We start from the raw sequence: 44,334 nt of genomic DNA on the forward strand, positions 1-44,334 counted from the left end.
TGAACTGCACCCAAAAAGTTGGACACCCAACGAAGTAAGGTGCAGTTTTTTATGAGCAAGTATTCTCTCAGCTTTAAGCTTGAGGTTGTGCAGCACTATCTTTCCGGGCAGGAAGGACAGGAAGCGACGGCAAAACGTTTTGGTATCGATCACAGTGCCGTTCGTAAGTGGTCTGCTGCCTGGAAGCTTCATGGCGAAGCCGGGCTTACAACCCGGCATTTTACCTATTCTCCTGCGTTTAAAGAGTCCGTTATCCTGCATATGCGTGAACACCACCTGTCTGTTCGCGAAGTCTGTGCAAAATTCATTATCCCGGCCTTTTCCACTGTTTGTCAGTGGGAACGACTGTATGATGAAGGGGGATTAGAAGCCCTTACAGACAGCCGACGCAGGAAAAAAACGATGCCAGAACACCCTGAGAATCACCCTGTCCCTCCTTTGCAGGCTCCTCTTGACCCGGATGAACGTGAGGAGCTTGAACAACTGCGTGCTGAAGTGGCATATCTAAAAAAGCTGCAGGCCTTACTCAGGGAAAGGAGCACGTCAGGACGCGGGATAAAGCGCAGGTCGTGAATGAGTTAAGGCTGAAGTTCTCTCTTGCACGCTTGTTAAACGCCGCAGGGCTGGCGAGAAGCACGTTCTACTGGCAACTGGCCAGCGGTAAAAAACCAGACAAATATGCTGATGACAAGCAGCAGATTTTAACGCTGTTCCATAAACATAAAGGACGGTATGGATACAGGCGAATCACGCTGGCTGGCCGCCGGGAAGGAAGCTTACTGAACCATAAAACGGTTCACAGGTTAATGAAGGCTCTGGGTTTAACCTGTTGTATCAGAAGGAAGAAATATAACTCTTACAAAGGCCGGTATGGGAAAGTTGTGGGTAATGTACTGAACCGGCAGTTCAGTGCGGATAAGCCCAACCAAAAGTGGGTTACAGATGTCACGGAATTTAAAATCAGCGGAGAAAAGCTGTATCTGTCCCCGATTCTGGATCTGTATAACGGAGAAATAGTTGCGTACCAGATGGGGCCCCGTCCTCTTCTGTCGATGGTGGATAACATGCTGTCGAAGGCTATATCTGTACTGGGCAAAAACGAATACCCGCTGCTCCACTCAGATCAGGGCTGGCAATATCAGATGGCACATTATCAGAACCGGCTTAAGGAGGCGGGTCTGAGACAGAGCATGTCAAGGAAGGGGAACTGTCATGACAATGCAGTGATGGAGAGCTTCTTCGGCACACTGAAATCTGAGTGTTTTTACCTCACGGAACACGAGAATATCAGCGAGTTGCGCATGGCTATCGATGACTATATCCACTATTACAACCATGAAAGAATAAAACAGAAACTGAAAGGCCTGAGTCCGGTAGAATACCGAATCCAGGCCCAGATAACCGCTTAAAATAAACTGTCCAATATTATGGGGTCAGTTCAGATTACTCCGGTTTTTTTATACGTCAAACCTGATGGCAACGCAGAAGCGTCTTATCTGGTCGACACGAAAGCATTACTTAACGAACTCTTCGCCCAAAGTAATATCTTTCTTCAGCGTGTCCAGCATACCTTCCAGCGCATTCTGTTCAAATGCACTCAGTTTACCGATGGACTTGCGCTCTTCCACACCATTTTTGCCCAGCAGCAGCGGCTGAGAGAAGAAGCGCGCATACTGGCCATCGCCTTCAACGTACGCACATTCCACTACGCCTTTTTCGCCATTCAGGGCACGAACCAGTGACAGACCAAAACGTGCCGCAGCCTGACCCATAGACAGGGTTGCAGAACCGCCACCAGCTTTAGCTTCCACAACTTCGGTACCCGCGTTCTGGATACGTTTGGTCAGGTCAGCAACTTCCTGCTCGGTGAAGCTCACACCAGGAATTTGTGACAGCAGTGGCAGAATGGTCACGCCAGAGTGTCCACCAATTACCGGAACTTCAACATCGGCAGGCTGTTTGCCTTTCAGTTCCGCAACAAAAGTGTTGGAGCGGATGATGTCCAGCGTAGTTACGCCAAACAGTTTGTTCTTATCGTAGACGCCTGCTTTTTTCAGCACTTCTGCAGCGATAGCAACGGTCGTATTCACCGGGTTAGTGATGATACCAATACATGCTTTTGGACAGGTTTTAGCAACTTGCTGCACCAGGTTTTTCACGATGCCTGCGTTAACGTTAAACAGGTCGGAACGATCCATACCCGGCTTACGCGCGACACCCGCAGAGATCAGAACCACATCAGCACCTTCCAGTGCAGGGGTGGCATCTTCACCGCTGAAGCCTTTGATTTTCACAGCAGTAGGGATATGGCTCAAGTCAACGGCCACACCAGGAGTTACTGGAGCGATGTCGTACAGGGAGAGTTCTGAACCTGAAGGCAGTTGGGTTTTTAACAGTAATGCTAGCGCCTGACCGATACCACCAGCAGCGCCGAGGACTGCAACTTTCATCCTAAACTCCTTATTATATTGATAAGCAAAATGTCTATTGCTCCGCGGCGGCGACCTTAATTCACAAATCCAACGAATTCAATAACCACGCGTCAAGAATGCGTAGTCACGCAAATTTGGCTTTTATGCATTTAACTTACGTAAAATAAATCCTAAGTTACGTAATTCAAAACAACCGCCCAGTAGAGCAACTTTCCAACAGGTGTTGACAATATACCCTACCGCCCTCTCAAAACAACATCAATTTGATAACATTTAATTTACTTTTAATCTTATTTGCGAGCCGTGACACAGGCATGTTTCTTGATAACGAAATTTGATAAAATTCCGCTCTTTCATAACATTATTTCAGCCTTGAACGAGGCAGACCGTTTGCATAAAAATTCATCTGTATGCACAATAATGTTGTTTCTACCGCCATATTACGGGTGACTTATGCGAAGCTCGGCTAAACAAGAAGAATTAGTAAAGGCGTTTAAAGCGCTGCTCAAAGAAGAAAAATTCAGCTCTCAGGGCGAAATCGTCCTCGCGTTGCAGGATCAGGGCTTTGATAATATCAATCAGTCCAAGGTTTCACGCATGCTGACCAAGTTTGGCGCAGTGCGTACCCGCAATGCAAAAATGGAGATGGTGTACTGCCTCCCGGCAGAACTGGGGGTTCCAACAACCTCAAGCCCGCTGAAAAATCTGGTACTGGATATCGACTATAACGATGCTGTCGTGGTCATTCATACCAGCCCAGGCGCAGCACAATTAATTGCCCGCCTGCTGGACTCATTGGGTAAAGCGGAAGGTATCCTCGGGACGATTGCCGGAGACGATACCATCTTCACCACCCCAGCGATGGGCTTTACGGTAAAAGATCTGTACGAAGCTATTCTGGAGCTCTTCGAACAAGAGCTGTAACCCCTTCCCCGTCGCATCATGCGGCGGGGGAAAAACCTTCCTTTCATACCCACGCCACTGTTTTTCACTACCAATCATTTAACAGATAGTGCGTTTAACCGTTATAAAGCATTCACATAGTGAATGATAATTATGAAAAACGCACAAATTGCAAAATCACATATCAATATGATTTTATTGAACTTATTTTAATCCCGGTATACTGAAGCGTATTTTTAATTCCGTTTGGTTATAAAAAATATATTTTTTAACCCATAATACCCAGCGAAACCATTAGCGTGGTATTAATTTACTGAGTTATTAGTGTATACTTGATTCTGTGATGAGGGTCACGAAACAAAGACCCCAATAAAAGTATTCGACGAGGTAAATATCATGAAAATCAAAACTACTGTTGCAACCTTAAGCCTTCTGTCTGTTATCTCTTTCGGCGCAAGCGCTGCGGTAAATCAGGTGAACTCACAAGAAGCACAGAATCTGCAATCCATGGGTACTATCTCTGTGTCTCAGATTGGTAGCTCACCAATGGATATGCGTCAGGAAATTGTCGCCAAAGCAGAAAAAGCGGGCGCCAGCAGCTATCGCGTTACTGAACTCCGTGAAGGGGCTCACTGGCACGCAACTGCTGAACTGTACAAATAAACCCTCGTCGTCTAGTCCGACGACTTGCCCCCGCTGCCGGGGGCTTTTTTTATCTCTTAAGATGAGTGACGAACGTTAAAGCGCAATTGCCCTTCCAGCTCTTCTTCCGCTTCATCAAACAGCAAAATCAGCGCGCCATAGCGTCTGCGTTGCTTATCCGGCAAATGCACAAACTCAATCTCCAGCGGCAACGGCAATACTTCCCCGACAACCACTTCCCACAGAGAATCTAAGTCACTGACCTTTTCCCGGGCCAGGCCGAAGGTACGCGTAAACTCCCGGTAGAAATCACTTTGATCTTCAATCTCGTCAAAATCAAACGTATAGATATTCATCTATAGCCACCATCCCGCCGTCGGTTACTCTACAGACCACCAATATGCAAGGTCTTCACTTGCAGAAACTCTTCTAATCCAAGCACCGATCCTTCACGCCCTAACCCCGACTCTTTTACCCCACCAAATGGCCCCAGCTCGGTTGAAACGGCACATTCGTTGATACCAATCATGCCGCTTTCAATGGCCTGCGAAACGCGGAATACACGCTGCAGGTTTTGCGTATAGAAATAAGCAGCCAGCCCAAAAGGAGTATCGTTAGCGCGCTGAATAACTTCGTCTTCACGACTAAAGCGGAAACAGGCCGCGACGGGTCCGAAAGTTTCTTCACGGGCAAGTTTCATCTCTTCGTTGCAATTGCTCAGTACCGTTGGCTGCCAGAAGTTACCGCCCAACGAATGCGCTTTTCCTCCCGCCAGAACCGTCGCACCTTTTGCAATAGCATCTTCAACATGTTCCCGCACTTTATCTACTGCCGAAGGCTCGATCAGCGGGCCAACCACCACACCGTCATCCAGACCATTACCCACCTTCAGCGCCTGGACAGCATCCGCCAGTTTGCGGGTAAATTCGTCATAGATGGATTCCTGAATATAGAAGCGGTTAACACTAACGCACACCTGACCCGCATTACGGAATTTGTTAGCGATGGCCCCCTGCACCGCGGCATCAATATCGGCATCATCAAACACAATGTATGGGGCGTTGCCGCCCAACTCCATCGAGACTTTTTTCATCGTGTCGGCCGCGTTACGCACCAGCGTTTTTCCGACAGCGGTGGAGCCGGTAAAGGAAATTTTACGCACTTTATGGCTAGCCATAATTGCATCACTGATTTCCGGGGTATTGCCCGCGACAGCGTTAAGCACCCCATCGGGCACACCAGCCTTTTTCGCCAGCGTTAGCAGCGCAAACGCGCTGAGCGGCGTATTGTTGGCCGGCTTAATCACCCCGGTACATCCCGCAGCCAGCGCGGGCCCAAGTTTGCGTGTCAGCATCGCCATCGGGAAGTTCCACGGAGTGATCGCAGCGACTACACCAACAGGTTCACGGGTAGCGAGAATTCGCGAGCCTGGTTTAATCGGAGGGATAATCTCACCATTAGCGCGTTTGGCCTGCTCCGCAAACCACTGAATAAAGCTGGCGGCGTACTCAACTTCACCTTCGGCTTCTTTCAGCGGCTTCCCTTGTTCAATGGTCATCAGACGCCCCAGCCAGCTTTTGTTTTCGAGGATCAGTTCATACCAGCGATAGAGGATTGTCGAACGCTCTTTCGCCGTTTTTTCGCGCCACGCCGGAAAAGCGTTTGCGGCAGCAGCAATCGCCTCTTCAGTCTGCTGCTTACCCGCCTTCGCCACCTTTGCAATGACCTCCCCCGTCGCCGGATTTACCACATCAAAGGTGGTATCCAGGGTCTTCCACTGCCCATTAACCAGATATCCCGTCTGAAAAAGTTCACTCTCCTGCAGTCCAGGCATAGTTTTTTCCTCCTGATGTCATGGCTTACGCACATCGAATAAGTATAGCCATAAAAAAACCGACGCTTCTGGCGTCGGTTTTTAACTCTTAACTGCTGGTCAGGGCGTGCTGATATTTGTGCAGCATACCCGTAAGCCGTTTTACAGGCTCCGTCACCTGAGGCGGGGCTTCCCAGATGTTTAATTTTTCCTGATAGATATCAAGCTCCTCAAGCAGCTGACTAAAGTAGCGTCGGCGTTTGTCGTCATTTCCAGCTGAAATAACGTGATCGGCAGTACGACGGAGCTGACGATGAAACGCAGATAAATCCTCATTTACCGGTACAGGTGCATCACGCAGACGCTGGTGAGCGATGATCATCGTCAGCGCCAGACGAAACTTCGCCAGATCGCCGGGAAATTTATTCATCAGTAAAAACAGTTGCTGATAGAGCGCCGGAAGGTGATTCTCTTTTCGACGAACCACATTAGTGGTCATAGCGGAGACTGCGGCTGAAACAAACTGATTGAGCAGCACGCGACCTGTTCTGTCACGGGAGTTATCACGCACCAACAGAATCACAATAAACGCCAGCACACATCCCACAAGCTGCCCCAGCGCACTGTCGAGGAACTGGCTAAAATGGAACGTCATCGGGTTATCCAGCACGATAATGTTAATCGTGCTCGCCAGCGCCCCCATGGAGCCCAAACGCCGCTTCTGTACCTCGATACCGAGGAAAAATCCCAGCACAGCAAGGCTCAGGCACAGTAACAACATACTTTGCTGGGTATTGGGGATAATCACCAGAAAATAGAGCGCCCCCAAAGGTAATGCTGCCAGCGTGCCGTAGATAAAGTCTATCGCTACCATACGTGGATTGGGTAAACGCATTGCCAGTGAGGTAACGACCGCAATCATCACCATCGCGCCACTACCTGACGTCCAGCCGGTCCACAGCCAGAACAAGGTTCCCAGCACACAGGAAAGCGTGGTACGCCAGAAGTTGACCATCGCATGGTGACGTTCGGCGGATTCCACTTTCACTACCGGCTCACCCTGCAGGATCTCTTCTTCAATCGCACTAATTTTGGTATTGCTGACAACACCGCGTTTGAGCAGCAGGTAGCGTGTCGCAGCACCTGCCCAGCTATATATCGTCACCGGCGTGTCACGCTCGCCGGTCCAGACAATCACGCGCCGCATCCGCTTGAGTTGCTTATGTACGTCCTGCACCGTTTGAACTGGCGTATCAAACAGCTCACGGAAGGTGTCCGTAATCAGGTCCGGTCGCGTGTTCTGGATAAGATAGGTTTCACAGGATTGAGTAATGAGCGTCAGCGACAACGTGTTCAATGCTTTAAGTCTGCGGTTGGCGCGTACCCAGCGTGAGGACTCCATGTTCAGGTTGCTGCGCATACCTTCCAGCGCCGCAGTACGACGGACTAAATCCCCCCAGGCTTTATCCACTTCTTCACTGTCGCCGTGCTTAATGCACAGTTGCATAAGTTGATACTGCGCCACCAGAAGGCTGTCCAGCTCGACATCGATCTCCTGCTTCACTGAACGGGGTGAAAAGAGCAGATCGGCTACAATAGCGCAGACGATCCCCATCACGATCTCGCTGCAGCGTTCGAGCGCAAATTGCGGCGTCAGCAATGGTTCCGCCTGAATGGTAATGACGATTATCAGCGCCGTGTAGCCCGAAAGCCCCCAGGCATAGGAGTTCTCGATCTTCACCAGCGAGGAGAGCCAGGTACAAAAACCGGCCCAGATGCAGCACACCAGGATCATCAGCAGCGGCGCACGGATCATGCTGATAATAATGATCAGTGCGGCAATACAGCCAATAAATGTTCCGACAATACGAAGCATACCGCGATAACGGATAGCGCCAGAATAGGGTTCTCCACCCGCAGCAAAGGCCGGGCCAGCCGCCACAATTGCCGCAGTCAACACCGCCCAGCGCGGTGTCTCAAGTTGAAAGTGAAAGCCAACAAACAGCGCCAGCACAATGGCGCATGCCAGTTTTACCGCAAAGCGGATATGCTGATTGGCAATGGAGAAAATACCCATCACGATTAACCAAACTCGCGCAGGCGATGCGCTATTTTACGGAAAAACGACTCCTGGCTGGCATCGCGATCCTGCTTACCAGTAATGACGACGGTGGCCGTAGTACCGGCCGGCCACAGGGTGCCTTGCTGCTCATCCAGACGAATACGCACCGGCACACGCTGTGCCAGACGTACCCATTCAAGATTGGAATCAATGGTCGCCATACCTTTTGCATCCTGCGTACTGCTGGCATTCGTTACACCAGCCGCTACGCTATCAACGGTGCCTTTCAATACCTTATTACTGCCAAGTGGTGTTATTTCAGCACGATACCCCGGACGAACACCTTCCAGCTTGGTCTCTTCCATATAAGCCAGCACATAAAAAGAGTGCTGTTTTACCAACGCTACCGCCGTGGAGCCGCGGGTAATAAACTCGCCAGAATAGACGTTAAGGTTAGTCACCCAACCGTCGGCTGGGGCGCGAATGACCGTTCGTTCAAGATCCAATTTCGCCAGGTCGCGTGTCGCCTGCGCCTTTGCAAGCTGGTGCAATACGGTTTGCAATACGTTATTGGACTGGTCAATCTCTTCACGAGACATTGCCTGAACGCCAAGCCGGTTACGACGACCCGCTTCCTGGCGCTTTTCCTGTGCCAGTACCTGATAATAGGCGACATCCGCTTCAGCCTGTTCGAGGGCTTTCTTATAGCGCGGTTGGTCGATAGTGAACAGGACCTGATCCTTTTTCACCAGTTGGTTATCATGAACGTTAACATCAGTGATTAAGCCCGCGACATCCGGTGCAATTGCCACAACATCAGCACTGAAACGTGCATCACGCGTCCACGGCGATTCGGTGTAGTAGACCCATGCGCGGAAAATGGCGATAAAGGCCAGAATGACCAGTATGAGAGTCATGGCCGTGCGGGAGAGTTTTCTTGTTAGTGTTTTCACTTCAACCTCAAACGAACAGGCGCGTTATTAAATAGAAAAGACAGCAATACAGCGCGGTATTAAACAGAGCCGGATGCCAGACAAAATCATAGATGCCAGTCGGAACTAGCATCCGGCGCACCAGCCAGAAAATCGCCAGTGACAAAAGCAATTCGAAAAATATCGGTGGGAAGGAAAGACCAAACACCACGATAACGGGAAACAGACTCATGTTGACCTTGGTAGCTTAAGAGAGTGCAGATGATTGATTTTTTTAGCGTATGTCACCGCAGAGAAGGGCAAGGATTAGCCAGGCGAGAGCGACACAGCAGTTATTTGAATAATAATATATTAACGTAACTGTTATGCTGTTATCTATATTATGTGATCTAAATCACTTTTAAGCCAGAGTGAACAATGGAACGATTAAAACGAATGTCGGTGTTTGCCAAAGTTGTCGAGTTAGGCTCCTTCACCGCCGCCGCGAGACAGCTTCAAATGAGTGTTTCATCGATAAGCCAGACGGTATCAAAACTGGAAGATGAGCTACAGGTTAAGCTGCTAAACCGCAGCACACGTAGCATTGGGCTTACCGAGGCGGGTAAGATTTATTATCAGGGCTGCCGCAGAATGCTGCACGAAGCGCAGGATGTTCACGAGCAGCTTTATGCCTTTAACAACACGCCAATTGGTACCCTGCGAATTGGCTGTTCTTCAACCATGGCACAAAATGTCCTTGCCGGACTGACGGCAAAAATGCTGAAAGAGTACCCTGGCCTGACGGTAAATCTGGTCACCGGCATCCCGGCACCAGACTTAATCGCCGATGGCCTGGACGTCGTTATCCGTGTGGGTGCGTTGCAGGACTCGAGTCTTTTTTCGCGTCGCCTGGGGACCATGCCGATGGTGGTCTGTGCCGCGAAAAATTACCTCGCCCAATTCGGTACCCCGGAAAAACCCGCCGACCTCAGTAATCATTCCTGGCTGGAATACAGCGTACGACCCGATAATGAATTTGAGCTTATTGCCCCGGAGGGGATTTCTACTCGCCTCATCCCACAGGGACGCTTCGTAACCAATGACCCTATGACGCTGGTGCGCTGGCTGGCCGCAGGCGCGGGAATTGCCTATGTCCCGCTGATGTGGGTGATCAATGAGATCAATCGTGGCGAAGTGGAGATCCTGTTGCCCCGTTATCAGTCAGACCCGCGTCCGGTTTACGCCCTGTATACCGAAAAAGACAAGCTACCACTCAAGGTGCAGGTGGTGATTAACTATCTCACGGATTATTTTGTCGATGTGGCACAGTTGTTTCAGAGGATGTATGGCAGGGGCAAAGAAAAATAGAGGACTGTCCAGCCGGAGCAGCATTTATGTCCCCCATCCAGCAAAATGCCCGATAGCACAATGCTTATCGGGCATACAGCAGGTATGAATCCGGAGATTTAAGCAGTGCCGCCCACGGTCAGGTTATCCACCTTCAGCGTCGGCTGACCAACGCCCACCGGCAGACTCTGCCCTTCTTTACCGCAAACACCAACGCCGTTATCCAGTTTCAGATCGTTACCCACCATGGAAATCTGCTGCATCGCTTCAATACCAGAACCGATAAGCGTCGCGCCTTTCACCGGTTTGGTGACTTTACCGTTTTCAATCAGGTACGCTTCAGAGGTTGAGAAAACAAACTTCCCGGAAGTGATATCCACCTGACCGCCGCCGAAGTTAGGTGCATAAATCCCATATTCGACAGACTCGATAATTTCCTGCGGCGTGGATTTCCCTGGCAGCATATAGGTGTTGGTCATACGCGGCATTGGCAAGTGCGCATAAGATTCACGACGTCCGTTACCTGTCGGCGCCACACCCATCAGACGCGCATTCAGTTTGTCCTGCATGTAACCTTTCAGAATACCGTTTTCAATCAGTACATTGTACTGGCCCGGAGTCCCTTCGTCATCAATGGCTACCGAACCACGGCGATCCACCATCGTACCGTCATCAACGACTGTGCACAGTTCAGACGCGACCAGCTCCCCCATATGACCGCTGAATACCGAAGTACCTCGGCGGTTAAAGTCACCTTCCAGACCATGACCGACCGCTTCGTGCAGTAGCACACCAGGCCAACCTGCGCCCAGCACTACAGGCAGCGTTCCTGCCGGAGCGGCTACCGCAGAGAGATTCACCAGCGCCATGCGCACGGCCTCTTTCGCCCACGCATCGGCCCGGACTTCGCCATCAAGGGAGGCGAGGAAATAGTCATAACCAAAACGACCGCCGCCACCGCTGGCACCACGTTCACGTTTGCCGTCATCTTCTACCTGCACGCTGACAGACAAGCGCACCAGAGGACGAACATCCGCCGCCAGCGTTCCGTCTGTCGCAGCCACCAGGATCAACTCGTAGACGCCGGTCAGACTTGCAGTCACTTCCTGCACGCGCTTATCAGCCGCACGTGCAACACGATCGACACGCCTGAGAATGTCCAGCTTCTCTTCACGGCTCATGCTTTGTAACGGATCAACCGAGGTATAGAGAGCTTGATGTTCGACTGCGCCCAGCGTCTTTACTTTGCCATCGCCGCTGTCGCGCACAATCGTACGGGCAGCATGAGCGCTTTGCTCTAACGCCAGCAGGCTTATCTGGTCTGCATAGGCAAACCCTGTTTTTTCGCCGCTGATGGCGCGCACACCAACGCCCTGGTCGATATTGTAAGAACCATCTTTAATGATGCGGTCTTCTAAAACCCAGGATTCGTGATAGCTCGACTGAAAATAGAGATCGCCGTAATCAAGACGGCGTTCGGCCAGTTGGCCCAGAATGGCAAACAGATCCTGATGTTTCAGGCCATTCGCCGCTAGCAATTGTTCACTTACCAGGTTCAGACTCATCGTTTTGCTACTCATTAGTTGCTGCGGTAGGGAGATCTATTTACTGAGATTGGGGCAATTACTCGCCCCCGTCAAATCATTGCTTTCTTTCTTTTCGCGGCTGGCGCAGGACTTCGTTAATCTGCGGCTTATCAACCGGACCGGTGATGCGATAGCGCAGAATCGAGACTTTGCTCCATAACGGTCCCAGTACTTTACTGGCAGCAAATACAGCGGCACCGACAATCGGGTTGACGGCAAACGCGGCGGCAACACCCACGGTGGCAGAAATTTCCGGTGCGACAACAGCTTCCATATCCAGCTCACGCCGCACAAGGTTAACTGAACCTTTCATCGCGATATCCGCTTCCAGTCCGTCCACCAACGTATCATCGGTATGCATTACGCCATCTTTAATCCATGCCGTGCTGCGAATGGAGTCAAAATAAAAGCCTTCACTGAAGGTATCGCTAAAATCAAAACGCAGTTTACGCAGCAACGCATCAAAGCTCAGCAGGCGCAGCAGTTGTCCCGCATGTCCGGTGCTTAACTCAGTAAGCTCGCCTTTACCCAAACGGGTACGCAAAATTCCATTAAGCGAGGCTTCATCAGGATCCCAGGGGGGATTGCGCCAGTGCAGATCGTACTCAACGTTGAATGAAGAGTTTCGTATCGGCGTCGATACGCCAAAGAAACCCGCGGCAGAGTCAATTTTATTACCGTTTAGTTTTCCCTTCAGCGACGTACGCTCTTTACCCGGCACGTTAACCCATTCACCGTCCAGAGTCAGTCTGGCAAAACCTGTATCTAACAAACCACTGCTCAACGTCAACGTATCGCCTTTAATCGCCACATCGGCGTCAATACGCCCGTATTTCTGCCCCCACATCCAACACTCTGCGCAGCGCAACTGAACATCCGGCCAGCCACGGAAGCTAACTCTGCCAATGTCAGAAAACGGCGAGGCGGATGCTGTTTTCTGTGACGACTTTGCAGTGCCTGGGTTGTAGTAAAGATACTTAATAAACGCCTGCCACGGCGCGTTATTGCGCATGGCCAGCGTCGCGTTAATCTCACGTCCTTGCGCCTGTATGTTCGCCCCGTTAAGCGCAGGTTCAGACACAATGCTCAGATTGTTCCACTGCTGGCCTCCCAGTGATAAAGATGGCGTACGTACCGTGATGCGTTGGGGGAAGTTCGCGTTAGTACCGACGTTATCCGCCGCACCTTTCTGGAACAACGCCAGCCACTGCGCACCATCCATTGGCGGAAGGTTAAGTTCAACGCCCTGCTGGTCAGGCAGCGCAGGCACGGTACGGCTTTCAGAAGTCCAGATGGCACGGTCAAGCGTCAATTTCTGGTTCAGCAACCAGTGGCTGTTAAAGTGGTTTTTATTTCCGGCGTTGCCAGTCAGATCAAAACTGCGCAGATTGCCGTCCGCCTTAACGTTAACCGGCAGCGACTCACCGCGCGCTTTGTTCAGCGGTGCAGGTAAGTGACTGTTTACATTTTTCAGGTCACTCTTTAACTCAATGTTGTATGTTGCCCCGGCATGATACGGAAGTTCGATACCAACTTTACCATTCCACGCCATGCTGCCGCTTAAAGCATCGTTCACCTGCGTCGGCAAAATCCCCATCCGGGTTGGTTGCCAGTCCCCCTTCAGATTCACAGCGACCTGATAAGCTTTAGTGCCTTCAGTAGTGGAAAAATCGACATCCAGAGGCTGATTAAACCAGTTTGCCGTCATCGGCTCGCTTTTGAGATCCCCGTTTACAAAGCTGAATTTGCCGTTCAGGTTCTTCAGCGTACTGTCGAGTGGCTTAATAAACAGGCTGTTATTACGCAGCATGACATCACCTTTGGCGGTGACCAGCGAACCATCAAGTGGGATATCAAGATGTAAGCGAGCATTCACATCGCCGTCAATCTGGAGCTGTTCCAGTGTGGCACCGAGAGAGTCCTTCAACGGGGTATCATCAAAATACGGTCCGACCGCCTTTCCCGGCCCGTTGATATCCGCATCAATCAGCAGCTTTTCTTTCTCATAGTCGGGAATATTGGCGGTCAGGTTACTGGCTTTCACTCCGCCTAACTGGACGCCGTCGGTTTTCATCCACAGACCGTCGTTAAGGAAGTTCAGCTCAATATCAAGGTCTGTTAACGCAGGCCAGTCTGGCTGGAAGGCAAACGTTGCATTGCGCAGCGGCACCAGCACCTGAAACTGACCTTCGTTGTGTTTATACGGGAATAAGTGCGGATTACCGCCATAGACCAGCGTGGCGTTATCCGCCTCACCACCCTGAATTGCGCTGCTGAGGTAGTCAACCAGCTCCTTACCCATCAGGTTTTCCGGAAAATAACGCCAGGCCTGAGAGCCGTCGTTGGTACTGATACCCGCCAGAATGCCCAGCCATGGCTCATCACCTGTCGGTTGCAGATAGCGAAAACCACCGCGAGCATGTACTGCTGTCGCTTTAACATCAATATCACGCCCATCTAACTGAAAACCTTTGTCATTTTTCAGCCAGCTAAGCGTAGCTACACCCTCTTCAATTTCCAGCGGAGCGCGGAAGACCGTTTCATAGGGCATTTTTGCCTGTTTCATGGAGGCGGTGAGCAAACCATTTTCAACACTGCCCGCAAGCGTTCCGGAGAAATGTTCTGCACCCGGTAACAGCTTCCACTGTTTCCAGGCCAGATTGGTCCACGAGGACTGGAAGCGGGTTTTTTCTGTCGCCTGCAACGGAATATCGAGCGCCAGCACATCTATCTTGCCGCTCGGTTGCGTTGCCTGCCAGATATCACCCAGCGCCGGAGATAACTTTGCCGCCATCGAACGCAGCCCCTCTAATCCAGCTAACTCCAGATTACTGGCACGAATGCGCAGCTCATCACTGCGTTTGTTATTTTCACCGCCCACTTCCTGCTCAGGGATCCAGGCAAGGGTTAACGCTCCGCTCGGCCAGGGTTTATCGTCCAGAGTTATCCGTGTATCGGGAATAGAAAATTGCCAGCCTGGCTGTTCACGGCTAATGTGTGCGGTCAGATTATCAACAGCGAGCGTGTGTGTATGGTTATCGCCCTGCCAGCTTGCACCACCTTTCTTCAGCCAGATATCTCCACCGGAGATTTCCCCTTTGCTGAGCGTCATCCATCCTTCGAGGCTAAAACGCGCGGTTTGCAGCGCGACGTTATCCTGCATCCATTTCCCCAACCACGGCTTCACATCGATGTCATCAGCCTGTAGCCAGACGCGACCATTATTCAGCAGTCCGTCATCGTCACGCAGATCCATTCGCACCTGCATGACGCCGTGCTGTCCGGTGAGGCTGGAGAGACTGACCTGACCTTCGGCGCGGTGTCTGTTTTTACCGTTCAGCCAGGTAAGCTGTGGTATCGCCAGCTCTGCACGCTGGCCAGAGAGGGTTAAAAAGCTGATCTGACTATCGCGAAGATCGAAATGATCAAACTGACGAAGGAAAAGATCGCTAAGGTGACCGGCTTCAATGCCATCGTCGCTGTCGCTGCGCTGGATAGGAGTATTAGTGCGCAGTTGCAGTTGCCAGAAGGTAAGATCGCGAAACTGCCAGCGCATGTGCAGCAGACTTTGCCAGACATCCAGCGCCAGCGTGACTCGCTTAACTGAAAATTCTCCGCCATCGCTTAGTTGCGCATGGATATCGCGCGCCTCGAGCGTCGGGCCAAAGTTTTGCCAGTTGGCGGTGAACTGAGTGGCAGAAACGGGCATACCTGTTGCGGATTCAATCTTGCCAAGAATGGCGGGACGCCAGGTATCGAGATGAGGCAGAGCAAGGCGCAGCCCACTAACCAGCAGCGCTGCGATGACAACGAATGCGGCTCCAGTGAGCAGTAATATCCCCGGCAATCGCCTCACGCGCCTCTCCTTGTCTGCCAAAAAATGTGACTCACAAACCTGAAGTGAATCTTGCCGGATGGCAGCGCTTGCGCCAAATCCGGCCTACAAGCACTGACGCCGCAGGCCTGCTCACATCATTACCACGTCAAACTGCTCCTGGTTATAGAGCGGCTCGACTTGTACTTTGACCTGTTTGCCGACAAAGATTTCCACTTCCGCCAGCGCATGTGACTCTTCACCTTTCAGAGTCTCTGCCACTGCCGGAGAAGCATAGACCAGGAAACGATCGGAGTCGTAAGCATGATGCACGCGCACAATTTCACGCATGATTTCATAGCATACGGTTTCTACCGTTTTCACCGTGCCGCGCCCGTGGCAAGTTGGACACTCGTTACAAAGCACATGCTCCACGCTTTCGCGCGTACGCTTACGCGTCATCTCCACCAGCCCCAACTGTGAAAAACCGTTAATGCTGGTTTTTACGCGGTCCTTACTCAGGGCCTGCTCCAAAGAGTGCAGCACCCGACGACGGTGATCCTCATTATTCATGTCGATAAAATCGATAATGATAATGCCGCCCAGGTTGCGCAGACGCAGTTGACGCGCAATGGCCTGCGTCGCTTCAATGTTGGTATTAAAGATAGTGTCATCGAGATTACGATGTCCAACAAACGCGCCGGTGTTTATATCAACAGTGGTCATCGCTTCGGTCTGATCGATAATCAGATAACCACCGGATTTCAGCTCAACTTTACGTTCCAGCGCGCGTTGAATTTCATTTTCAACATCAAAGAGATCGAAAATAGGCTGCCGTCCACTGTAGTGTTCCAGCTTGCTGGTCATCTCCGGGATGTATTCCGCGGTAAACTCCAACAACGCTTCATAGGTCAAACGGGAGTCCACTCGGATTCGGTCAAGCTGAGCATCAGCAAAATCGCGCAGTACACGCTGCGCAAGCGCCAGTTCGCCGTACATCTGATAGCGCGTTTGCGGACGCTTTTTGCGCTCCATAACTTTGGTCCAGACGCGCTTCAGGTAAGCGGCATCGGAGGCCAGATCCTCTTCGCACACACCTTCTGCCGCCGTGCGAATAATAAATCCGCCCTGCTCATCGCAGTAATCCGCCACCACTTTTTTCAGACGTTCACGTTCGGTTTCACTTTCGATACGCTGGGAAACCCCAACGTGTGATGCACCAGGCATGAAAACAAGGTAACGGGAAGGAAGCGTGATATCCGTCGTCAGACGGGCGCCCTTAGTGCCAAGCGGATCTTTTACCACCTGCACCATCAGGTCTTGTCCCTGGCGCACCAGCTCGGAGATGTCGCGCACAGTGAACTGCTTTTGCTCTTCACCTGCCACACATTCTGTATGTGGCATGATGTCTGAAGCGTGAAGAAATGCGGCTTTATCCAGTCCAATATCTACAAAAGCCGCCTGCATACCCGGAAGTACACGACTTACACGACCTTTGTAGATATTGCCTACGATTCCGCGTCGCGCCTCACGTTCAATATGAATTTCCTGCAGAATTCCGCCATCAATGTACGCCACGCGCGTTTCCGATGGCGTTACGTTTACCAACAATTCAGCCGTCATGTTTATCCCTTTTCTCACGCAGTGCGTTAAAATTGCTCAGCAACTCATACGTTTCTACCAGCGGTAAGCCGACTACGGCGTGATAGCTGCCATTTATCTTCCTGACAAAACAGCCACCCAACCCTTGAATACCGTATGCACCTGCTTTATCCATAGGCTCACCGCTGGCAACATAGCCCGCAATGTCCTCATCAGTTAGTGCTCTGAATGTCACTTCCGTTACAACCAGGCAGTCCAGACTGTGCTGGCGATCGGCTAACGCCACTGCCGTCATGACCTGATGTGTTTTGCCTGACAGCTTGCGCAGCATCGCTGCAGCATGGGCGGCGTCATGCGGTTTTTCCAGCACTTCGCCATTCAGAATAACAATGGTATCTGCACCCAACACCGGCAGATCACGAAGAGCCAACGCAACGCCTGCCTGCGCCTTCTCCCGCGCCAGACGAACAACATACTGCTGTGCGCTTTCTTGCGAATGCCGCTGTTCCTCAATCCCGGGAACCAGCCGCTCAAATTTCACACCAAGCTGAGTCAACAATTCCTGCCGGCGTGGGGAACCTGAAGCCAGATACAGAGTATTCATATCAACCTTATTGCACCGCAAACTGCTGGCGGACTTTACGCATCAGTAAGAATAACCATGGCCAAAGCACACCGTTTACTACACTACTCCAGAACACTTCGGGTCTGAAAGAGACATTGATCACTAAAAACTCGGCCCAGAAAACAATAATATCCACGACCAGTGATAGCAACATGACCACCAGCGCCTGTTGCCAGAGCGCGAGGTTACGGAATAGTTGGAATTTCAGCGCGACCAGATAAGCAATGATACTCATCGACAAAGCCCGCACGCCAAGCGTGGAACCACTAATGAGATCCAGTATGGCACCCACCACAAATCCTGTGCCCACATTTACGCGATGCGGTAGTGCCAGGATCCAATACAGCAGGATGAGCAGCACCCAGTTTGGCCGGAAAACAAGAATGTCATCCGGCCAGGGCATGACTTGCAATAACAGTGCAATAAGGAACGAGAGCCAAATTACCCAACGTCCCTGGCTACGATAGCTTGCCACTTACTGCCCTCCCGGCTTACGCGGAGAAGGTACTGGCTGCGCTGTATTCGCAGGTGCAGGAGTAACACCTGTTGCCGGTGCTGGAACAGGGGCTGGTGGGCCCATCGTATCCGGCGACGGCAGCACCTGAGGCATCATTTGCATCAGACGTTCATTGGCTACGCGGTGCACTTCCTCCGGAGTCATCGGATTTGCACCATTACGGTCGGCTCCCCACAACAGCAACAGGTAGCGCAAACGCTGTAAACCAGCAGTCGGACGCGCCTGAATCACGGTGTAAGCACGTTGGGTGTCCAGCTTAACGGAAGAGACAACGGCGACCGGATACCCTTCAGGGAAACGTCCGCCCAGGCCCGATGTGACCAGCACATCGCCAACACGAATATCGGTATTGGCTGGCAGGTGTTCGAGCTGTAGATCGTCCGTGCAGCCGTTACCGGCAGCAATCACACGAATGTCGTTACGCAGAACCTGGATCGGCAACGCGTGGGTTGCATCGCAAATCAGCAGTACGCGACTGGTCAGTTTTGCCACGGCAACGACCTGACCCACGACACCTTTATCACTGATTACCGGCTGACCTTCGTAAACACCGTTTACGCTCCCTTTATCGATCACAACCTGATCGCTGTAAGGGTCATTAACCGTTGAGATGACCTGCGTCACCATCTTTTGTTCATCCTGACGCAGCGGCGATCCCAGCAGCTCGCGCAAGCGCGCGTTCTCCTGTTTATATTGCCCCAGCATCAGCAACTCGCTGTTTTTCAGCAGCAGTTCCTGACGCAGCGCCCGGTTTTCAAGTTCGAGTTGGTCACGCGAAGCCAGCGTTTGTGACACGCCGTCGAGTAATTCACGGGGACCATTAGAAATAAAGTAGAAAGGACTGACGGCGGTATCCATGTACGTTCGGATTTGGCTAAACGTACCCAGGCGGCTGTCGGCGATAATAACGCCGAGCGCCACCAGCACCGCCAGAATAAGGCGAATCTGTAGCGACGGGCCACGGCTAAAAATTGGCTTCATAGGCTATGCGTATTCTCGTGTCAGTGCGGAAGGGCAACCTGTTGGTCACCCTACCTGCATCCGACTACTCTTCGCTGAACAGGTCGCCGCCGTGCATATCAATCATTTCCAGCGCTTTGCCGCCGCCGCGCGCCACACAGGTCAGCGGATCTTCAGCAACAACAACTGGAATACCGGTTTCTTCCATTAACAGACGATCAAGGTTACGCAGTAATGCGCCACCGCCGGTAAGCACCATGCCGCGTTCGGAAATATCAGACGCCAGCTCTGGCGGGCACTGTTCCAGTGCAACCATCACCGCGCTCACGATACCGGTCAGCGGTTCCTGCAGCGCTTCCAGAATCTCGTTAGAGTTCAGGGTAAAGCCACGTGGAACACCTTCAGCCAGGTTACGACCGCGAACTTCGATTTCGCGTACTTCATCACCCGGATAAGCAGAACCGATTTCGTGCTTAATACGTTCTGCGGTAGCTTCACCGATCAGAGAGCCGTAGTTACGACGCACATAATTAATAATGGCTTCGTCGAAACGGTCACCACCGATGCGTACGGAAGAAGAGTAAACCACGCCGTTCAGGGAGATAACTGCGACTTCAGTGGTACCACCACCGATGTCCACAACCATAGAACCGGTTGCTTCGGAAACAGGCAGACCCGCACCGATCGCTGCCGCCATCGGCTCTTCGATCAGGAACACTTCACGCGCACCTGCTCCCTGAGCGGATTCACGGATCGCACGACGTTCAACCTGAGTTGCTCCAACCGGTACACATACCAGTACGCGCGGGCTTGGGCGCATGAAGCTGTTGCTGTGCACTTGTTTGATAAAGTGCTGGAGCATTTTTTCAGTCACGAAGAAGTCAGCAATAACGCCATCTTTCATTGGGCGAATTGCAGCAATATTACCCGGTGTACGACCCAGCATCTGCTTCGCATCATGACCTACTGCGGCCACGCTTTTCGGCGAACCGGCACGATCCTGGCGAATGGCCACAACAGAAGGCTCATTCAATACGATGCCTTGTCCTTTTACATAAATAAGGGTATTCGCGGTACCCAGGTCAATGGACAGGTCATTGGAAAACATGCCACGAAATTTTTTCAACATACTAAGGGATAATCCTGAAAGCTGGGGCGGAAAACAAAATCCGCTTACTTTACCAACCACACGCAGCAGCGACAAGGCGGAAAAATCATCTGCTACGGTGAAAATTAGTGCAGTTCGTTTCCTTTGTTACAAAACCGGCCTGAGTCCATCAGGGCTGAATAAATCAGCAGCAATCCTCGCCTCATTTGCAACCTGTCAAAGGTCATTCACCTGCATGTTTGCTGTTACAGCCTGGCGGGCAGACAAGCACACCCCCAGAAGGCACAGCGCGCGTTATTCTACGTGAAAACAAATTAAACGGCAGGTTAAACCGAATATCTTTGCGAATATTTTTTCACGTTGGTGTCAAGTGGCTGTGATGCGGCAAAAAAATCACCTTGTCCACCCGAGACTCCACGTTCGGTCAACGTACGCCACTCGCTACGCGAACGAACACCGGTGGCATAAACCAGCGTGGGTGTTCCTGAACAGGCTTCCACCAGGCTCTGCACAAGAAGCTGATTTTCCGTTCGCTTATCAATATTTCTTACCAGGCTTGGATGAAGTTTCAATAATTCGACATTGAGTTCTTTTATCCAACTGGTGCTAACCAGTGTTAAACCTGCCTGCGTAACGGCGATACGAACACCCAGCGCATCCATCAATCGAATCACAGGCTGTAACCGGCTGATATGTTGACAGACATCCGCCTCCGCAAGTTCAATAATTATGCGTTTACGCAGCGATTTTTCGCACTGCATCAGCGTATCACGCAACCAGCGCTGAAAACGCGGGCGAATAAGCGACTCTACTGTCGCCTGCATCGCCAAACTTTCCTGTGGCCAATAGCCCAATAACAAGATCAGACGGCTAATCTGCAAGCGGTCATATTCTTCCGCCAGGCCAAATTGCAGCACCATCGGCATATATTCTGCCGAGATGACCTCTTCGCTCCCATCAAAAATGCGGCACATTAATTCCCGATGGTGCACCCGCCCTTCACATGTCACAGCAGGTTTTTGGTAAATTCTCGGACCGCCCCGGCTGAGCATCTGTTCTATAAGCGTTCGCCAGCGTACATTACCCCGGCCTTTTTCGGGTAGAGAGTCGTCATAGACTGACCAACTGTTCCCACCTTGCAATACCGAATTACGGGTTGCCGCTTCGGCGTGATCCATAACCTGTTCAGTGGATTGACCGCTGCGGCAAACGCAAATGCCAATATGAATCATATCGGCACGATCGATCATTTTGTTAGTCGGAAGTGCGTCTACCGCCTTTAACAATTGCCCGGCGATACTTTCCGCTTCTTTTAACGTGCGGTGCGGCAGCAAGATGGCAAAATCACTACGGTGGTAGCGTGCCAGCAGCGCTCCCGGATAGCGCATAATAAAGGTCGACAACAAATTGATGAGCGCGGAGATTTGTTCTTCAGCAAGCTCAACTCCCCAACTATCACGCAACAGGGTAAAGTCCGGCAGACGAACCATCATCACAACCCCGTGCGATCCTACTTTCTCTTGATCTTCCAGCAGCGTCGCCAATTGGTTATCAAAGAACAGCCGGTTGCTAAGCCCGGTTTTTGTATCCTGCGCAACATAGGATCGGATCAGCGTATCCAACCTGCTTCGCTGCTCGCGGGCATTCTGAATTTCGGTAAGCAGCATATCAAGCGCACTACTGGTACGCGCAGGCCATTCATAGACTGTACCCCGGACGTTCGGCCCTCGTTCACCGTTCAGGATCCGCGTTGAACGAATCTCCAGCAGCTCCTGTCCGGAAAGCTGACGCTGAAGCCAGCGTACCGACAAGAATAGCATCAGGATAATAAAACCAATCGATAGCGTGAGCGGCGCTGTCGTCATCAGCGAATGGAAATAATTGCCCATTGGATCCTGATAGACCAGACGCAGCGACATCCCAGGATGCTTGACCAAAGGAACCGTGATATCGCGATAGAGATTGTTCGTCCCTGCAGGGCGATAGCTACTGGTTCGGGAATGGCGATAAACAATATTCTCACCCTGAAGCAACTCAACGCGGACGATATCGACTGAGATCATTAACTCATCTATTTGCGGCGTTAAGGAAACAGCATCTTTGGAGACAAGATGGGTGTCAATCGCCGTCGCTACGGCCTGGACGCGAGCGGTGAACTTGTATTGAATCGCGTTGTAAAAACTCAGTGAGCAGCCAATCAAAGTCACGAAGATCGTTAACCCGGTAAGCAGCGTCACAAAAGCTGAGAATTTCGTCGTTAATCGCATCCTTGTGTTAACTCCGACAGTTATGAATCAAGCGTGAAAATGAAAAAGCGACACGAAAATGCGAAATTGAACGCGAAATCCGTCAATTTACACAAATAATGTGGGCATACTACCAAATCAGGTATTTCTGGCAATTTATTGCGCAGAATCGGCATCATGTTTTGTTTAGCGAGTATAGTCTTCATAAATAATTTTCCAATCCACTATATGAATTGAGGACAGGTTATGCAGGCTTTGATCTTAGAACAGCAGGACGGAAAAACCCTCGCATCCGTTCAACCCCTCGACGAAAACCAGCTACCGGAAGGCGATGTGACGGTGGATGTTCACTGGTCGAGCCTGAACTATAAAGACGCGCTGGCCATCACAGGCAAGGGTAAAATTATCCGTAATTTTCCGATGATTCCTGGTATCGATTTCGCTGGCACCGTTCGCAATAGCGAAGATCCCCGTTTTCATGCAGGCCAGGAAGTCTTGCTAACCGGCTGGGGCGTGGGGGAAAACCATTGGGGTGGACTGGCAGAACGTGCACGCGTGAAAGGTGACTGGTTGGTTGCTCTGCCAAAAGGACTGGATGGCCGTAAAGCCATGGTCATCGGCACCGCCGGTTTTACCGCCATGCTGTGCGTAATGGCGCTTGAAGACGCCGGTATTCGCCCGGAAGATGGCGAGATTGTTGTCACCGGCGCCAGCGGTGGTGTGGGCAGTACTGCCGTCGCGTTGCTGCATAAACTGGGTTATCAGGTTGCGGCGGTATCCGGTCGCGAAAGTACGCATGACTATCTGCGTAGCCTGGGCGCCAACCGAATCCTCGGTCGTGATGAGTTTGCTGAATCTCGCCCGCTGGAAAAACAGCTCTGGGCCGGTGCGATTGATACCGTTGGCGACAAAGTGCTGGCAAAAGTCCTCGCTCAGATGAACTACGGCGGCTGTGTCGCTGCCTGTGGTCTGGCCGGCGGTTTTGCACTCCCAACCACAGTGATGCCATTTATTCTGCGTAATGTGCGCTTACAGGGTGTTGATTCCGTGATGACGCACCCGGCTCGTCGTGCGCAAGCCTGGCAACGTCTGGTCAATGACTTGCCAGAATCATTCTATGCGCAAGCTGCAACAGAAATCACTCTGGCTGATGCGCCAAAGTTTGCCGATGCCATCATCAATAACCAGGTGCAAGGCCGCACATTGGTAAAGGTACGTTAAGCTGTCGCAGATAAAAACTTACATTTAATTAACTATTTTTTTATACACATTGACGGACTCCCTGCCATAGTAACTACGCGCCAATATGAGTCATCGCGCGTATGCCGGGAGTCTATCATGAAGAAAATACGTCAATTTACCGAAGCCGATGTAACCGCAGAATCGGCTTTTTTTATGCAGCGCCGCCAGGTGCTGAAAGCACTGGGTATCAGTGCCGCCGCATTGTCTTTGCCTTTGTCTGCACAGGCTGACCTTCTCAGTTGGTTTAAAGGTAATGACCGTCCACCCGCACCTGCTGGTAAACCGCTTGATTTCAGTAAACCTGCTGCCTGGCAAAATACGCTTCCTTTAACACCAGAAGATAAAGTGTCTGGCTATAACAATTTTTATGAGTTTGGCCTGGACAAAGCAGACCCGGCAGTCAACGCTGGCAGTCTGAAGACCAATCCCTGGACGCTGAAAATCAGTGGCGAAGTGGCCAAGCCCTTAACACTCGATCACGATGCACTAACCACTCGTTTCCCGTTGGAGGAACGTATTTATCGGATGCGCTGTGTAGAGGCCTGGTCAATGGTCGTGCCGTGGATTGGCTTTCCTTTACATAAGCTGTTGGCACTGGCCGAACCCACCAGCAATGCAAAATATGTCGCTTTCGAAACGCTCTATGCGCCGGATGATATGCCGGGACAGAAAGATCGCTTTATTGGCGGGGGGCTGAAATATCCCTACGTTGAGGGACTGCGCCTTGATGAAGCCATGCATCCGCTCACGCTACTCACCGTAGGTGTTTATGGTAAGGCGCTTCCCCCGCAGAATGGCGCACCGATCCGCTTAATCGTGCCATGGAAATACGGTTTTAAAGGCATTAAATCGATCGTCAGTATCAAACTCACACGTGAACGCCCACCGACGACCTGGAATATGGCCGCACCTGATGAATATGGTTTTTATGCCAATGTGAATCCACATGTCGATCATCCTCGCTGGTCGCAAGCGACTGAGCGTTTTATTGGTTCAGGCGGGATTCTGGACGTACAGCGACAACCTACGCTGCTATTTAACGGTTATGCCGATGAAGTCGCCTCGCTGTATCGCGGCCTCAATTTACGGGAGAACTTTTAAGTGCGCCTGACTGCAAAAAACATTACCTGGCTGAAAGTGTGCCTGCATCTTGCCGGTATTTTACCTTTTGTCTGGCTCTTTTGGGCGGTAAATCATGGGGGATTGAGCGCCGATCCCGTTAAAGACATTCAACACTTTACCGGTAGGACAGCTCTGAAATTTTTACTGGCGACCTTGCTGGTCGCGCCGCTGGCGCGCTACGCTAAACAGCCATTATTGATACGTACTCGTCGCCTGTTAGGGTTATGGTGTTTTGCCTGGGCTACGTTGCATTTAACCAGTTATGCCCTACTGGAACTGGGCATTAATAATCTTGCACTGTTAGGACGGGAATTAACAACGCGTCCTTATTTGATGTTGGGCATTATCAGTTGGGTCATATTATTTGCCCTCACATTAACGTCAACACAGGCAGCACAGCGAAAACTGGGCAAATATTGGCAGTTCTTACACAACTTCGTCTATCTGGTGGCGATCCTGGCGCCTATTCATTACCTGTGGTCGGTAAAGATTTTATCTCCACAACCGATCATTTATGCAGCGCTCGCTACCGTGCTTTTAGCCTGCCGTTATAAGAAGTTCCGCCAGTGGTGGCGGTAGTTTCACGATATGTGCAGTGCGTTGCAAAACATAGACGAACCCATGTTCTTTACATGCCAACGGTTGATTATCTTCCCTGATAAGACCAGTATTTAGCTGCCAATTGCTACGAAATGGTTATAATGTGCGACCTTGCTTTCCCCGAGAGCGTTTTTACACCGCTGAAAGGGTGACAATCGCGCATTGAAGGTATATTTTGTTTTTTACCCGAAAATGGCAGAAGATAGCCACACAATGACTGACAAGTCATGAAATCTCATTTAATGGTTGCGGCACGCAGTGCAACGCCAGAGATGCGTGGCATCTTGTCACCAACAGTTATTCAAATGCTATACAGACGGCGATAAAACGCCTGTCACAATCTCACTAAACAAAGAGTACGGAACCCACTCATGGATATTCGTAAGATTAAAAAACTGATCGAGCTGGTTGAAGAATCAGGCATCTCCGAACTGGAAATTTCTGAAGGCGAAGAGTCTGTACGCATCAGCCGTGCAGCGCCAAATGCAGGTTTTCCAATGATGCAACAGGCTTATGCTGCACCAATGATGCAACAACCTGCTCTGTCTAACGCTGTCGCTCAGACTGCAACTCCAAGCATGGAAGCCCCAGCCGCAGCGGAAATCAGTGGTCACATCGTACGTTCCCCGATGGTTGGTACTTTCTACCGCACCCCGGGTCCTGACGCCAAACCGTTTATCGAAGTGGGTCAGAAAGTGAATGCGGGCGATACCCTGTGCATCGTTGAAGCCATGAAAATGATGAACCAGATCGAAGCCGACAAATCCGGTGTGGTGAAAGCGATCCTGGTCGAAAGTGGTCAACCGGTAGAATTTGACGAGCCGCTGGTCGTCATCGAGTAACGAGGCGAACATGTTGGATAAAATTGTTATCGCCAACCGCGGCGAGATTGCCTTGCGTATTCTTCGTGCCTGTAAAGAACTGGGCATCAAGACCGTCGCTGTGCACTCAAGCGCGGATCGCGATTTAAAACACGTATTACTGGCAGATGAAACGGTCTGTATTGGCCCGGCTCCATCTGTAAAAAGTTACCTGAACATCCCGGCTATCATCAGCGCCGCTGAAATCACCGGCGCGGTGGCAATCCATCCGGGTTATGGCTTCCTCTCTGAGAACGCCAACTTTGCTGAACAGGTAGAACGCTCAGGCTTTATCTTCATTGGCCCAAAAGCCGATACCATCCGCTTGATGGGTGACAAAGTGTCCGCCATTACTGCGATGAAAAAAGCTGGCGTACCAACCGTTCCCGGCTCTGACGGCCCGCTGGGCGATGATATGGACGCTAACCGCGCTCATGCCAAACGCATCGGCTATCCGGTAATTATCAAAGCTTCCGGCGGCGGCGGCGGTCGCGGTATGCGCGTTGTACGCGGCGATGCTGAACTGGCCCAATCCATTTCCATGACGAAAGCTGAAGCGAAAGCCGCTTTCAACAACGACATGGTTTACATGGAAAAATACCTGGAAAACCCACGCCACATCGAAATTCAGGTGCTGGCAGACGGTCAGGGTAACGCGATTTATCTGGCAGAACGCGACTGCTCTATGCAGCGTCGTCACCAGAAAGTGGTCGAAGAGGCGCCAGCACCTGGCATTACTCCGGAACTGCGTCGCTATATCGGCGAGCGTTGCGCCAAAGCGTGTGTTGATATCGGCTACCGTGGAGCGGGTACTTTCGAATTCCTGTTTGAAAACGGTGAGTTCTACTTCATTGAAATGAACACCCGTATCCAGGTAGAACATCCGGTTACCGAAATGATCACCGGCGTTGACCTGATCAAAGAGCAGTTGCGTATTGCAGCAGGTCAGCCGCTGTCTATCAAGCAGGATGAAGTTATAGTTAAAGGCCATGCGGTAGAATGCCGTATCAACGCCGAAGACCCGAACACCTTCCTGCCAAGCCCGGGTAAAATTACGCGTTTCCACGCACCGGGTGGCTTTGGTGTGCGCTGGGAGTCACATATTTACGCAGGCTACACTGTCCCTCCGTACTATGACTCAATGATCGGTAAACTGATTTGCTATGGCGAAAACCGTGACGTGGCAATTGCCCGCATGAAAAACGCCTTGCAGGAACTGATCATCGACGGCATCAAAACTAACGTTGATCTGCAGATCCGCATCATGAATGACGAGCACTTCCAGCGTGGTGGTTCTAATATCCACTACCTGGAGAAAAAACTCGGACTTCAGGAAAAGTAAGCACGCGTTAACTGAAAAGGCCGGGAATTCCCGGCCTTTTGTTTTTCTCCCCTCCGGTACGTCCCATAATGTACAATCCCCGCTTTCTTTATCCACAAGGGACAAAAAATGGACGCTCGTTTTGTTCAGGCCCATAAAGAGGCGCGCTGGGCGCTGTGGCTGACCCTTTTCTATCTTGCCACATGGTTAGTGACCGCTTACTTACCAGATTCCACACTGGGCTTTACCGGCTTGCCACACTGGTTCGAGATGGCGTGTCTGCTGACACCATTGGTTTTCATTTTGCTGTGTTGGGCAATGGTGAAATTTATCTATCGCGATATTTCTCTGGAGGATGACGATGCAGCTTGAAGTCATTTTGCCGCTTGTCGCCTATCTTCTGGTGGTGTTTGGTCTTTCCGTTTACGCAATGAGAAAGAGAACGACTGGCACCTTCCTGAATGAGTATTTCCTCGGCAGTCGCTCCATGGGCGGTGTCGTGTTGGCCATGACGCTAACTGCAACCTACATTAGCGCAAGCTCGTTTATTGGCGGCCCCGGCGCGGCATATAAATACGGGTTGGGATGGGTATTGCTGGCAATGATCCAGTTGCCTGCCGTCTGGCTGTCGTTAGGTATTCTCGGTAAGAAATTCGCCATTCTGGCGCGCCGTTACAATGCCGTAACCCTCAATGATATGCTGTTTGCCCGCTATCAGAGCCGTTTACTGGTATGGCTGGCGAGCCTCAGCCTGCTTGTGGCTTTTGTCGGAGCGATGACCGTGCAATTCATCGGCGGCGCACGTTTGCTGGAGACTGCTGCGGGTATTCCTTACGAAACCGGCCTGCTGATCTTTGGTATCAGTATCGCGTTATATACGGCATTCGGCGGATTTCGCGCCAGCGTGCTGAATGACACCATGCAGGGCATGGTGATGCTGATTGGTACTATCGTCTTGCTGGTGGGCGTAGTCCACGCCGCAGGCGGCCTCAGTCAGGCAGTAGAAACCCTGCAAACCATCGATCCTAAGCTGGTGACACCGCAGGGTGCTGATGACATTCTGTCTCCAACCTTTATGACATCATTCTGGGTACTGGTGTGCTTTGGGGTGATTGGTCTGCCGCACACGGCGGTACGCTGCATTTCCTATAAAGACAGTAAAGCCGTACATCGCGGGATTATCATTGGCACCATTGTGGTGGCGATCCTGATGTTTGGGATGCATCTGGCAGGCGCACTGGGACGTGCGGTAATCCCTGATCTGACAGTTCCGGATTTGGTTATCCCTACCCTGATGGTAAAAGTTTTGCCACCTGTTGCTGCCGGTATCTTTCTCGCCGCACCGATGGCAGCGATTATGTCGACGATCAATGCTCAATTGCTGCAAAGTTCCGCTACGATCATTAAAGATCTTTACCTGAACCTTCGCCCGGAACAACTACAAAATGAAACTCGCCTGAAGCGAATGTCTGCGCTGATCACCCTGCTGTTGGGGGCGTTACTGTTGCTGGCTGCCTGGAAGCCGCCAGAGATGATTATCTGGCTTAACCTGCTGGCGTTCGGCGGCCTGGAAGCCGTTTTCCTGTGGCCTCTGGTACTTGGCCTGTATTGGGAACGAGCGAATGCGACAGGTGCATTGAGCGCCATGATTGTCGGTGGGGTACTCTATGCCGTACTCGCCACCTTTAACGTTCAGTATCTGGGCTTCCATCCGATTGTGCCTTCGTTACTGCTAAGTTTGCTGGCTTTCCTGGTCGGAAACCGTTTTGGTTCTGCCGCCCCGCAAGCCGTCATATTGACTACTGATAAATAAAGAGTTTTGCCATGCCATGGATCCAACTGAAACTGAACACGAGCGGTGCAAACGCTGAAGAGTTAAGTGATGCACTGATGGAAGCGGGTGCCGTTTCTATCACCTTCCAGGATACACATGATACGCCGGTGTTTGAACCGCTGCCGGGCGAAACTCGCCTGTGGGGTGATACCGACGTTATCGGCCTGTTCGACGCAGAAACCGACATGAAAGAAGTTATTGCCCTTCTGGAACAGCACCCGCTGTTGGGCACTGGCTTCGTGCACAAAATCGAACAGCTTGAAGATAAAGACTGGGAGCGCGAATGGATGGATAACTTCCACCCAATGCGCTTTGGCGAACGTCTGTGGATTTGCCCTAGCTGGCGCGATGTGCCGGACGAAAACGCCGTCAACGTGATGCTGGATCCTGGCCTGGCGTTTGGCACGGGTACTCACCCAACGACCTCTCTGTGTCTGCAATGGCTCGACAGCCTCGATCTTAACGGTAAAACAGTTATCGACTTTGGCTGTGGCTCCGGCATCCTGGCGATTGCAGCGCTGAAACTGGGCGCGGCGAAAGCCATCGGTGTGGATATTGATCCTCAAGCCATCCAGGCGAGCCGCGATAACGCACAGCGTAACGGCGTTTCTGACCGCCTGGAGCTCTATCTGCCAAAAGACCAGCCAGAGGCCATGAAAGCCGATGTAGTGGTCGCAAACATCCTCGCCGGCCCATTGCGTGAATTGGCACCATTAATCAGCGTACTGCCCGTTGAGGGTGGCTTATTGGGCCTTTCCGGTATTCTTGCCAGCCAGGCGGAAAGCGTCTGTGAAGCCTATGCCGATCTCTTTACACTCGATCCGGTTGTCGAGAAAGAAGAGTGGTGTCGTATTACCGGTAAGAAGAAATAGTCCCCTTTCGTTACCGTTGGTAACGTTAAGATCGCTCTTTTTTTCGCAAAAGGATTTGCGGAAATGAGAGCGAGATCGCATTCGAAAGCCATTATTTGTTCATAAAGACAGCGTTTTATCCTGTTCAACTTACCCTGATAGTAATAAAAAAAGAGAAGTTTTCGGAATTTATAAATGGATGCCAAATTACCGATTTATTGTATCCACATGATTATTAAATACTTTATTTTGAAACTGTCCACTCAACCAGCAATTCATTGATCCACCTCAGGGGATTGGTCAAAGTTTGGCCTTTCATCTCGTGCAAAAAATGCGTAATATACGCCGCCTTGCAGTCACAGTATGGTCATTTCTTAACTCATGCGCATCGGACAATATCAGCTCAGAAATCGCCTGATCGCAGCACCTATGGCTGGCATCACTGACAGACCATTCAGGACGCTGTGTTATGAGATGGGAGCAGGATTGACGGTATCCGAGATGATGTCTTCTAACCCACAGGTTTGGGAAAGCGACAAGTCTCGTTTACGTATGGTGCACGTTGATGAGCCAGGAATTCGCACGGTGCAAATTGCCGGCAGCGATCCTGTTGAGATGGCCGATGCCGCACGTATTAACGTGGAAAGCGGCGCCCAAATTATTGATATCAATATGGGGTGTCCGGCTAAAAAAGTGAATCGTAAGCTCGCAGGTTCAGCCCTCTTGCAGTACCCGGATCTAGTGAAGTCGATACTAACCGAGGTCGTCAATGCAGTGGACGTTCCTGTCACACTCAAGATTCGCACCGGCTGGGCTCCGGAACACCGTAACTGCGTAGAGATTGCCCAACTGGCTGAAGACTGTGGCATTCAGGCTCTGACCATTCATGGACGCACCCGCGCCTGTTTGTTCAATGGAGATGCTGAGTACGACAGTATTCGGGCAGTTAAGCAGAAAGTTTCCATTCCGGTTATCGCGAATGGCGACATTACTGACCCGCATAAAGCCAGAGCTGTGCTCGACTATACGGGGGCGGATGCCCTGATGATAGGACGTGCAGCTCAGGGAAGACCCTGGATCTTTCGGGAAATCCAGCATTATCTGGACACTGGGGAGCTGCTGCCCCCGCTGCCTCTGGCAGAGGTGAAGCGCTTGCTTTGTGCGCACGTTCGGGAACTGCATGACTTTTATGGTCAGGCAAAAGGGTACCGAATTGCGCGTAAACACGTATCCTGGTATCTCCAGGAACACGCTCCAAATGACCAGTTTCGGCGCACATTCAACGCCATTGAAGATTCCAGCGAACAGCTGGCGGCGTTGGAGGCATACTTCGAAAATTTTGCGTAAACAGAAATAAAGAGCTGACAGAACTATGTTCGAACAACGCGTAAATTCTGACGTACTGACCGTTTCTACCGTTAACTCTCAGGATCAGGTAACTCAAAAACCCCTGCGTGACTCGGTTAAACAGGCACTGAAGAACTATTTTGCTCAACTGAATGGTCAGGATGTTAATGATCTCTATGAGCTGGTACTGGCTGAAGTAGAACAGCCCCTGTTGGACATGGTGATGCAATACACCCGCGGTAACCAGACCCGTGCTGCCCTGATGATGGGCATCAACCGTGGTACGCTGCGTAAAAAACTGAAAAAATACGGCATGAACTGATACTAATCAGCGATATGTTTGTTTTAAAAGGCGCTACTCGGCATGGGGAAGCGCCTTTTTTATTTGCATCACACGGAGGCTTTGGCGATGAAGGCGAGATGTGAACCTGTCTATTTTGGCGATGAATCGAAAAAGATAATCCAGGGTGATGCGCTAACTGAACTGCAAAAGCTCGCACCCGAAAGCGTCGATCTCATTTTTGCCGACCCACCTTATAACATCGGCAAAGACTTTGACGGAATGGTGGAATCCTGGGACGAAGGGACCTTCCTGGTCTGGTTGTTTGAGTGTATTGAAGAGTGCCATCGCATTCTTAAGCCACAGGGCACTATGTACATCATGAACAGCACAGAGAACATGCCGTATATCGACCTCAAATGCAGACAGCTTTTTACCATTAAAAGCCGCATTGTGTGGTCATATGATAGCTCTGCAGTCCAGGCCAAAAACTTCTTTGGTTCCATGTATGAACCGATCCTGATGATGGTAAAAGATCAGAAAAGCTATACGTTTAATCGTGATGATATTCTGGTTGAAGCCAAAACAGGAGCCAAACGCGCGCTTATCGATTACAGAAAGAACCCGCCCCAGCCGTACAATCAGAAAAAAGTACCTGGCAATGTTTGGGAGTTCCCGCGCGTTCGCTACCTGATGGATGAATACGAAAATCATCCAACCCAAAAACCTAAGGCCCTGTTAGAGCGTATCATTCTGGCATCCTCTAACTCAGATGACGTGGTGTTAGATCCGTTTGCAGGCAGTTTCACCACCGGGGCTACTGCAGTGGAACTGGGTCGCAAATTCGTTGGGATTGAGATCAATGATGAATACGTAAAAATGGGACTCAGGAGACTGGGTGTCAGCTCCCATTTTTCAGAGAATGAGCTTGCAAAGATAAAAAAGCGAAAGACCAATAATCGGTCTAAAAAGAGTCGATTAACTGAAAATAGCGGCAAGATCTCAACAAAGTAAAAGCATTGTAAGTCTGCTTTTCAGCTTTTGGATTTCGTGTATATTCCCAGCACACTTGGGCATGAATACACAGGATTTGGTAATGATTCGCAAGTATTGGTGGCTGGTTGTTTTTGCGGTCTTCGTTTTTCTTTTTGATGCGCTGCTCATACAGTGGATAGAGTTGATGACAACAGAGCACGATAAGTGCCGGAATATGAATTCAGTGAATCCCCTCAAGCTGGTCAACTGCGTCGACCTCGAATAGCACGCACGGTAAAAGATGTTTTATAGCAGCCGTCAGGCTATGGCGGCTGAAACTACCCAACCTGATTTTCACTCTTGATCAACTGCATCACACAGCCATCAGGGCTTAGCATTTTTAATACGTTATCCACTAATACCGGCGCTTGCCCATACAGATCATAACTTGCTGGATTCATTAGCCAGTTTTTTATTATCCCACTGAAACTCCCATGGAGAATAATTATAATAACGTCTAAATCCAGACTGCTTGCGATAAGGTTTTCATCCATACATTCCTGTAAAGATTTACGGATACTCTGATGACTTAGTCCTATTTTATCGCGAATTTCCTGCTCTGATATCATATCGCTATTGAATTCACACTTATGATATAGAATCTGCATTAATGCCTGCTGACGAGGTATCTCAGCAATATACTGCAAACCAACGACCAGTTTTTCTCGCAATCGCTGTAACGGATTATTACCCCAGCGTCCAATGAGTCTGTCCTGAATAAGATCGCGCAAAGGGGGTTGCTGTAGCCATAACTCATTAAACAGTTGGATCTTATTTTCGAAATGCCAATAGATTGCGCCTCGCGTCACGTTGGCGGCATCCGCAATGTCGTTTAGCGTCGTATTGCCTACACCACGTAGAGCAAACTGTACAATCGCTGTTTCAATGAGATGCTGTCGTGTTTTGAGGGCATCAGCTTTCGTTTTTTTAGCCATGGTTTCAAATGCCTGGGACAGAATAGGAATTGATAAACTTTCTTATCGAATATTTGCCATATGGAGCAAATGTATCACTTCGCATTTATTTAGACGAGATCTAAAATATTTCATTACGTGCAACATACATAAATAATCAAAACAAATAAAAATTAGTTAATATATTCATTGGGCAAATGTTTATTTCAATATGTGTTTACCTGCATCAGGCCATTGCATACTTCCTGCTAACGAAAAGGTAGCTGATTAATCTTTTTTTGTTTTTATGTGCCGTGCATCGTACAGCAAAATAAGTATTACTTACATCGCAAGCTAATAATTTGTAGGATAGCCAACTATTATTTTATTTGCGCGCGTTATCGCCTTGCCGTTATCCGGTAAATAACGAGCTTTCGGTTTTTAAGGAAAAGTAATGACGAAAAATGCCAGGCTCTCACTCCTGCCCTCATTCATTATCATCTCCACTGCATTACTCGCCGGTTGTAACGATCAGGGAGAAACACAAACTCATCCTGCCGAGCCACAGGTTACTGTCCATGTTGTGGAATCGGCCCCCTTAGCCGTTACGACTGAATTGCCGGGCCGTACAACAGCCTTCCGTATTGCAGAAGTTCGCCCTCAGGTCAGCGGGATTGTGCTGAAAAGGAATTTCACTGAAGGGAGTGATGTTGAAGCAGGCAAGTCGCTTTATCAGATTGATCCCGCAACTTATCAGGCCGACTATGATAGCGCCAAAGGTGAACTGGCAAAAAGCGAGGCCGCAGCGGCTATCGCCCATTTAACAGTAAAACGTTATGTCCCGTTGGTCGGAACAAAGTACATCAGCCAGCAAGAGTACGATCAAGCCATTGCTGATGCTCGTCAGGCCGACGCCTCCGTCATCGCCGCCAAAGCTGCGGTCGAAAGCGCTCGTATCAATCTCGCTTACACCAAAGTGACATCGCCCATTAGCGGACGTATCGGTAAATCTAACGTTACCGAAGGTGCGTTAGTTACCAATGGTCAAGCGACAGCGTTAGCCACTGTGCAACAGCTTGATCCCATTTACGTCGACGTGACGCAGTCCAGTAGCGATTTTATGCGGCTCAAACAGTCTGTTGCACAAGGTAGCCTACATAAAGACAACACCAGCAGTACCGTTGAACTGGTGATGGAGAATGGCCAGTCATACCCGCTGAAAGGCTCTTTGCAATTTTCTGACGTGACGGTTGACGAGAGTACCGGATCCATCACCCTGAGAGCCGTTTTCCCTAACCCACAGCACTCTCTACTGCCAGGCATGTTTGTACGCGCCCGCATCGATGAAGGTATCCAACCTAACGCCATCCTTGTTCCACAACAGGGAGTGACACGTACACCTCGCGGAGATGCAACCGTGATGGTCGTCAATGATAAGAACCAGGTCGAAGCTCATGCCGTTGTAGCCGTACAAGCCATTGGTGACAAATGGCTCATAAGCGAAGGCTTACAACCGGGCGACAAAGTTATCGTCAGCGGATTACAAAAAGCTCGTCCGGGAGTGCAGGTAAAAGCGACCGCCGATACCGAAACTCCAGCCGCGAAAGCCACACAATAAGGTAACCGGACATGGCAAACTTTTTTATTAGGCGACCTATCTTTGCCTGGGTACTGGCCATCATTCTGATGATGGCGGGCGCTCTGGCAATCATGCAACTGCCCGTGGCGCAGTACCCAACTATTGCCCCCCCTGCCGTAGCGATTTCCGCGACCTACCCAGGCGCGGATGCACAGACGGTGCAGGATACCGTAACGCAGGTTATCGAACAAAACATGAACGGTATCGATAACCTGATGTATATGTCCTCCACCAGCGATTCGGCCGGGAGCGTAACCATTACGTTAACGTTCCAGTCCGGAACCGATCCCGATATCGCACAGGTTCAGGTACAAAACAAACTGCAGCTCGCGACACCTTTACTGCCTCAAGAAGTTCAACAGCAGGGTATCGCCGTTGAGAAATCAAGTAGCAGCTTTTTGATGGTCGCGGGGTTTGTTTCTGACAACCCGCAGACAACTCAGGATGACATCTCTGACTATGTCGCTTCCAACATTAAAGACTCTATCAGCCGTCTGAACGGCGTAGGTGACGTGCAGCTGTTTGGCGCGCAGTACGCCATGCGTATCTGGCTGGATGCGAATTTATTGAACAAGTATCAACTCACGCCGGTTGATGTCATTAACCAGTTGAAAGTACAAAACGACCAGATCGCCGCAGGTCAGTTAGGGGGTACACCTGCCTTACCTAACCAACAGCTCAACGCCTCTATCATTGCGCAAACGCGACTGAAAGATCCTGAAGAGTTTGGCAAAGTGACCTTACGCGTGAACAGCGACGGTTCTGTTGTTCACCTCAAGGACGTTGCACGCATTGAGTTGGGGGGTGAAAACTACAACGTCGTTGCACGTATTAACGGTAAACCGGCATCCGGTCTGGGTATTAAGCTGGCAACCGGTGCAAACGCTCTGGATACCGCCAACGCAATCAAAGCAAAACTGACTGAATTACAGCCGTTCTTCCCCCAGGGAATGCAGGTAGTCTATCCGTACGACACCACACCGTTTGTTACCATCTCTATTCACGAGGTGGTAAAAACGCTGTTTGAAGCGATCGTACTGGTTTTCCTGGTGATGTACCTGTTTCTGCAAAACATTCGCGCAACGCTAATTCCGACTATCGCTGTGCCTGTGGTGCTGTTGGGGACATTCGCCGTACTTGCTGCATTTGGCTACTCGATAAACACCCTGACAATGTTCGGCATGGTACTCGCCATCGGCCTGCTGGTCGATGATGCGATAGTCGTAGTAGAAAACGTGGAGCGCGTGATGATGGAAGACAATCTGCCGCCCAGAGAAGCGACAGAAAAATCCATGTCACAAATACAGGGGGCGCTGGTTGGTATTGCCATGGTGCTATCTGCGGTGTTTATCCCAATGGCCTTCTTTGGAGGTTCAACCGGGGCAATTTACCGACAGTTCTCTATTACTATTGTTTCTGCAATGGCGCTTTCAGTACTGGTGGCGTTGATTCTGACTCCCGCCCTTTGTGCAACATTGCTCAAGCCGGTATCGGCAGAGCACCACGAGAAAAAAAGTGGTTTCTTTGGCTGGTTTAATACCAAATTCGATTACAGCGTCAACCACTACACCAATAGCGTCAGCGGTATAATTCGTAAAACGGGTCGCTATCTGGCGGTCTATCTGATCATTGTTATTGGCATGGCGGTGCTGTTTATACGCCTGCCTACCTCCTTCCTGCCAGAGGAAGATCAGGGTGTGTTCCTGACGATGATTCAGCTACCAGCCGGTGCAACACAAGAGCGTACTCAGAAAGTGCTGGATCAAGTTACCCACTACTATCTGAATAATGAGAAAGCCAACGTCAAAAGCGTCTTTACGGTTAACGGCTTTAGCTTCAGTGGACAGGGGCAAAACTCAGGGATGGCATTTGTCAGCCTCAAACCCTGGGAAGAGCGTAGCGGCGATGAGAATAACGTTGAATCTGTAATTGCCCGAGCAACTCGGGCATTTAGTCAGATTCGTGATGGCCTGGTATTCCCCTTCAACATGCCAGCCATTGTTGAATTGGGCACCGCAACCGGCTTCGATTTTGAGCTGATTGATCAGGGAGGGCTGGGACACTCAGCCTTAACGCAGGCACGTAATCAGCTGCTAGGCATGGTGGCACAACATCCTGATTTGCTGGTACGTGTACGCCCCAACGGCCTTGAGGATACTGCGCAGTTTAAGCTGGATGTTGATCAGGAAAAAGCGCAAGCGCTTGGTGTTTCCTTGTCAGATATTAACGAAACCATCTCCGCTGCGCTGGGCGGCTACTACGTCAATGATTTCATTGACCGCGGTCGCGTGAAAAAAGTGTATGTTCAGGCAGATGCAAAATTTCGTATGTTGCCGGAAGACATCAATAATCTGTATGTTCGCAGCGCCAATGGCGAAATGGTACCTTTCTCCACATTCAGTTCAGCGCACTGGATTTACGGCTCACCGAGACTGGAACGCTACAACGGTATGCCATCTATGGAGCTGTTAGGCGAAGCGGCACCAGGCAAAAGTACAGGTGAAGCAATGGCGCTGATGGAAAGCCTGGCGGAAAAACTGCCTAACGGTATTGGCCATGACTGGACGGGAATGTCCTATCAGGAACGACTGTCAGGTAACCAGGCACCAGCGTTGTATGCCATCTCGCTAATCGTTGTCTTCCTTTGCCTTGCAGCACTGTATGAGAGCTGGTCGATTCCATTCTCCGTCATGCTTGTCGTCCCGCTCGGTGTCGTTGGTGCGCTGCTGGCGGCATCGCTTCGCGGGATGAATAACGATGTGTACTTCCAGGTCGGCCTGTTAACAACTATCGGCCTCTCTGCCAAAAACGCCATCCTGATTGTCGAATTTGCTAAAGACCTGATGGATAAAGAGGGCAAAGGTTTGATTGAGGCGACTCTGGAGGCCTCCCGTATGCGTCTGCGTCCTATCCTGATGACATCTCTGGCCTTTATTCTGGGGGTTATGCCTCTGGTTATCAGTAATGGTGCAGGTAGCGGTGCGCAGAATGCCGTCGGCACAGGTGTTATGGGGGGCATGCTCACGGCTACATTGTTGGCGATCTTCTTCGTTCCCGTCTTTTTTGTTGTCGTTAAACGGCGTTTTAGCCAGCATCGCGATTAAATTGTAAAATAAAGGCGTCTCCGGGCGCCTTTTTTACCTGATAATGACCTCTTTATTTATTAATAAGATAGCCATTCTTTTTTTTAGCACATGGTTCCAAAATTCCCCGTTCTATTCATTATGTTTACAATCCACATGAATTGAGATTATTCCTCATGTCAGTCTTTTTTTAAGAAGTGGTAAAATACCCCTCGATTTCGCAGATAGCTTAGCGCCTGTCTTTGCTTTTTTAGCGAAACGTCTATTTTAGAGGTAACACCATGAAAAGATTAATATCCGTTGCATTGCTTACAGCATTTCTGGCTGGCTGTGCACACGATTCTCCTTGCGTACCTGTATATGACGACCAGGGCCGTCTGGTTCATACCAATACCTGTATGAAAGGCACCACGCAGGATAACTGGGAAACAGCAGGTGCGATCGCCGGTGGTGCAGCCGCTGTTGCCGGTCTGACACTTGGGATAGTTGCCTTGACGAAATAAATCATGTTAAAAGCGCGGTAATAGCCGCGCTTTTAACAATAAAGAAGATATCTTTATATAAGACAAAATGATGGTTTAAAGCTTTGGCCCTGAAATAAAATTATTATAGATTCCCCTCACATATTCACGACTGAAAATTAGCATTTTTTCAGCTTTTCGTAACAACACGTCTTCTTGTCATTATTCTCACGCGGTCAATATTCACGCCCGAAATTGTTATCAGGCATCCTGTTTAAATTTTTGCGCTGAAATGTGGCGTACGTTTCAATTTTGCACCACTTCAGGGCGCTGCATTTATTTTTTCCTGTCTACACTCTGCTTATTGCGCCGAATATTGAGCGCAAAAACCTGGCACTACCTTTGCTTAAAAGAGTATGGCCAAAGCCACAGACAGGTAAAAGACGTTTCCATAACAATAATTCCTCCACACAGGATGCTCTATGAAAAAGATGATAATAGCCAGCCTGGCTGCGGCCGGCGTGCTGCTTGCGATTACAAATCAGGCACATGCCGGCGCAACGCTTGATGCCGTAAAGAAAAAAGGATTTGTGCAATGCGGAATCAGTGACGGCTTACCAGGCTTTTCCTATGCCGACGCAAGCGGTAAGTTTTCAGGTATTGATGTAGATGTATGTCGTGGTGTTGCCTCGGCCGTATTTGGTGATGACACGAAAGTAAAATACACCCCGCTCACCGCTAAAGAACGCTTCACCGCTTTACAGTCTGGTGAAGTCGATATGCTCTCCCGTAATACCACATGGACCTCCTCACGTGATGCAGGAATGGGGATGTCCTTTACTGGCGTGACTTATTACGATGGCATTGGCTTTCTTACCCACAACAAAGCGGGTCTAAAGAGCGCAAAAGAACTCGATGGTGCAACGGTTTGTATTCAGGCAGGCACGGATACTGAACTGAACGTGGCCGATTATTTTAAGGCCAACAATATGAAGTATACCCCCGTCACCTTCGATCGCTCCGATGAATCCGCTAAGGCTCTGGAATCAGGCCGCTGCGATACGCTTGCTTCCGACCAGTCTCAGTTGTATGCCCTGCGAATCAAATTGAGCACCCCTTCAGAATGGATTGTTCTGCCAGAAGTAATCTCTAAAGAACCACTGGGGCCTGTCGTACGCCGCGGCGATGATGAATGGTTCTCTATTGTTCGCTGGACGCTGTTTGCCATGTTGAATGCTGAAGAGATGGGTGTTAACTCGAAAAACGTTGATGAAAAAGCCGCTAATCCCGCAACACCGGATATGGCACACCTGTTAGGCAAAGAGGGAGACTATGGTAAAGATCTGAAGCTGGATAATAAATGGGCTTACAACATTATTAAGCAGGTAGGAAACTATTCGGAGATCTTTGAACGTAACGTGGGATCGGAAAGTCCACTGAAGATCAAACGTGGGCAAAACAACCTCTGGAATAACGGCGGCATTCAGTATGCGCCACCGGTGCGCTAATGCGAAGTGATGTAACGGGCGCCGCAACTGCGGCGCTCAACCCAGAGTCATTGTTACCGAGGTTTTCTTATGTACCATCGCCGCTCAACCGTAAAAGGATCACTCTCCTTTTCTAACCCTGCGGTCCGCGCCTGGTTATTTCAAATTCTTGCCATCATCGCGGTCGTTAGCATTGCGATCTATCTCATTCACAATACGATTAATAACCTAAGCAGTCGCGGTATCACCTCGGGGTTCTCTTTTCTCGATCGCAGTGCCGGATTTGGTATTGTTCAACATCTGATTGATTATGAGCAGGGCGATACCTATGGGCGTGTCTTTCTGGTCGGTCTGCTTAATACGCTGCTTGTCTCAGCACTATGTATTGTTTTTGCTTCATTTCTCGGCTTCTTTCTTGGACTGGCACGTTTGTCAGATAACTGGTTGCTGCGTAAGCTATCTACAATTTATATCGAAACGTTCCGCAATATTCCGCCGCTGCTGCAAATCTTCTTTTGGTATTTTGCCGTACTACGCAATTTGCCGGGTCCCCGTCAGGCCGTCAGTGCGCTGGATCTCGTTTTCCTGAGTAACCGGGGACTCTATATTCCGGCGCCGCAGATGGGAGAAGGTCTTTTTGCCTTTTGCGCTGCACTCATGATTGCTGCAGTCGTAACTATTGGGCTATTTCGTTTCAATAAAATGTACCAGACAAAAACAGGTCAATTACGCAGAACGTGGCCAACAGCACTGGCGCTGATCGTGTTTTTGCCGATGATTTCACAATGGATTTTTGGCGCAGCGCTCCACTGGGATATACCCGAACTGCGCGGTTTTAACTTCCGCGGCGGCATGGTAGTTATCCCAGAACTGGCGGCGTTAACACTGGCGCTTTCAGTGTATACATCTGCATTTATTGCAGAAATTATTCGGGCCGGTATTCAGGCAGTTCCTTATGGTCAACATGAAGCAGCCCGTTCTTTGGGCCTTCCCAATCCGGTAACGCTCCGTCAGGTGATCATCCCGCAGGCGCTCCGCCTCATCATTCCACCACTGACCAGCCAGTATCTGAATATCGTAAAGAATTCATCCCTTGCTGCCGCCATTGGCTACCCGGATATGGTTTCACTGTTTGCCGGAACCGTACTGAATCAAACCGGGCAGGCTATTGAAACCATCGCCATCACTATGTCGGTTTACCTGATCATCAGTCTGAGCATTTCTCTGTTAATGAATATATACAACCGTCGTATCGCACTCATTGAGCGCTAAGGAGTCATGATGACAAAAGCACTACTGTCTCACCCCTCGCGCCAGAGCAGTAATCATGCTGGCCGCGTGATATTTTGGGTGCGTAAAAATCTATTTTCCAGTTGGTCAAACAGTTTGCTCACTCTGTTATGCATATGGCTCATGTGGATGTTCATTCCCCCATTGCTGAACTGGGCATTTCTGCAGGCCAACTGGATAGGTTCTACCCGGGCAGATTGTACAAAAGCGGGAGCGTGCTGGGTGTTTATCCATGAACGCTTCGGACAATTCATGTATGGGCTCTATCCACACGATCAGCGCTGGCGGGTTAATCTGGCTCTGATTATCGGCCTACTCTCTATCGCGCCGATGTTCTGGAAAGCGATACCTCATCGTGGTCGCTATATCGCCGTCTGGGCGGTGGTTTATCCGGTTATCGTCTGGTGGCTGTTGTACGGTGGTTTTCTCGGTCTCGATCGCGTGGAAACCCGCCAGTGGGGTGGACTGACACTCACCCTGATCATAGCCTCTGTTGGTATTGCAGGCGCGCTCCCATGGGGGATCTTACTGGCGTTGGGGCGCCGTTCTCATATGCCTGTCGTGCGGGTTTTATCCGTCATTTTCATTGAGTTCTGGCGTGGTGTGCCGCTGATCACTGTCCTGTTTATGTCGTCAGTCATGCTCCCGCTGTTTATGTCGGAAGGCACCAGCATCGACAAACTTATTCGGGCGCTGGTCGGTGTAATTCTTTTCCAGTCAGCTTATGTCGCAGAGGTGGTGCGTGGGGGATTGCAGGCCCTCCCGAAAGGCCAGTATGAAGCCGCCGAATCACTGGCGCTTGGCTACTGGAAAACCCAAGGGCTGGTCATACTTCCGCAAGCCCTCAAACTGGTTATCCCCGGCCTGGTTAACACGATCATCGCCCTCTTCAAGGATACCAGTCTGGTCATTATTATCGGTCTGTTTGACCTTTTCAGCAGCGTACAACAAGCCACCGTCGACCCTGCCTGGCTTGGTATGTCGACAGAAGGATATGTTTTTGCCGCGCTGATTTACTGGGTTTTCTGCTTCAGCATGTCACGTTATAGCCAGCATCTGGAAAAACGTTTTAACACCGGGCGTACACCGCACTGAGGAAATTATGAGCCAATTATTAATACAATCTAACGACGCGATGATTACGCTGGAAAACGTCAACAAATGGTATGGACAGTTTCACGTTCTGAAAAACATAAACCTGGAGGTAAAACAGGGAGAACGTATCGTATTATGCGGACCTTCTGGATCCGGTAAATCAACAACGATCCGTTGTATTAACCATCTGGAAGAGCATCAGCAAGGGCGTATTGTTGTAGATGGAATTGAGCTCAATGAGGACATCCGCAATATTGAACGCGTCAGACAAGAAGTTGGAATGGTCTTTCAACACTTTAATCTCTTTCCTCATTTAACAGTCCTGCAAAACTGCACACTGGCTCCTGTCTGGGTTCAGAAGATGCCAAAGAAAGAGGCTGAAGCTCTGGCAATGCACTACCTTGAACGAGTGCGTATTGCTGAACATGCGCATAAATACCCTGGACAAATTTCCGGTGGGCAGCAACAGCGCGTGGCCATTGCGCGTTCACTGTGCATGAAACCCAAAATCATGTTGTTCGATGAGCCCACATCAGCACTGGACCCTGAAATGGTAAAAGAAGTACTCGATACCATGATAGGCCTGGCGCAATCGGGAATGACAATGCTTTGTGTTACTCATGAAATGGGGTTTGCCCGAACAGTTGCAGACAGGGTGATCTTTATGGATCTTGGCGAGATTGTTGAACAGGCGCCACCAGACGAATTTTTTGCCCATCCGAAATCCGAGCGTACCCGAGCGTTTTTATCACAGGTCATACATTAAAACCTGCAAGCCGGATAAGCTGTTTACGCCGCCATCCGGCATATTCCACAATTCGCAAATGCAAAAAGGCCCATCCTGACGGATGGGCCTTTCCACTTATTTGATGTCTGGCAGTTCCCTACTCTCGCATGGGGAGACCCCACACTACCATCGGCGCTACGGCGTTTCACTTCTGAGTTCGGCATGGGGTCAGGTGGGACCACCGCGCTACAGCCGCCAGACAAATTCTTTTCTAAGCGCCGAACTTTAACCTAAAAACTGGTGCTGATACCCAGAGTCGAACTGGGGACCTCACCCTTACCAAGGGTGCGCTCTACCAACTGAGCCATATCAGCACACTAAATTTGATGCCTGGCAGTTTATGAATCACTGCGTGATCCACCCTTCGGGCCGTTGCTTCGCAACGTTCAAAAGCTCTCGCTTTTGTCCTACTCTCTTATCGAGTAGTGAACTGCCTCAAAGGTCAATGCCATACTTCTTAATTTGATGCCTGGCAGTTCCCTACTCTCGCATGGGGAGACCCCACACTACCATCGGCGCTACGGCGTTTCACTTCTGAG

The 44,334-nt window shown here is 50.4% G+C and carries 38 protein-coding genes, 1 tRNA gene and 1 rRNA gene; 23 read left to right on the forward strand and 17 right to left on the reverse strand.

Annotation, left to right across the window (positions count from 1 at the left end; translation table 11 throughout):
• Window positions 1-51: 51 nt before the first annotated feature.
• A protein-coding gene (locus OGX98_RS01530) for an IS3 family transposase (RefSeq protein ID WP_286594712.1) occupies window positions 52-1,409 on the forward strand; the annotation gives its coding sequence in 2 pieces (ribosomal slippage) (window positions 52-514 and window positions 514-1,409; 1,359 coding nt in all).
• A 105-nt stretch (window positions 1,410-1,514) separates the two neighbouring features.
• Here the strand turns inward: OGX98_RS01530 and mdh are convergent.
• The gene (mdh, locus tag OGX98_RS01535) at window positions 1,515-2,450 is read right to left on the reverse strand and encodes a malate dehydrogenase (protein WP_048220470.1); all 936 of its coding nucleotides are present in this window, start codon (window positions 2,448-2,450) and stop codon (window positions 1,515-1,517) included.
• Between the two features lie 435 nt (window positions 2,451-2,885).
• On the opposite strand from mdh, the gene argR reads away from it, so the two are divergent.
• Window positions 2,886-3,356 carry a transcriptional regulator ArgR gene (gene argR / locus OGX98_RS01540; protein ID WP_045448150.1) on the forward strand — a complete coding sequence of 157 codons (471 nt, stop codon included), beginning with the start codon at window positions 2,886-2,888 and terminating at the stop codon, window positions 3,354-3,356.
• A gap of 375 nt (window positions 3,357-3,731) precedes the next feature.
• Complete coding sequence (yhcN, locus tag OGX98_RS01545; RefSeq protein WP_045448153.1) at window positions 3,732-3,998, forward strand: peroxide/acid stress response protein YhcN; 267 nt, start codon at window positions 3,732-3,734, stop codon at window positions 3,996-3,998.
• 56 nt (window positions 3,999-4,054) lie between these two features.
• Here yhcN and OGX98_RS01550 read toward each other — a convergent pair whose 3' ends face one another.
• The 5 genes from OGX98_RS01550 to aaeX all read right to left on the reverse strand — a co-directional run bounded on the left by OGX98_RS01550 (window position 4,055) and on the right by aaeX (window position 9,016).
• The gene (locus tag OGX98_RS01550) at window positions 4,055-4,333 is read right to left on the reverse strand and encodes a barstar family protein (RefSeq protein WP_045448157.1); all 279 of its coding nucleotides are present in this window, start codon (window positions 4,331-4,333) and stop codon (window positions 4,055-4,057) included.
• Window positions 4,334-4,362: 29 nt separating this feature from the next.
• Window positions 4,363-5,811 carry an NAD-dependent succinate-semialdehyde dehydrogenase gene (locus OGX98_RS01555; RefSeq protein WP_284096993.1) on the reverse strand — a complete coding sequence of 483 codons (1,449 nt, stop codon included), beginning with the start codon at window positions 5,809-5,811 and terminating at the stop codon, window positions 4,363-4,365.
• Window positions 5,812-5,899: 88 nt separating this feature from the next.
• Window positions 5,900-7,867 carry a p-hydroxybenzoic acid efflux pump subunit AaeB gene (gene aaeB, locus OGX98_RS01560; RefSeq protein ID WP_045448164.1) on the reverse strand — a complete coding sequence of 656 codons (1,968 nt, stop codon included), beginning with the start codon at window positions 7,865-7,867 and terminating at the stop codon, window positions 5,900-5,902.
• 5 nt (window positions 7,868-7,872) lie between these two features.
• Window positions 7,873-8,805, reverse strand: coding sequence for a p-hydroxybenzoic acid efflux pump subunit AaeA (aaeA, locus tag OGX98_RS01565; RefSeq protein WP_045448166.1), 933 nt, complete (start codon window positions 8,803-8,805; stop codon window positions 7,873-7,875).
• Between the two features lie 7 nt (window positions 8,806-8,812).
• Entirely contained in the window at window positions 8,813-9,016 is a 204-nt protein-coding gene (aaeX, locus tag OGX98_RS01570; protein WP_003828816.1) for a p-hydroxybenzoic acid efflux pump operon protein AaeX, read from the reverse strand.
• A 185-nt stretch (window positions 9,017-9,201) separates the two neighbouring features.
• Here aaeX and aaeR point away from each other — a divergent pair, with 185 nt between their 5' ends.
• The gene (gene aaeR, locus OGX98_RS01575; protein ID WP_045448175.1) at window positions 9,202-10,131 is read left to right on the forward strand and encodes an HTH-type transcriptional activator AaeR; all 930 of its coding nucleotides are present in this window, start codon (window positions 9,202-9,204) and stop codon (window positions 10,129-10,131) included.
• Window positions 10,132-10,229: 98 nt separating this feature from the next.
• Here aaeR and tldD read toward each other — a convergent pair whose 3' ends face one another.
• From tldD to csrD, 8 genes are all read right to left on the reverse strand, one after another.
• A complete protein-coding gene (gene tldD, locus OGX98_RS01580) occupies window positions 10,230-11,675 on the reverse strand; it encodes a metalloprotease TldD (protein ID WP_048222523.1) in 1,446 nt (481 codons plus the stop codon).
• A 76-nt stretch (window positions 11,676-11,751) separates the two neighbouring features.
• A complete protein-coding gene (gene yhdP, locus OGX98_RS01585; RefSeq protein ID WP_286594728.1) occupies window positions 11,752-15,552 on the reverse strand; it encodes an AsmA2 domain-containing protein YhdP in 3,801 nt (1,266 codons plus the stop codon).
• 111 nt (window positions 15,553-15,663) lie between these two features.
• Window positions 15,664-17,133, reverse strand: coding sequence for a ribonuclease G (gene rng, locus OGX98_RS01590; protein ID WP_003828822.1), 1,470 nt, complete (start codon window positions 17,131-17,133; stop codon window positions 15,664-15,666).
• Complete coding sequence (locus tag OGX98_RS01595) at window positions 17,123-17,716, reverse strand: Maf family protein (RefSeq protein ID WP_045448181.1); 594 nt, start codon at window positions 17,714-17,716, stop codon at window positions 17,123-17,125. Before OGX98_RS01595 ends, rng begins: the two co-directional genes overlap by 11 nt.
• A gap of 7 nt (window positions 17,717-17,723) precedes the next feature.
• Window positions 17,724-18,212 carry a rod shape-determining protein MreD gene (gene mreD / locus OGX98_RS01600; RefSeq protein ID WP_003025196.1) on the reverse strand — a complete coding sequence of 163 codons (489 nt, stop codon included), beginning with the start codon at window positions 18,210-18,212 and terminating at the stop codon, window positions 17,724-17,726.
• Window positions 18,213-19,235, reverse strand: a complete 1,023-nt coding sequence (gene mreC, locus OGX98_RS01605; protein WP_045448184.1) for a rod shape-determining protein MreC — start codon at window positions 19,233-19,235, stop codon at window positions 18,213-18,215.
• A 64-nt stretch (window positions 19,236-19,299) separates the two neighbouring features.
• Window positions 19,300-20,343: a rod shape-determining protein MreB gene (gene mreB / locus OGX98_RS01610; RefSeq protein WP_000913396.1), complete on the reverse strand. Its 1,044-nt coding sequence runs from the start codon at window positions 20,341-20,343 to the stop codon at window positions 19,300-19,302.
• Window positions 20,344-20,648: 305 nt separating this feature from the next.
• The gene (gene csrD, locus OGX98_RS01615) at window positions 20,649-22,589 is read right to left on the reverse strand and encodes an RNase E specificity factor CsrD (protein WP_045448201.1); all 1,941 of its coding nucleotides are present in this window, start codon (window positions 22,587-22,589) and stop codon (window positions 20,649-20,651) included.
• Between the two features lie 225 nt (window positions 22,590-22,814).
• Here csrD and acuI point away from each other — a divergent pair, with 225 nt between their 5' ends.
• From acuI to OGX98_RS01675, 12 genes are all read left to right on the forward strand, one after another.
• A complete protein-coding gene (gene acuI, locus OGX98_RS01620) occupies window positions 22,815-23,789 on the forward strand; it encodes an acrylyl-CoA reductase (NADPH) (RefSeq protein WP_286594729.1) in 975 nt (324 codons plus the stop codon).
• Between the two features lie 117 nt (window positions 23,790-23,906).
• Window positions 23,907-24,911: a protein-methionine-sulfoxide reductase catalytic subunit MsrP gene (msrP, locus tag OGX98_RS01625; protein ID WP_286594730.1), complete on the forward strand. Its 1,005-nt coding sequence runs from the start codon at window positions 23,907-23,909 to the stop codon at window positions 24,909-24,911.
• A complete protein-coding gene (gene msrQ / locus OGX98_RS01630; RefSeq protein WP_045448208.1) occupies window positions 24,912-25,511 on the forward strand; it encodes a protein-methionine-sulfoxide reductase heme-binding subunit MsrQ in 600 nt (199 codons plus the stop codon).
• 392 nt (window positions 25,512-25,903) lie between these two features.
• Window positions 25,904-26,374 (forward strand): acetyl-CoA carboxylase biotin carboxyl carrier protein, encoded by a 471-nt coding sequence (accB, locus tag OGX98_RS01635; RefSeq protein ID WP_045448210.1) that lies wholly within the window; start codon window positions 25,904-25,906, stop codon window positions 26,372-26,374.
• A gap of 10 nt (window positions 26,375-26,384) precedes the next feature.
• A complete protein-coding gene (accC, locus tag OGX98_RS01640; protein WP_045448212.1) occupies window positions 26,385-27,734 on the forward strand; it encodes an acetyl-CoA carboxylase biotin carboxylase subunit in 1,350 nt (449 codons plus the stop codon).
• Between the two features lie 108 nt (window positions 27,735-27,842).
• Complete coding sequence (locus OGX98_RS01645; protein WP_048220464.1) at window positions 27,843-28,085, forward strand: YhdT family protein; 243 nt, start codon at window positions 27,843-27,845, stop codon at window positions 28,083-28,085.
• Window positions 28,075-29,526: a sodium/pantothenate symporter gene (gene panF, locus OGX98_RS01650; RefSeq protein WP_286594731.1), complete on the forward strand. Its 1,452-nt coding sequence runs from the start codon at window positions 28,075-28,077 to the stop codon at window positions 29,524-29,526. Before OGX98_RS01645 ends, panF begins: the two co-directional genes overlap by 11 nt.
• 11 nt (window positions 29,527-29,537) lie before the next feature.
• Window positions 29,538-30,419: a 50S ribosomal protein L11 methyltransferase gene (prmA, locus tag OGX98_RS01655; RefSeq protein ID WP_048220462.1), complete on the forward strand. Its 882-nt coding sequence runs from the start codon at window positions 29,538-29,540 to the stop codon at window positions 30,417-30,419.
• A gap of 360 nt (window positions 30,420-30,779) precedes the next feature.
• Window positions 30,780-31,745, forward strand: coding sequence for a tRNA dihydrouridine synthase DusB (gene dusB / locus OGX98_RS01660; protein WP_045448220.1), 966 nt, complete (start codon window positions 30,780-30,782; stop codon window positions 31,743-31,745).
• 25 nt (window positions 31,746-31,770) lie between these two features.
• Window positions 31,771-32,067 carry a DNA-binding transcriptional regulator Fis gene (gene fis / locus OGX98_RS01665; RefSeq protein WP_000462905.1) on the forward strand — a complete coding sequence of 99 codons (297 nt, stop codon included), beginning with the start codon at window positions 31,771-31,773 and terminating at the stop codon, window positions 32,065-32,067.
• A gap of 87 nt (window positions 32,068-32,154) precedes the next feature.
• Window positions 32,155-33,039, forward strand: a complete 885-nt coding sequence (yhdJ, locus tag OGX98_RS01670) for an adenine-specific DNA-methyltransferase (RefSeq protein ID WP_286594734.1) — start codon at window positions 32,155-32,157, stop codon at window positions 33,037-33,039.
• 82 nt (window positions 33,040-33,121) lie between these two features.
• Window positions 33,122-33,286: a DUF2556 family protein gene (locus tag OGX98_RS01675; protein WP_003025279.1), complete on the forward strand. Its 165-nt coding sequence runs from the start codon at window positions 33,122-33,124 to the stop codon at window positions 33,284-33,286.
• Between the two features lie 52 nt (window positions 33,287-33,338).
• On the opposite strand, the gene envR is transcribed toward OGX98_RS01675, so the two are convergent.
• Window positions 33,339-33,995, reverse strand: a complete 657-nt coding sequence (gene envR, locus OGX98_RS01680) for an acrEF/envCD operon transcriptional regulator (protein ID WP_045448222.1) — start codon at window positions 33,993-33,995, stop codon at window positions 33,339-33,341.
• Window positions 33,996-34,407: 412 nt separating this feature from the next.
• Between envR and OGX98_RS01685 the strand changes: the two genes are divergently transcribed.
• From OGX98_RS01685 to OGX98_RS01715, 7 genes are all read left to right on the forward strand, one after another.
• Complete coding sequence (locus OGX98_RS01685; RefSeq protein WP_048220461.1) at window positions 34,408-35,571, forward strand: efflux RND transporter periplasmic adaptor subunit; 1,164 nt, start codon at window positions 34,408-34,410, stop codon at window positions 35,569-35,571.
• 11 nt (window positions 35,572-35,582) lie between these two features.
• Complete coding sequence (locus tag OGX98_RS01690) at window positions 35,583-38,696, forward strand: efflux RND transporter permease subunit (protein WP_045448225.1); 3,114 nt, start codon at window positions 35,583-35,585, stop codon at window positions 38,694-38,696.
• A 260-nt stretch (window positions 38,697-38,956) separates the two neighbouring features.
• Window positions 38,957-39,178 (forward strand): lipoprotein, encoded by a 222-nt coding sequence (locus tag OGX98_RS01695; protein ID WP_003025292.1) that lies wholly within the window; start codon window positions 38,957-38,959, stop codon window positions 39,176-39,178.
• Window positions 39,179-39,618: 440 nt separating this feature from the next.
• Window positions 39,619-40,644, forward strand: a complete 1,026-nt coding sequence (locus OGX98_RS01700) for an amino acid ABC transporter substrate-binding protein (RefSeq protein WP_286594732.1) — start codon at window positions 39,619-39,621, stop codon at window positions 40,642-40,644.
• 69 nt (window positions 40,645-40,713) lie between these two features.
• On the forward strand, window positions 40,714-41,895 hold the full coding sequence (locus tag OGX98_RS01705) for an amino acid ABC transporter permease (protein ID WP_286594733.1): 1,182 nt from the start codon (window positions 40,714-40,716) through the stop codon (window positions 41,893-41,895).
• Between the two features lie 9 nt (window positions 41,896-41,904).
• Entirely contained in the window at window positions 41,905-43,008 is a 1,104-nt protein-coding gene (locus OGX98_RS01710; RefSeq protein WP_048220459.1) for an amino acid ABC transporter permease, read from the forward strand.
• A 7-nt stretch (window positions 43,009-43,015) separates the two neighbouring features.
• Window positions 43,016-43,774, forward strand: a complete 759-nt coding sequence (locus tag OGX98_RS01715) for an amino acid ABC transporter ATP-binding protein (protein WP_045448233.1) — start codon at window positions 43,016-43,018, stop codon at window positions 43,772-43,774.
• A 105-nt stretch (window positions 43,775-43,879) separates the two neighbouring features.
• Here OGX98_RS01715 and rrf read toward each other — a convergent pair.
• Window positions 43,880-43,995, reverse strand: a 5S ribosomal RNA gene (rrf, locus tag OGX98_RS01720).
• Window positions 43,996-44,033: 38 nt separating this feature from the next.
• Window positions 44,034-44,109 (reverse strand) — tRNA-Thr (locus OGX98_RS01725).
• Window positions 44,110-44,334: the final 225 nt, after the last annotated feature.

The organism is Citrobacter sp. Cm046, assembly GCF_030333065.1.
GTDB classification, from domain to species: domain Bacteria; phylum Pseudomonadota; class Gammaproteobacteria; order Enterobacterales; family Enterobacteriaceae; genus Citrobacter; species Citrobacter murliniae.

Excerpts from the sequence above, each read along its gene's own strand:
- mdh (WP_048220470.1), bottom strand. The coding sequence starts at position 2,450 with ATGAAAGTTGCAGTCCTCGGCGCTGCTGGTGGTATCGGTCAGGCGCTA.
- argR (WP_045448150.1), top strand. The coding sequence starts at position 2,886 with ATGCGAAGCTCGGCTAAACAAGAAGAATTAGTAAAGGCGTTTAAAGCG.
- yhcN (WP_045448153.1), top strand. The coding sequence starts at position 3,732 with ATGAAAATCAAAACTACTGTTGCAACCTTAAGCCTTCTGTCTGTTATC.
- OGX98_RS01550 (WP_045448157.1), bottom strand. The coding sequence starts at position 4,333 with ATGAATATCTATACGTTTGATTTTGACGAGATTGAAGATCAAAGTGAT.
- OGX98_RS01555 (WP_284096993.1), bottom strand. The coding sequence starts at position 5,811 with ATGCCTGGACTGCAGGAGAGTGAACTTTTTCAGACGGGATATCTGGTT.
- aaeB (WP_045448164.1), bottom strand. The coding sequence starts at position 7,867 with ATGGGTATTTTCTCCATTGCCAATCAGCATATCCGCTTTGCGGTAAAA.
- aaeX (WP_003828816.1), bottom strand. The coding sequence starts at position 9,016 with ATGAGTCTGTTTCCCGTTATCGTGGTGTTTGGTCTTTCCTTCCCACCG.
- aaeR (WP_045448175.1), top strand. The coding sequence starts at position 9,202 with ATGGAACGATTAAAACGAATGTCGGTGTTTGCCAAAGTTGTCGAGTTA.
- tldD (WP_048222523.1), bottom strand. The coding sequence starts at position 11,675 with ATGAGTCTGAACCTGGTAAGTGAACAATTGCTAGCGGCGAATGGCCTG.
- rng (WP_003828822.1), bottom strand. The coding sequence starts at position 17,133 with ATGACGGCTGAATTGTTGGTAAACGTAACGCCATCGGAAACGCGCGTG.
- OGX98_RS01595 (WP_045448181.1), bottom strand. The coding sequence starts at position 17,716 with ATGAATACTCTGTATCTGGCTTCAGGTTCCCCACGCCGGCAGGAATTG.
- mreC (WP_045448184.1), bottom strand. The coding sequence starts at position 19,235 with ATGAAGCCAATTTTTAGCCGTGGCCCGTCGCTACAGATTCGCCTTATT.
- mreB (WP_000913396.1), bottom strand. The coding sequence starts at position 20,343 with ATGTTGAAAAAATTTCGTGGCATGTTTTCCAATGACCTGTCCATTGAC.
- csrD (WP_045448201.1), bottom strand. The coding sequence starts at position 22,589 with ATGCGATTAACGACGAAATTCTCAGCTTTTGTGACGCTGCTTACCGGG.
- acuI (WP_286594729.1), top strand. The coding sequence starts at position 22,815 with ATGCAGGCTTTGATCTTAGAACAGCAGGACGGAAAAACCCTCGCATCC.
- msrP (WP_286594730.1), top strand. The coding sequence starts at position 23,907 with ATGAAGAAAATACGTCAATTTACCGAAGCCGATGTAACCGCAGAATCG.
- accB (WP_045448210.1), top strand. The coding sequence starts at position 25,904 with ATGGATATTCGTAAGATTAAAAAACTGATCGAGCTGGTTGAAGAATCA.
- accC (WP_045448212.1), top strand. The coding sequence starts at position 26,385 with ATGTTGGATAAAATTGTTATCGCCAACCGCGGCGAGATTGCCTTGCGT.
- OGX98_RS01645 (WP_048220464.1), top strand. The coding sequence starts at position 27,843 with ATGGACGCTCGTTTTGTTCAGGCCCATAAAGAGGCGCGCTGGGCGCTG.
- panF (WP_286594731.1), top strand. The coding sequence starts at position 28,075 with ATGCAGCTTGAAGTCATTTTGCCGCTTGTCGCCTATCTTCTGGTGGTG.
- prmA (WP_048220462.1), top strand. The coding sequence starts at position 29,538 with ATGCCATGGATCCAACTGAAACTGAACACGAGCGGTGCAAACGCTGAA.
- dusB (WP_045448220.1), top strand. The coding sequence starts at position 30,780 with ATGCGCATCGGACAATATCAGCTCAGAAATCGCCTGATCGCAGCACCT.
- fis (WP_000462905.1), top strand. The coding sequence starts at position 31,771 with ATGTTCGAACAACGCGTAAATTCTGACGTACTGACCGTTTCTACCGTT.
- yhdJ (WP_286594734.1), top strand. The coding sequence starts at position 32,155 with ATGAAGGCGAGATGTGAACCTGTCTATTTTGGCGATGAATCGAAAAAG.
- OGX98_RS01675 (WP_003025279.1), top strand. The coding sequence starts at position 33,122 with ATGATTCGCAAGTATTGGTGGCTGGTTGTTTTTGCGGTCTTCGTTTTT.
- envR (WP_045448222.1), bottom strand. The coding sequence starts at position 33,995 with ATGGCTAAAAAAACGAAAGCTGATGCCCTCAAAACACGACAGCATCTC.
- OGX98_RS01685 (WP_048220461.1), top strand. The coding sequence starts at position 34,408 with ATGACGAAAAATGCCAGGCTCTCACTCCTGCCCTCATTCATTATCATC.
- OGX98_RS01690 (WP_045448225.1), top strand. The coding sequence starts at position 35,583 with ATGGCAAACTTTTTTATTAGGCGACCTATCTTTGCCTGGGTACTGGCC.
- OGX98_RS01695 (WP_003025292.1), top strand. The coding sequence starts at position 38,957 with ATGAAAAGATTAATATCCGTTGCATTGCTTACAGCATTTCTGGCTGGC.
- OGX98_RS01700 (WP_286594732.1), top strand. The coding sequence starts at position 39,619 with ATGAAAAAGATGATAATAGCCAGCCTGGCTGCGGCCGGCGTGCTGCTT.
- OGX98_RS01705 (WP_286594733.1), top strand. The coding sequence starts at position 40,714 with ATGTACCATCGCCGCTCAACCGTAAAAGGATCACTCTCCTTTTCTAAC.
- OGX98_RS01710 (WP_048220459.1), top strand. The coding sequence starts at position 41,905 with ATGACAAAAGCACTACTGTCTCACCCCTCGCGCCAGAGCAGTAATCAT.
- OGX98_RS01715 (WP_045448233.1), top strand. The coding sequence starts at position 43,016 with ATGAGCCAATTATTAATACAATCTAACGACGCGATGATTACGCTGGAA.